This is a genomic window from Streptomyces stelliscabiei (assembly GCF_014873495.1).
GTDB classification, from domain to species: Bacteria; Actinomycetota; Actinomycetes; order Streptomycetales; family Streptomycetaceae; genus Streptomyces; species Streptomyces bottropensis.
Map to the genome: position 1 here is coordinate 5,101,198 of NZ_JADBGF010000001.1, position 56,777 is coordinate 5,157,974.

A 56,777-nucleotide genomic window follows, 5' to 3' on the forward strand; every position below is an offset into this window, starting at 1 on the left:
TGGCCGCCGACCGTTCCACGCTGAAGGTGCGGCCGGGGGCAGGGGCGTGCACGTACACGTCCTGGTCGGTCCACAGCAGGAGCGGCGCGTCCGCGTCCCGCAGATCGGCGTCGGCGTCGGTGGCCAGCGCCTCGGTGATCCGCCCGCCGAAGCCGGAGACCCGGATGGTGCCGTCCACTCCGCGGGCCCTCAGGGAGCGGATCGCGGCGAGGGCGGCCAGGTAGCGCCCGAGCCAGGGCCGGGCGGCCAGCGCGGTACGCCGCAGGTCGTGGTCCACGACCGTCCCCAGGCACACCACGCACGTCGTCTCTGTGCCGCTGTGGAGCCGCCGCCACCGCGCGTCGAGGAGGTCGGGTCCGTCGCCCGCCGTTCCGAGGCGGGTACCGCCCGGCGCGGTGGAGACGGCTCCGTCCGCGCCGACGTACAGCCGGTGCCGGGGTCCGGCGGCCGGTGTGCGGCCGGCGCCGAGGCCCGGGAGGTCGGCGAGCTGGATGGCGGGATGGGTGAGGAAGTCGGGGAAGGTGCCGTCGAGCAGGGCCCGGTCGGCGTCGGCGAGGAAGACGTCGAAGTCCGTGTCGTCGGCGATCCGGACGAGGGTCGGCCCGGCGACGGACATGTACTCGCTGATGCCGTAACCCTGGATCTGGAGGTAGAAGCCCGCGCCCGGGGAGAACTCCCCGCCGGCCCCGGCCAGCGACCCCTCGTACCCGACGACGCGGTGGCCGTCGGCCCCGCTCTCCTCACCGGGTCCTTCGGAGTCACCGGGCCCACCGGGCACGAGGACCAGCGTGTCCGCTCCGACGACACCGGAATGCAGGATCGCCGTCAGGTGCTCGCGGTCTTCCAGTACGACGGTTTCCACGCCGGCGTACGGCAATTCACCGATTCGCGTTCCGGTTTCTGTTCCGGTTTCTGTTCCGGTGCCGCTTCCGATATTTGTTCCGGGTCCGGTTCCGGTTTTTGTTCCGATTCCGGTTCCGATTTCCGTTCCGGCGCCGGCACTGGACGTACCGGTCCCCCAGCGAATGAGCCGCTCTTTCAGATCAGCCATTTTCTCGTCTTCCCCCACGGTCAGGCGGCCAGGGCGGCCAGAATGCGCTTCGTTTCGTCCAGGGCCGCTTGTGGGCCGTACAGATTGCAGACGCCGGTCAGGTTCAGGACGACCTCGTCCACCCCCGCAGCGTCGAACGCGCCCAGTTTCGCGACGAGTTCGTCCGGGTCGCCGCTGAGGAACGCTCCGCCGTCGACGAGCGCCTTGGCGTTCGCCGCCGGGTCGTCGCCGGCGACATCCGTGCCGGACCGGCGCAGCATGTCGATGTAGTGGGCGCCCTGGAGATGCGCGGCGTTGCTCGCGAGCGCCAGTTCGGCGGGTTCGCGGTCGGGCCGGGCCAGGGCGAGTGGCACGATGGCGGTGAGTCTCGGGGGCGTGCGCCCCGCGCCTCCCTTGGCGTCCGGCGCGTTCGCCGCGCCCTCGCGCATCGCCGGGAGCACGGTGTCCCGCAGGTAGTGCGCCGGAGTCAGCCAGGTCACGGCCACATCGGCGACCTCACCCGCGAGCCGCGCCATACCGGGCCGCAGCACACCGAGCCCGATCTCCACACCCGGCACCGGGTAGCGGGGCATCTCGGCCCGGCAGCTGAAGTACTCGCCCCGGATGTCGACGCTCTCGCCCGCCAGCAGTCCGCGCACGATCGAGAGGTACTCGCGTGCCGCCGTGAGCGGACTGCGGTACGCCTCGCCGAGCAGCGACCGCTGCAACGGCCGGCCCCCGGGCCCGAATCCGGCGATCACCGGCTGCCCGGTGGCCATCGCCAGCGAGCGGGCCTGCAGAGCGGCTTCGTAGGGGTGGCGCAGCGGCATGAGTGTGACGCCGAGTCCGGTCGGCACGCGGAATCCCGCCCCCGCCGCCGCCACGAATCCCTGGTGCGGCTCGATCATCACGGACTGCCCCTGCCAGAGGCGGCTCGCGTTGCTCCAGTGCACCAGTCCGGCGTACGGAAGGATCTGCTCCGGCCGGCGCGGAGGGAAGGGCAGGAGTACGGAATAAGAAGTCATGGCCTGTCCCCCCTTTCTCGACGTGACGCGTGGATATCGCTCGGCATTTCCTGCCCTGCGTTCTTCTCTTCGCTTTCCTCTGTCGGCGTTCGTTCGTTCCGACACGGAGAACAATGCCAAACGGGAGCAGCCCATCGGGCGGTTCCGGGGCGCTACTTGCTGCCAGTGACCGTGCAGCTTGTTGCAGGTACTCTCACTGGTGATCAGACGGAGGCACCATGGGGGAATTGTCCGTACTCGGACTCACCGATACGGAAGAGGGCATCTACCGGCACTTTCTACGGAACCCCGGCACGACCGCCGAGGACATCCAGTTGCTGCTGCACGTGCCGCTGGACGACATCGGGAGCGCGCTGGAGCGCCTGACCGAACTCGGCCTGCTGCACGGAACGGAAGGGGCCGGCCCCGGAGCGGACGGCGGACCCGAGGTGATCTCCGCCGCCGATCCCGAGACCGCCGTGGACCGGCTCACGGACCTGCGGCTGCGCGAACTCCACCAGCAGCTCCAGCAGGTCACCCAGTCCCGGCACCTGATAGCCGGCCTGCGCGCCGAGCAGAGCGTGAAGGAACAGCCCGACTCCGGACCGATCGAGCGCCTGGAGGATCTCGGGCAGATCCGGGGGCGGATCGACGACCTGGCGTTCTTCGCCCGCGAGGAGATCCTCTCGGTCGAGCCGTACACCGAGCTGACCCCGGCGAACATCGCGCACGCCCGGCCGCTCGACACCCGCTGTCTGCGGCGGGGGGTACGGATCCGCAACGTCGTCCTGCGCGAGGCCCTGGACCACGCGCCGACCGTCGGCTATCTGCGCGACCTCACCTCTCTCGGCGCGCAGATCCGGGTCGCGGACACCATCGCGGAACGGCTCCTCGTCTACGACCGCCGCACAGCGCTCGTCCCGGTCGACCCGGCCGACACCCGGCGCGGCGCGCTGCTCGCCCGGGAGGCGGGGCTGGTCGCGAACATCCTGGCGCTGTTCGAGAAGATCTGGGACCAGGCCACCGATCTCACCGTGCTCATCGACGAGCGGGCGGGGGCGGAGGGCGGGGGGCTCTCGGAGATGGAGCAGCAGGTCCTGGAAGCGATGTGCCACGTGGGCAAGGACGAGTCGGGGGCGCGCTCGCTGGGGGTGTCGGTGCGGACGTACCGCCGTCATGTCGCCGACGTCCTGCGCATCCTGGGCGCGAGCAGCAGGGCGCACGCGGCGCTCCTCGCGCGGGAGCGCGGCTGGGTGTGAGGCCCGGGAGGACCCTGGGCACGGTGGCGGCGGCGACCGGGGGCGGCCGCCGGTGGCGTGACGCCACGTCGAAGGGGTGCCCCGGAGACTGATCGCCGGGGCACCCCTGCACTTCTTGTACTTTTTGCGCCGCTTGCGCCGCTTGCGTTGCCGTATGCCGGATCGCTGTCGGCCGTACGGCTACTGCTTCGGCTTCGGAGTCTCGATCTGCCACCCGTTGACGGGCTTGGAGGCGCCGCCGCCCTGCTCGCCGCAGAGCGGCAGCCTGATGGGCAGCGGGGTCGCGCAGACCCGCTCGACGATCGAGTCGACGACGGGAGCCGCGAAGGAACCCCCGACGATCACCGGAGCGGTCACCGCAGCTGTCGCCGGAGCGGTCACCGTCGGCTTGCCCGCCACCGTCCGGGCCTGAGCCCGGTCCTGCGCCTGAGCCGGTCCCTGTCCCCCCACCACCGCGAGCGTGAGCGCCGCACCCGCCACCACGGCCGCCTTCTTGAAGCCGGCGAAACCGGTGGCCCCCATGAACCCGGCGAATCCCTTGAACCCCACGACGTACCCCCGTTTGTTGTCCCCCGCGCGTTCCGGGCCGGTCGTTGCCCCCGCGGTGACCCCCACTCTGCCAACGGAAAACCGCAGGCGGGACGGCGATTCGTGTCAGCTTGCTGCACACGCTCGCTCAACTTCATGCCACCGCACGTTCAGTGGGCCGGGGGCCGATCCCAGGGGTCGGGCGGGGGCGGGGGCGACTGGGCCGTGCCGAGGCGGCGGTAGGCGGCGCGGGCCTGGAGGAGGCGGGCGAGGGCGGTGCCGGCGAGGGCCGCGGTGAGGAGGCAGACCAGCCAGAAGGTGTCGCGCGGGTTGGTCCAGGTCAGGACACCCGCGGGCGGGATGGCGAACCCGTTGAGGAACAGCCAGCACAGGGCGGCCGTGCCCGGGGCCGCGGTGAAGCGGGCGTACCCGCCGAGGAGCGCGGAGAGCACCGACAGGGCGAGCAGGGCCGGGCCGGGGCGGTCCGTGCCGACCAGTGCGTTGTGCACGGCCACCAAGGCCATCGCGCCCGCGAAGGCCGTGGCCCACACCAGCGGGGTCGCCACGGGCTGGGGGACGGGGCGGGGGCCGGTCCCCAGGGACACCCACTGGATCACGGGCACACTCCCGGAGTCCTGGGGGCGTGCGCTCCGGGGGGCGTGGGTCCCGCGGGCGTCGCGGGCAGGGGTCCGGAGGGGACGGGTATCCCCTCGGTACAACCCGCGCGACCTCTCCACGACGTCCCGGCCATCGGCCCGCCGGCCGACGGGATGCCCGGTGCGCGGGGCGGGCGGGGGACCGCCGCATGGGCTGTGGGGGCACCCGTGAGGATCATGGCGGGGGGGTCCTTTCGGTCAGCCCCGGCGCCGATACGGGGGGCGCCCGGGGGTGAAGGGGGATTGTTCCACCGGGCGACCGGTCCCGGAGCCGGCGGCCGGTTTTCGGCGTCTCGTCGCGATTTTCGGGGTCTCGTTAGGGTGGCACCGACGGTTGTCCGATGACATATCCGAATCAGACAGGGGGCCAGCCGTGGGTGCTCCACGACTCAGCAGCACGCCGTTGCCGGGGATCGGGGTCCGCTACGACCTCACGACCAGGGAGCAGCGGCGGATCTCGGTGGTCGCGCACCGGGACGGCGCCCGGACGCTGAGCGCGTACCGGCAGGACGATCCGGATGCGTGCGCGCTGTCGGTGCGGCTGTCGTCGGGGGAGGCGACCGCCCTCGTCGACGCGCTGATGCCCGACCACCACAGCCCGAACCTGCTGTCCACCACGGAGCTGGGGCTGGTGGCGGAGCGGATCGAGCTGGCGTCGACGTCCCACTGGAACGGGCGCGTGCTGGGCGACACCCGGATGCGGACCGAGACGGGCGCGTCCATCGTGGCCGTACTGCGCCGGGCCGAGGCGATCCCCTCGCCCGCACCGGACTTCCGGCTGGCCGGCGGGGACACGCTCATCGTGATCGGCACCCGCGAGGGTGTGGAGACGGCCGCCGCGATACTCGGGCGGGAGTGAACCGGCCATGCACCTCGCCGCACACCTCCCCGCCCTCGCCCTCCCCGCCCTCCCCGCCCTCCCCGCCCTCCCCGCTCAACCCTTCGCGCACCTCGCCGCACAGTCCGAGTCCACCGCGCACTCCTCCGCCGTCTTCCTGGTCGAGTTCGGCGCGATCATCCTCGGCCTGGGGCTGCTGGGACGGTTCGCGGCGCGGTTCCGGCTGTCGCCCATCCCGCTGTATCTGCTGGCCGGGCTGGCCTTCGGCGAAGGCGGGCTGCTGCCGCTGGGCACCAGCGAGGAGTTCGTCGCGATCGGCGCCGAGATCGGCGTGATCCTGCTGCTGCTCATGCTCGGCCTGGAATACACCGCCAGCGACCTCGTCTCCAACCTCAAGACCCAGTACCCCGCCGGACTCGTCGACGCCTGCCTCAACGCCCTGCCCGGCGCCGCCATGGCCTTCCTCCTCGGCTGGGGGCCCGTCGCCGCCGTCGTCCTCGCCGGCGTCACCTGGATCTCCTCCTCCGGCGTCATCGCCAAGGTCCTCGGCGACCTCGGACGCCTCGGCAACCGCGAAACCCCCGTCATCCTCAGCATCCTGGTCCTGGAAGACCTCTCCATGGCCGTCTACCTCCCGATCGTCACCGCCCTGCTGGCCGGGGTCGGTCTGGCGGCGGGCAGCGCGACCCTCGCGATCGCGCTCGGGACGGCCGGGCTCGTGCTGCTGGTGGCGGTGCGGTACGGACGGCACATCTCCCGGTTCGTCTCCAGTGACGACCCCGAGAAGCTGCTGCTCGTCGTGCTCGGGGTGACGCTCGTCGTCGCCGGGCTGGCTCAGCAGCTGCAGGTGTCGGCGGCGGTGGGCGCGTTCCTGGTGGGCATCGCGCTGTCGGGCGAGGTGGCCGAAGGCGCGCACAGTCTGCTGGCGCCGCTGCGGGACCTGTTCGCGGCCGTGTTCTTCGTCTTCTTCGGCCTGCACACCGACCCCGCCAGCATCCCGCCGGTCCTCCTGCCCGCGCTCGTCCTGGCCGTCGTCACCGCCCTGACGAAGATCGCCACCGGGTACTGGGCCGCGCGGCGGGCCGGTATCTCCGCGAAGGGCCGCTGGCGGGCGGGCGGCACGCTGGTCGCGCGCGGCGAGTTCTCCATCGTCATCGCCGGCCTCGCCGTCACCGCCGGCATCGAACCCTCCCTCGGCCCCCTGGCCACCGCCTACGTCCTCATCCTGGTCATCATCGGCCCGCTGGCCGCGCGCTGGACCGAGCCGATGGCCATGTGGCTCACCGGCCGCCTGCGCGGGGCCCCGGCTACCGGCGCGGGGGTCGGCGCAGGGGAAGCGGACGGTACGCCCCTGTCGGCTTCGGCTTCGGCTGAAGCGCACGAGGCGTTGGACGACGAACGGGACACCGCCGACCGGACCTGAGGGCCAAGGGCACGGCAACCACCCCCCTCGCCCTCCTCCCCTAGTCCTCCTCCCCCGCCCCCTCCTCCGCGTCGAAACTGGCGAAGTACGCGGCCGCCATGTCCTCGTCGGCATGGCCCTGGGCGGCGGCGCGGGTGAGGCGGGCCGCGCCGGCGGCGGCGATGTCGAGGCGTACGCCGTGCCGCCGGCCGGCCTCGACGATGAGACGGGCGTCCTTCGCGGCGGTCGAGACGGCGAAGGAGGCCGGGGAGAGGCGGTCGTCGAGGATGAGCGCGGACTTGGCGTGCAGATAGCCCATGTCGAGCGGGCCGCCCTCGATGATCTCGAAGAAGGACCGCGGGTCGACACCGAGCGCCTGGGACAGGGCCAGCACCTCACCGGCCGCGTTGGTCGCGGCGAGCACCCAGCTGTTGGCCACCAGCTTGAGCCGGGTCGCGGTGCCCGCCGCGCCGTCCTCGCCGGTCCAGACGGTACGGGCGCCGACGGCGTCGAAGACGGGGGTCACCGTCCCCCGCCCCTCGACCGGGCCCGCGGCCAGCACCGTCAACTGCCCCGCCTCCGCGGGCTGCCGGGTACCGAGCACCGGGGCGTCGTAGAAGACCAGCCCGTGCTCACCGGCCAGCGCGGCCAGTTCGGCGACGCCCTCCACCCCTGCGGTCGTGGACTGGACCCAGGCCGTGCCGGGGCTCAGCGCGGGCGCCGCCTCACGCATCACGTCCCGGGCCGCGGCCCCGTCGTACAGGATCGTGAGCACCACGTCCGCCCCGCGCACGGCCTCGGCCGGGCTGTCGGCGATCCGCGCCCCGTCGGCGGCGAGCGGCTCGGCCTTCTCCCGGGTGCGGTTCCAGGCCCGTACGGCGTGGCCGGCGCGGACGAGGTTGCGGGCCATCGCGGCGCCCATGATGCCGGTACCCAGGACGCTTACGGTGAGCTTGTCGGTCATGACGTCAACTTCCTGCCGCGTACAGTGCGTTGCAGTGTCGCAGTCCGGGACGGGCCGGGGGGCGGTACGACACCGGGCGAACGGATCCTCTCGCCGGGCCGGCCGCGCGGCGCGGCCGTCGTCCGATCAGGACACTTGTCGGCCGGTCCGCATGCGCGCGCGGCGCCCGGGGAAGACCGGGCCTACGACCGGCGTCGAAGGGCGAGCCAGCGATGAGCACCGACACGAACACGTCCTCAGGGGCACCGGAGGGCGGCCTCGACGTGCGCCCCGCCTCCGGGCACATCGGCGCCGACATCCACGGCGTGGACCTCGCCGGCCCGCTCGACGACACGACCGTCGCCGGTGTCCGGGCCGCGCTGCTGCGCTGGAAGGTCGTGTTCTTCCGGGGCCAGCGGCTGGACCACGCCGGCCAGATCGCGTTCGCGCGCCGCTTCGGGGAGCCGGTCCGCCTGCGCGCGAGGGGCTCGGTCTCCCCGGCCGCGCACCCCGAGATCGAGACGACGGCCGACCGTCAGGAGCTGGGCCGCAAGCACGGCATGGACCAGGCCGAATGGCTGGAGCGCCGCCGCCACTCCACCCTCCGCGGCTGGCACGCCGACCACACCGCGCGCATCGACCCGCCCGCCCTGACCCTGCTCCGCGCCGAACGCGTCCCCCCGTACGGCGGGGACACCACGTGGGCCAACCTCGCCACCGCCTACGCGGGCCTGTCGGAGCCGGTGCGCCGGTTCGCCGACGGGCTGCGCGCCGAACACCGGCTGGGCGTCGGCTATCTCGCCCGTTCGGGCCCCGACCCCTACCTCCGCCATCTCCAGGACCACCAGGTCGCGTCCGTCCACCCGGTCGTCCGCGTGCACCCCGAGACCGGCGAACGGGTCCTGTACGTCAACCCGTACTACGTCGAGAACATCGTCGACGTCACCCGGGCCGAGAGCCGGCTCCTGCTGGAGATGTTCGTCGAGCAGATCACGCGCCCCGAGTACACGGTCCGCTTCCGCTGGGAGCCGGGTTCCGTGGCCCTCTGGGACAACCGTGCCACCGTCCACCTCGCCCCGAGCGACGCCGCCCACCTGGACTTCCCGCGCATCATGCACCGCGTGATGATCGCCGGTGACCGGCCCGTCGGCGTCGACGGCACCCCGTCGAAGTCGCTCTGCGGCGCACCACTGCACCAGCGGAACGAACAGCGGAACGCCTAGCGGCACCGGCGCGGGGCGAGCAGCGGCACAACCGGCTGCCGGCGCAAGGCGGATGGCGGGTGGCGCACTGCCCCGGGCGGGTGGCCAGGACGTCGATCGCGGGTACCCGGCGCCCCATGGGTGACGTACTCGTCGGGACCTGCTCGTGGACGGACCGGGCGCTGCTGGCCAGCGGCTGGTACCCGCGCGGACATCGCGACGCCGGCCCCCGACTCCGCTACTACGCCGAGCGGTTCCCGGTCGTCGAGGTGGACTCCAGCTACTACGTCCTGCCCAGCCGCCGCAACAGCCTCCTCTGGGCTCACCCCGGTTGCGGTCGGCCGCCGCACAGGTGGACGAGCTGCACGTCCTCTTCAACAACTGCTGCGCCGACGCGGCCGTACGGGCGGCGGGGACGATGCGGCGGATCCTCGACGAAGGGTGAGCCCCGCCGACCGGCCCCGGTCCGGCCCCGCTAGCTCACCCGTACCGGCTTCTCCACGGTGACCTGGTCGATCTCCGTCGTACGGACCGTGAGCCTCATCGTCCACTTGCCGGGCAGGGGGAGCCGCAGCTCGTCGGTGACCCAGTAGCCGCCGCGGTCGGTGAGCTTGGCGTCGATCGGGCCGATCTTCTGAGCCTTGAGGGTGAAGGTGAGCCGCAGTTCGGGAACGGTGGCGATGCCGCCGTCGGGGCCGAAGACCACGGCCTGCACGGAGTTCTTGCCGACCCGCCCGGGGCCGAGGTCGATCTGGACCTTGCCGTGCCCGTTCGGGGTGCCGACGTCGAAGGGGATCGTCGTCGAGGACGCCGTGACCCCACCGGCCGCCTCGCTCGCGCTCTCCTCGGCGATCTCCGCCGCCGCCCGGCCCGGGAGGGTGCCCGTCAGCACGGTGGTGATCACCAGGACGACGACCGCGACGGTGAACTCCGCGAGCACCGACTGCCGCAGGCGTCGGCGCGGCGGATCGGCCGCCAAGGGATCCTCGGCCGACGAGCCTTCGCGGTCGCCCCGGCCTCCGTCGCCCCGGCCAGCCTCTCCCCGGTCGTCGCCGGCTCCCTGGTCAGGCGAGGGCGCGTCGGCGGACGACACGGCGGCGGGGGTCACAGCGGACGCCCCCTCGCCCACCCGCCCGGTCACCCGCGCCGCCACCGCCACGGCCGCCCGCTCGGTGACCTCGGCCCGCTCGCGAACGACGGCCGTCACCGACCCCGCGGCGGCCTCGTCCGACCCCGCGGCGGCCTCGTCCGACCCGGCCTCCCGCCTCGACGCGACAGCCTCCGCCGCCGGAGCCGCCGCCGGAGACTCCCCGGCCTCCCCCAGACGCCCCGTCCAACGCCGTGAGAACGCCGCCGCCACCAGCAGGAGCAGCACGGCGACCAGCTTGGCGACCAGGACCTCCCCGTACGCCGTGGAGGTGAAGGCGGACCAGGAGCCGAGGCCGCGCCAGGACTGGTAGACGCCGGTGACGACGAGGACGATCACCGAGACGAAGGCCAGCCGGGAGAAACGGTTGACCACGGCGGCCGACAGGGTCTCCGGCGCCCGGTACAGCACGGTGAGCAGCGCGGTCAGCCCGCCCAGCCAGACGGCCATGGCCAGCAGATGCAGCACCGAGGAGGTCATCGCGACCGGCACCTGGATACCGGCGGAGGCGTGCTCGGCGGCCGCCCAGGTCCCGGCGAGACCCACCGAGAGCAGCGCACCGCCGAGGAGAGCGCCCTTCCCCCACGCGTCGCCCCGCCGGCGTACGAGGACGAGGGCCGCCACCATGAGCAGCGCCAGCCGGGCCAGCAGCGCGAGTCCCGGCCGGCTCACCAGCGTCTCGCGCAGCACGGAGAGGTCGAGGGCGGCCCCGATGCCGGTGCCCCGCTCGTACGGCCCGCGGAGCAGCAGCAGGGCGGCCGAGGCGAGCAGCAGTGCCAGCCAGCCGGCCAGGAGCAGCTTGCGCAGCGACTCGGCCGGGCCCCCGAGCACGACCGCCAGGAAGAAGGTCACGCCGATGAGCAGGGCGAGGGCGCCGTACGCGAAGTAGCGGGTGATGTCGTAGAGGGAGGAGGTGAGCGGGTCCTCGGTGAGGTCGGAGGGCAGGACCGCGGCGGTCGCGGAGGGCTCGCCGATCGAGAAGAGCAGGGCACCCGAGATGGGGTGGCTGTCGGCCGAGACGACCCGCCAGGCGATCGTGTAGGTGCCGTCGGCGAGGCCGCCGGGCAGGGTGACACCGGCCGTGTCGGACCGGCCGCCCGCGCGCCCCGGCCGGCCCGTGTCGACCGCCCGGTTCTCCGGATCGACGACGCGGATGGAGTCCTCCAGGAGGCTCACCGACTCGGTGAAGCGGAGGGTGATGTCCTTGGGGGCGGCGTCGAGGACGCTGCCGTCGACGGGGTCGCTGCCCTTGAGGGCGGCGTGCGCGGAGGCGGTACCCGCTCCCGCGAGGAGGAACAGGATCAGCGCGGTGCCCAGCAGCACCAGGCGCCGGATCCCACGGCCCCGGCCGCCGCTCCGGTCTCCGGCCCGGCCGCGGTGGCCACCGAAGCCGCAGGTTCGGCCCGGCCGCCCCGCGCCCCGGTCCCCACCTCTGCCGCTGTTGCCGACCCCGCCCTCGACGGGGCCGCTGTCGCCGCCCCTGTCCTCGACTGGGTCGCTGTACCTGCGTCGGTCCACGTAGTGCTCCGGATCCACGGTCGCCGGCTCTCGGACTCCTCGAACACGTACGGACGCCGCGAACGCCGCGTTCAACGCGATCCGCACCGGCCCGCCCCGCCTCCGGGCACCCCCGAACCTACGCCCGCCCCAGCTCCCCGATCTCGGCGGCCCGGTCCGGGTGGAGCAGCGCCAGTTCCGCCGCGTCCCCGTGCTCGTATCCCCCGAAGGTGAACCCCGGCGCCATCGTGCACCCGAACAGCGTCCAGCCACGGCCGTCTGCGGTGCCCGGGACCCTCGCCCCCATCCAGGTCCCCGCGGGCACGACGTACTGCACGTGCTGCCCGTCGAGCACCCGCGGTCCGAGGATGACGACCCGCGAGGACCCGTCCGGGGCGAGCAGCAGCATCCGGAGCGGGTCGCCGAGGTGGTAGTGCCAGATCTCGTCGCCGGGCAGCCGGTGCAGTGCGGAGTAGTCGCCGGGCTCGGTGGTGAGCAGGGCGACGATCGCGGTCCCCTCCGGCCGCCCGTCGTCCCGCTCGGGCCCCGCCCAGGTCTGCCGGAAACGGCCGCCCTCACGCGGGATGGGCTCCAACGCGTAGTGCGCGATGAGGTCTTCGGGAGTCATCCGCCCGAGGCTACGCCCGCCACCACCGCGTCCGTCACCCCTCCGTCCGTCACCACCGCGTCCGTCCACCACCGCGTCCGTCACCGCGCCCGCCGCCCCGCCGCCCCGCCGCCCGGCCGACCGGCCCACCGGCCCACGACACCGCTAGGGCCTACCAGCCCCGCAGGCTCTCCCTCCGCAGGAACGCCAGCCGGGCCCGCTTCTCGGGCAGGTACACCTCCGGCAGATCGACCTCCGGCAGGACGACGACCGGCCCGCGCTCGAACCCCTGACGGGTGAACCGCGCGATGGCCCGCTCGTTCCGCTCGTCCGGATCGACGACGACCCGTGGCCGGTCCAGCCCGACCAGCACGTACGAGGCGAAGACCGCCAGCACCGAGGACGACCACCCCGGCCGCCCTCCGCCCTCCCCGGCGGGCGCCAGCAGCACATGGACGCCGATGTCCCCGGGCTCGACCTCGTAGGCCTCGCCGACCCGGTCCGCCTCCGGCTCGTAGGTCTGCAGCAGTCCGACCGGCTCGCCGTCGTGCACCGCGAGGTAGGCGTGGTGGGTGTCGTAGGCCGCCAGTCCCTCGTACACCTCCCGGACCTGCTCCTCGGTGAGCCCGTTCATGCCCCAGAACCCGGCCCTCGGCTCACTCACCCAGCCATGGACCACCCCGGCGTCGGCCCTCGCGTCCAACGGCAGGATCCGCACGGTCCCGAACCCGTCGGCCACCTGCTCGTGAACGGCCACCCGGTCGCCGTACGACTCGACGCTCATCGCACTTCTCCTCGCTGTCCTGTTCGCTGTTCGTCGCTGTTTCCCGCCCCACCCGGTGCCGGGTCGTCCCCGTCCTCGCGGGTGAGGCGGTCCCAGTCGGTGACGACCGGGACGAGGTCTCCCCCGAGCCACCGGGGGAGCTGATCGCGGTGATGGGCCGAACCGCTCACGCCGGACGCCCCGAACGGCACCACCCAGAGGCTGTCCTCGCGCCGGGCCAGGTCCCAGACGTAACGGGCGGCCGGGCCGCGCGCGCTGAGATCGGTGACGCCGGGGACGGCGGAGGTGCACAGGACGCAGTCGTGGTCCCCGGCGAGCCCCGGCTCGTCGGGCGTGTCCTTGCCGTCGTCCGGGAGCGCGCGCCACGGCACGAGCCGGTGGCTGTCGCCCCAGGGCCCGATCGCGGCGCCGGCCGCCTCCTCCAACGCCTCGCGCACGAGCGCGGCCCGGTCGATCCCGTACAGTTCCTGCGCCCTGAGCAGATGTTCGAGCGCGAACCCGATCCGCACGGTGAGCGAGAGCCACGGCCGGAAGACCTCGGGGTACGCCGGCGGCACCGCCAGCGCCGCGAACGCGGGCTCCGCCGCGAGCCGCCGTACAACCGCCCCGCGCAGCGCCGCGTACGCCGCCGCGTCGACGCTGTCGGCCTCCATCCGCCGGTCCCAGCGCAGAAGCCGGTCACGGAGCGCGGCCGCGGCCGGGCTGATCCCCGCGGCCGGCCCGGACCCGCGCTCACATCCGCCTCCGGGCCCGCCCTCGGTACCCGGCGTGCCGGGGGCGGTCTCGGCGAGGGCGGTCAGGTGGTCCAACAGGGGCCCGGCGGAAGCGAGATGGGTGTCCATGTGCAGGGCGGGCATCTCCGCGGCGGACCACACCCGCCGCTCGTCCAGCAGCGCGCGGATGCGTTCGGCCCGGTGCGGCGGCGCGAACTCCACGCCCAACGGGGTCGCCGGGCCACGCTGGTTGGCCATCACCGCGACGCCGTCCTCGAACACGCCGTACGGCATCTCGTGCCACCCCTGCCACTCGTGCCCCGGCTCCCAGGCCGCGACGACGCGGGTCCGGTTGTCCCGGCCGCGCACCGGCACCCGCCCCGCCACCCGGTGCAGCACCCCGCCCCGCGTGTCCGCCGCCAGCACGACGTTGACCGGCTCGGCCCACGCGTCGAACGCACGGTCCACCTCGGCGACCTCCCGCGCCCGGAGGAGGGGGAGCAACGCGCTCAGCCCGAGGTCCCCGGTGACACGGGGCGGACAGCGGAGGCTGAGGGGACCGGCCGGACCGGGTTCACCCGTGTCCGGCCCCCCGACGACGACCGGCCCCCGCGCGGTCTCGATCACCTCCACCTCCACCGGCTCCCCGCCCGCGACCTCGATGACCTCCACATGCCGGTGCGCGGCCCGCCACACCCCGTCGGGACCGAGTGCCTCCACGCCGCCGTCCGTGGGCCGCAGCCGCTCCCGGTACAGGTCCTGGTAGTCGGCCATGGCGTTGGTGATGGCCCAGGCCACGTCGCCGGTGTGCCCGAAGTGCGCGATGCCCGGCATACCGGGGACGGCGAGGCCGACGACGTCGAACTCGGGGCAGGAGAGGTGGATCTGCTGGTAGACACCGGGTGCCTCGATGAACCGGTGCGGATCACCGGCGATGACGGCCTGCCCGGTGGCCGTACGGGAGCCGTCGACGAGCCACCCGTTGCTGCCGGCGGTGGCGGGCCCGTCCGTGGCGAACAGCCCGACCGCGTCGGCACCGAGATGCCGTACGGCCTCCTCCCGCCAGAGCTTGGCGGGGAACCCGGCGAACAGGATGTGCGTGGCGAGCCACACACCGAGCGGATGCCAGACCTCCCAGCGCCCGGTCACGAGCCCGGCGCGCTCGAACTCGGGCGCCCGCCGCCCGCCCTCGGCCAGCCCGTCGTTCACACCCTCGACGTACGCGCGGACCCAGTCGGCGGTCTCCGGGTCCGTTCTCTCCAGCCGGTCGAAGCATCTTCGCGCCGTGTCCGCCAGACGGGCCCGCCGCGCGAACCGGTCCCAGCCGAGGGAGTCCACGCCCAGGAAGGCGGCGGTGGTGCCCTGGACCCGATGGCGTTCGACCTCCAGTTGCCAGGCGCGGTCGAGGGCGGTGACCCGGCCCTGGGCGTGGGCGAGAGCGCGGACGTCTGCGGCGCGGAGGTGGGGGATGCCCCAGGCGTCGCGGTACGTCCCGTACGCCTGTGGTCCCTGTGACCCTCGCGCCCCCTGCGATCCCCGGGGTCCATGGCTCGACATGCCCCCTCGGACCTGCTCCCGCCCGCCGATGTCCCGCATTCTCGTCCCCGCTCCCCTCGTGATTTAGGTTAGCCTCACCTAAGCAATCGGTGATCAAAGCGTACGGGAAGGGTGCAGAAGCCATGGGGCAGGGGCACGGTTGGGAGGGAGCGGTCCTCAAACTGCTCCGCGGCAAGGACTTCGTCCTCACGGTGACCGGTGCGGAACAGGTCACCGAGCACTACCGCCGGGTCCACCTCACCGACGGCGGCATGCTCGCGACGACCGGCGTCCACCCGACGATGTGGGTACGCCTGTGGTTCGACGCCGCCGGCAAACCGCACCAGCGGGCCTACACCCTGGTCGACCCCGACCCGGCCACCGGCACCTTCAGCCTGGAGTTCGCCCTCCACGACGGACACGCCAGCGACTGGGCCCGCACCGCGAAGCCCGGCGACACCATCGAGGCCACGGTCCAGGGCACCGCCTTCACCGAGCCCGACCCCACCCCGTCCCACCTCCTCGCCGTCGGCGACCCGGCCTCCCTCCCGGCCCTCAACTCCCTCCTGGGCGCACTCCCGTCGGCCCCGGCGACGATCTGGTTCGAGACGCCGACGGACACCGGGGCCCCCACCCCCGAGGCGGGCGGGCTCCCCCTCCGCCTCGACCCCACCCGCCACGACCTCCGCCCGGTCCCCCGCCAGGACGCCGGCGCCCGCCTCCTCACCCAGGTGAGAGCCGACGCCCCCGCCCTCCTGGCGAACACCCCCACCCCCTACGTCTGGATCGCCTGCGACACCACGACGACCCGCTCCCTGACGACGTACTTCCGCAAGGAACTGGGCGTACCGAAGCAGCGGACGCACGCGCTGGGCTACTGGCGCCCGTGAGGCGGCCGGCGCCCTCGCCCGGGGCCGGGCTGCGGCGGGCCGCCCGGCGGGCGATCATCGGGGCATGAACGTCACCCTTCACCTCGCCCAGGACCCCGAGGCGGACGAGCTCCTCGGGCGCAGTCCGCTCGCCGCGCTGGTCGGCATGCTGCTGGACCAGCAGGTGCCGATGGAGTGGGCGTTCAGGGGCCCGTGGACCATCGCGCACCGGCTCGGCGCGGACGACCTGGACGCCCACGAGATCGCGGCGGCCGACCCGGAGTCGTTCGTCGCGCTGCTGTCGGCCAAACCGGCGGTGCACCGCTACCCCGGTTCCATGGCGAAGCGGATCCAGCAGCTGTGCCAGTACCTCGTCGACCACTACGACGGCGACGCGAGCGCGGTCTGGCAGGACGCGGCGACCGGCGGGGAACTGCTCTCCCGCCTCGAATCCCTCCCCGGCTTCGGCCGCCAGAAGGCCCAGATCTTCCTGGCCCTCCTCGGCAAACAACTCGGCGTCCACCCCACCGGCTGGCGGGAGGCCGCCGGGTCCTACGGCGACCCCGATGCCTTTCGCTCCGTGGCCGACATCAAGGGCCCCGACTCGCTGGCCAAGGTCCGGGCCCACAAGCAGGAGATGAAGGCGGCGGCCAAGGCGGCGAAGGCCTCCGGCAAGTAGCCGCGGAGGCGGAGCCGACGGCCGCGCCCCGGGGCGCGCTCCACCCACGCCACCGGGAGCAGTCGTGGCGCGGCTCCGAAGACTTCCCGGCGACATCGCGGCACCCCTGCGCAGAAGTCCGGACGACGCGACGAGGAACCCCGGCGCGACCGGGGCGACACCCCGGGAGAATCCCCGACCCGCGCCGCGCAGCGGACGCGCCGCACCCCCGAAAGAGCCCCGTCGGGCACCCACGACGGCCACCGGACCCTCACGGAATCACCGGTATGCCCTACTTCGCTCCACCTTTTCCGTCCCCGCACTCCGCCGCCATGGCTGCGCCCGGAACGTCTTGACCGGTAGGCTTTCCGTGTGATCTTCAAGCGCATCGGAAACGGCCGACCGTACCCCGAACACGGCCGGGAAAGCACCCGGCAGTGGGCGGACGTCGCGCCGCGCCCGGTCCGCCTCGATCAGCTCGTGACGACCAAGGGGCAGCTGGACCTGGAGACCCTCCTCGCCGAGGACTCCACGTTCTACGGCGACCTCTTCGCGCACGTGGTGAAGTGGCAGGGCGACCTGTACCTGGAGGACGGCCTCCACCGCGCGGTCCGCGCGGCCCTCCAGCAACGCCAGGTGCTCCACGCCCGCGTCCTGGAACTGGACTAGCCCGCACGGAAGCCGGTTGGCCCTTTCGGGTTGGACCACAGCGCGGTGAATGATCATCTAGTAGGCATCACCGTCCAACGGCACTACGCTGCGCCCATGAGCATGCTGACCCCTCCCGGCATGGGCGGCCAGTACCGGATCACGGGGGACAAGTACCCGAAGCTGCGTCGGCCCAGGAGGCGGCGCAGGCTCGTCCTCGCCGTCCTCGCGTCCGTGACGTCGCTGGGCCTCGTGGGCTGGGGAACCCTGCAGCTCATCGACGTCTTCACCGGTGACGGGGACCAGGCCGCCGCGGCCGGCCCCAAGGCGGACTGCGCGTCCCGCGTGAGCCCGTCCCCCGGAGCGAGCGGACCGGCCGGGAAGTCCGGGGCGTCCGCGAAGGGCTACCCCGCACCGGGCAGGATCACCGTCAACGTCCTCAACGCCACGCCCCGGGCCGGTCTCGCCAAGGAGACCGCCGCCGAGCTGAAGAAGCGTGGCTTCCGCATCGGGAACGTGGGCAACGCGACCAAGGAGTACGACAAGAAGGTCAAGGGCGCCGCGATACTGCTCGGCGCGAAGGCCGCCGCCGACGCGGCGCTGCCCGTCCTCAACACCCAGCTCACCGGGGCGCGGCTGAAGACCGACGGTCGTACGAAGGCCACCGAGGTGGACCTCGTCATCGGCACCGGCTTCAAGGCCCTCAGCAAGCAGAAGGACGCCGACCGGGCCCTGGCCGATCTGACCAGGCCCGAGCCGACGCCCAGCACCACCAGAACCTGCTGACCCCGAAGGCCTACACACGCACGGGCTACTCCGCGGCGCCGTAGAGCCGGTCGCCCGCGTCTCCCAGGCCCGGCACGATGTAGCCGTGCTCGTTGAGGCGCTCGTCGACGGCGGCGGTCACCACCGTCACCGGTGAGCCCGCCAGCTCCCGCTCCATGATCTCGACGCCCTCGGGTGCGGCCAGGAGCACCACGGCGGTCACGTCGTCGGCACCGCGGGCGATCAGCTCGCGGATCGCGGCGACCAGGGTGCCGCCGGTGGCGAGCATGGGGTCGAGGACGTACACCTGACGCCCGGAGAGATCCTCCGGCATGCGGGTGGCGTACGTGGAGGCCTCCAGCGTCTCCTCGTTGCGGATCATGCCGAGGAAGCCCACTTCGGCGGTCGGCAGCAGCCGGACCATGCCGTCGAGCATGCCGAGGCCGGCCCGGAGGATGGGCACCACGAGGGGGCGCGGGTGGGAGAGCTTGACGCCCGTGGTCGACGCGACCGGCGTCGTGATGTCGACCAGCTCGGTGCGCACGTCCCGCGTGGCCTCGTAGGCGAGCAGGGTGACCAGTTCGTCGGCGAGGCGACGGAAGGTCGGGGAGTCGGTGCGCCGGTCGCGCAGCGTGGTGAGCTTGTGGGCGACCAGAGGGTGGTCGACGACGTGGAGACGCATGTCCACAACAGTAACCGGGGCAACAGGCCCGGGCGCCCCCTCACCGTCCCCCACCCGCCGCACCTTTCCGATGGCATCAAACCCGCCATCGGCGGGAAAGTGGGATGAACGGAGCGACGACGGAACGACCGGCGCCTGACGGTGGTGAGCCCATGCCAGACCCGAACAACGCTTCCCCACGTCCCCGGGGCACCCGCACGGGACCCGACCCGGCCGAGCGGCGCAACGCGCCCGACCGGCGGACCGGAAGGTCCGCGCGGACAGCGGGCGGTACGACGCGTACGGCCGAGGGAGCGGAACGACCAGGCGGCCGAGTGACGCCGCAGGCCTCCGCCGGGACGGCCGACCGCACGACGCGGCCGCCCGGCGGTACGGCGCGGACCCCCACCGGGACCGCGCGGGGCGCCGGCCCGCCGGCGCGGACGGGCGGCCGGGCAGCTCGCACGGGCAAGGGACCGGCGCGGACCGCTGAACGGACGGCGCCCCCGGCGGACGAGACGGCGCGGACGACCGGGCGCGCCACGCCCCCGGCGGACAGGACGGGGCGGGGAACCGGAAACGCGGCTCGGGAAGCGGCGGGAAAGGCGCGGGTGGCGGTGCGAGGGGCCGAAGAGGTGGCGGACATGGCTGATGAGGCGCAGGGCGGCGGGCGGGAGAACGAGGCGGCCCGTCGGCGCCGACGGGCACAGTTCCTGCGGGAACTGACGGAGGCGCGGGAGCTGCGCGACCGGGTCCAGCCGCGCCGCGCCAAGGCCGCCCGACTCCGCCACGCCATGCGCATGCGCACCTTCCGCTGGTGACCCGGCCGCCCCGCCCTCTCGGCTCCTCCCCCGCGCCCTCCCCTCCCACGGGACCCGTGCGACGTGTTCGTGGGGCCCGAGTGGGGCGTTCACGGGGTGGCCGTGCATATGCGGCCGGGATCTGCGCGTACGATCCGCTGGTGGCGGCAACAGGTGCCCAGGTGAACGGCGGCCCCACCGGCGATCAAAAGAGCCGGACACAGGGAGCCGAAGACGTCCCCTGAGCGCTCCGTTTCTGCCACGATTCCGAGTGGGTGGGGCTCGGACCGCAAGCCTCCCCATCCACAACGTCCGCCGGGGGGACCCCCGACCGGCACACCTATGACCAGTGGGAGAGTCACGGTGTACTTCGCCGCACTGCTCGCGCGCACCGAAGACGGGTGGGAAGCGAGCGACACAGAGCTCGACGATGTGGAAACCCTGTCGGATCTGGCCGACCTGGCCCGTGAAGCCTCGCCCGGCGACGACACGGTGCTGGTGCTCATCGAGCAGGAGGACGCCTGGTTCGGCGTCGTCCGCATCGATGGCGAGGACGACCCTCGTATCTACGTGTCGGACGCCGCCGCCGCTGCCCGCAGCAGCTACGGCGAGATCCTGCTCACCGACGAACTGCTCGGAAGGGAGCCCGGCGACGACACCGCCGACCTGGAGTCTCTCGATCTCGACGGCACCGAGGACGGCGAGTCCGACGACGAGGACGACGACACGTCCGCCGAGGCCGTGCCGCACAGCCCCGTCGGCGACACCGAGATCCTCGACGACCTGGGGGTGGGCGAGAAGGAGCTGCGCGCTCTCGACGCCGACGACGCCCTCGGCTCGATCGCCGAGGCTCTCGGGGCGTCGGAGGTCCTGGAGACGGTCCGCTGAGTGCGGTGAGTCCGCCGAGTCCATCGGCTGCGTTCCCCCGGTGACCGACGCGACCGACGCGGCGGCACCGGGCGGACCCGATCCCGTCCGTGACCCCTGGCGGTCCGCGATGCGGCTCGCCCTGGCCGAGGCCGGGCGGGCCGCCGAGGGCGGTGACGTCCCGGTCGGCGCGGTCGTCCTGGCCCCGGACGGCACGACCGTCCTCGCCACCGGGCACAACGAACGCGAGGCGACCGGCGACCCGACCGCCCACGCCGAGGTACTGGCCCTGCGCCGGGCGGCCGCCGCCCTGCGGGCTCCCGCGACGCGGACCGCCTCCGGCGAAGACGGCGAGGGCGGCCAGGACGGCGACGGGGTCAAGGGCGGTGACGGGGTCAGGGGCGGTGACGGCAGACGACCGGGCGAATGGCGGCTGACCGGCTGCACCCTGGTCGTGACCCTCGAACCCTGCACGATGTGCGCGGGCGCGCTCGTGCAGTCCCGGATCGACCGGGTCGTCTACGGCGCCCGCGACGAGAAGGCCGGCGCCACCGGCTCCGTCTGGGACGTCGTACGCGACCGGCGCCTCAACCACCGCCCCGAGGTCGTCGAAGGCGTCCTCGCCGACGACTGCGCCCGGCTCCTCACCGAGTTCTTCCGCACCCGCTGAGACCCCCTCGATACCGATTTCAAAGCACGCCCCACCTTGCTGTAAGGTCTCCCTCGGTAGCGTGTCCGAGCGGCCGAAGGAGCTCGCCTCGAAAGCGAGTGTGGCGCAAGTCACCGAGGGTTCAAATCCCTCCGCTACCGCAGAAGAAGGGCCCGGTCCATTGGACCGGGCCCTTCGCGTTTGAGGCGTTGAGGCGTTGAGACGGTGAGGCGTGTGGGGGGCGGCATTTCGAGGCGGCCGACGCGCTCCCGAGCACCTGGGCATGCACACCCGGCGCGCCGGCACAACCCGGGAATCGCCGGAACAGTGATCCCCGTCCCCCGTGCTTGTCTTGGGGCGGCGCCGCCGGGTTCGGCACGCGGTGCCCACAGCTGAGCCGTACACGCTGTCCGTCGCCCGAGGGGAAGTCCTTGACATGATCAGTCGTCCACTGGCCAGAGCAGCCTGCACCGCCGCCGCCGGCCTGCTGCTGGCAGGCGGAGTCGTCGTCGCCGCGCCGGGCACGGCACTGGCGGCCCGGTCCGATTGCGAACGTGGGGCCAACGGCTTCCGCGACATCTCCGACAGTCTGGTCGGTGTGCCTGCCGGCCCGGCGGACAAGACCCTGCGCTCCGACCCGCAGGGGCTGTCCGGGCGGATCAGTCTGCGGGCCACCACCATCGACGGTCGGGTCCACGGATTCGCCGCGCTCTCGGCCCCGCGTGTGGGAGACGAGATCTGGATGGACTGGACGCTCAACGGCAGGGACGTCCACGTCCAGTGCGGCCCCTTCCGGGCAAGCCGGGACGGCCAGCCCCTGACCAGCGCCGCGAAGGTGACGGACAACAGCCCGAACTACCGGTTCCGTGCCTGCGGCGGCGGGGGCGGCCAGGCGGTGCAGTGCACGGACTGGTGGTAGCCGAACCGGCGGGCCCACCTCCGCGCTCCGGCATCCGTGGATGCCGGAGCGCGGTGTCGTACCGCCGGCAGCGCGAACAGGCCCCTCGAAGCCCGAGGTCCGGCGTCTCTCCTGCGAACGCATGATCGGGTTACACTCGCCGCCGACAAAGAGGGACCGACAGGGCCCATGGGGCACAAGAGGCGGGGGAGGCCGCGGTGGCGGTGCAGGGGAAGAAGATCGCGCTGTATGTGCTCGTGGTCTTCGTGCTCTACGTGATCATCACGGACCCGGCCAAGGCCGCCGACTACGTCCAGATAGGGTTCGAGGGCGTCTCCAACGCCGCCCAGTCCGTCGGCGACTTCTTCACCTGGATCGCCGACGGGGCCGAGTAGCCCCCGCCCCGTACCCCGTACCCCGTACGACCCTTCCGGAGCACCCATGATCCGCCACCTGGTCCTCTTCAAGCTCAACGAGGGCGTCGAGCGCGACGACCCGCGGGTCGTGCGGGGTGAGGGCGCCTTCCGCGCACTGGACGGCACGATCGCGGAGATCCGCTCCTGGGAACTGGGCTGGAACCTCAGCGACCGCCCCATCGCCTACGACTTCGCGATCAACTCCGCGTTCGACGACCTGGACGGCCTGCGCGCCTACGCCGAGCACCCGGACCACCAGGCGGGCGTGGCGCTGTGGCGCGAGTTCGCCACGTGGGTCGTCGCCGACTACGAGTTCTGAGCCGTAGGGCCGTTCGTCCCCGCGCACGCGCCGCTCGTTCCGCACCACCCGCCCCTCCCACTCCGCCCCGCACTCGAACAGTGCGGGGTTTTTTGCACCCGATTGCCCCTCATGCTCTCCACTCATGTTCAACACGGGTATATGCGGTGCTTGATCACAGTGCACATGTCTTGTGATGCTATGACCGCTTTTGACGGTTGAGTTGATGGATGAAGAGGTGGCGTTGACCGTGTCGGCCAGTACTGCGCCTCCCCAGGAAGAAGTCCCGGCTCCCGAGCCCGCGTCGGCCCAGGTCGCCGCCCAGGCCACCGCACCCGCCCCGGAGAAACGTCGCGGCGCCGACACCCGGGCCCTCACCCAGGTGCTGTTCGGTGAGCTGAAGCATCTGGCGCCGGGCACTCCGGAGCACAACCGCGTGCGCGGGGCGCTCATCGAGGCGAACCTCCCGCTCGTGCGCTACGCGGCCGCCCGTTTCCGCTCCCGCAACGAGCCCATGGAGGACGTCATCCAGGTCGGGACCATCGGGCTGATCAACGCCATCGACCGGTTCGACCCGGACCGGGGCGTGCAGTTCCCGACCTTCGCGATGCCGACCGTCATCGGCGAGATCAAGCGGTACTTCCGCGACAACGTGCGCACGGTCCACGTCCCGCGCCGGCTGCACGAGCTGTGGGTCCAGGTGAACAGCGCGACCGAGGACCTCACCACCGCCTTCGGGCGCACCCCCTCCACCGCCGAGATCGCCGAACGGCTGCGCATCACCGAGGAGGAGGTCCTGTCCTGCATCGAGGCGGGCCGGTCGTACCACGCGACCTCGCTGGAGGCCGCCCAGGAGGGTGACGGAATGCCGGGGCTGCTCGACCGGCTCGGCTACGAGGACCCGGAGCTGGACGGCGTCGAACACCGCGACCTCGTACGGCACCTCCTCGTCCAGCTGCCCGAGCGCGAGCAGCGGATCCTGCTGCTGCGCTACTACAGCAACCTCACGCAGTCACAGATCAGCGCCGAGCTGGGGGTCTCCCAGATGCACGTGTCCCGGCTGCTGGCCCGCAGCTTCGCGCGGCTGCGCTCGGCCAACCGGATCGAGGCGTAGCGCTCAGCGAGGGTGCCGGAGGCCTCCTGCTCATCGGCCGGTTTCCGGGTGACCTTCGGTAACCACACACCCCCCGCGCCTTCCCGGATGGACCATGGGGCACGCGGGGCGCACGATGGCAGGCGGGGCGCACAGAATCGGCCAGCGGTGCGCGTGCGCAGGCCATGGGCCTGTCCGAATGCGCTGTCGAAGTGTCACCGTCGAGAGCGAATCGCTTTTTGACGGTCTTTCCGGCAGAACTGCGCTGAAATCCCATCAGACTGCCTTTTTCCAGGGCCTATCCACCCTCTCCATGTCGACATGTCACTACATCGCGTTGCCGACGTGTGACATTCTCTCCCCAGCGCGTTTGCCGTGGCCTCGCCGCCGGTATTCAGGTGGAGGCTGCGTTCCTTACGACGGAGCGTCCGCCGCGACCGTCCGCGACCCAAAGGGGGTGGCATGTCCGCAGACCAGGGCAGCTCGAAGGTGCTCACGCTCGAGAAGAGCGCGACCGCGCCCGACGCTATCCAGGCCCCTCAGGACCTTCAGGCGCTTGAGGACCTTCCCGGTCCCCAGGCTCCGCCGGTGACTGACCTTCCGGCCGTGTCGGCCTCGGCGAACATCGACACCCGCACCCTGTCCCGCTCCCTGTTCCTGCGGCTGGCCGCACTGGACGAGAACAGCCCCGAGCGTGCCTACGTCCGGGACACCCTCATCGAGCTCAACCTCCCGCTGGTGCGTTACGCCGCCGCCCGTTTCCGGTCGCGCAACGAGCCGATGGAGGACATCGTCCAGGTCGGCACGATCGGCCTGATCAAGGCGATCGACCGCTTCGACTGCGAACGGGGCGTGGAGTTCCCGACGTTCGCGATGCCGACGGTCGTGGGCGAGATCAAGCGGTTCTTCCGCGACACCTCGTGGTCGGTCCGGGTTCCGCGCCGGCTGCAGGAGCTGCGTCTGGCGCTCACCAAGGCCAGCGACGAGCTGTCGCAGAAGCTCGACCGCTCCCCGACCGTCACCGAACTCGCCGCCGTCCTGGGCGTGTCGGAGGAGGACGTCGTCGACGGCCTCGCGGTCGGCAACGCCTACACCGCGTCGTCACTGGACTCGCCGGCCCCCGAGGACGACGGCGGCGAGGGCTCCCTCGCGGACCGTCTCGGCTACGAGGACACGGCACTGGAGGGCGTGGAGTACCGCGAGTCCCTCAAGCCGCTGCTGGCCAAGCTGCCGCCCCGTGAGCGCCGGATCATCATGCTCCGGTTCTTCGCGAACATGACGCAGTCCCAGATCGGCGAAGAGGTCGGCATCTCCCAGATGCACGTCTCCCGCCTCCTCACCCGGACCCTGGCCCAGCTCCGCGAGGGCCTGATCTCCGACTGAGGCGGCACCGCCCACGCGGTGACACGTGACCCGCCGGGGCGGCTTGACGCCACCCCGGCGGTAGTCGCGCGCGGGAGTACGTGGGCGACACGGGCCCATGATTCGGGCGCGGGCCCGGTGGGGGCGGCTTGACGGCACCCCCGGCGGTGGTCGTGTGCGGGGGTAGGCTCCACCGGGCGTCGATGCCTTCAAGGGCCTCGGTCTGCAGGTAGAGGTCCTCGGCGCTCTCCCGGTCCCCCGCCTTGCGTCGCAACGTGGGCGACCCCGAGTGCGTGGTTCAGGCGCGGGCCCGGTGGGGCTTCTCGCGCAGTTCCCGGCGCCCCTGAAAGCCCAGGCCCCTTCGGCCCGAAAAGCACGGGGCGCAGCCCCTGCTTTTCAGGGGCGCGGGGAACTGCGCGAGCAACCACGACGCACCCGCACCCGCACGATCACGATCACGACCACGGCCCCCGGCAGACGCACAGGCGCCCACCCCACAGGGACCTACGCCAGCGCCAGCCACACCACCGCGGCCACCACAGCCACCGCCGCGAGAACACCGACGATCACACCGACCCGCGGCCCGGAACCGCCCGCCGCACCCGAGGCGGCCTGCCGGCCCCCCGAAGGCGTCTCGTCGACGAAGGCGCGGAACATCTGCGTGCTCCCCGCGGGGTCGTAGTTGCCCTGGGGGTTCTGGTTGTCGGCCATGGCCCGAGACCTTAGCGAATCGCGCACGACGCACCCAAGCGGGGTCGCCCGCCCACGACCCCGCACCGTTCTCCTTTGCCAAGACTTGGGCCGCGCCCACCCGATTTCATTTGCCTGCAGCAACCATCCATTCTATGGTTGCCCTAAGCAACAACATCGGGAGGCACTCCATGGCCGGGCAGGCGCACTACGAGGAGCTGGTCCGTCAGCTCAGTGCCGTCGGGGCCGTGAAGCGGGAGCTCACCAGGATGCTGCCGCACGAGTGCCCCGGCGGCTCGGCGGGAGTCCTGACCCTGCTCGGCCGGCACGGCGAGATGCGGATGAGCAGGCTCGCCGAGCTGCTCGCGGTGGACATGTCGGTGACCAGCCGTCATGTCGCCCACGTCGCCGGGCGGGGCTGGATCGAACGCCTCCCCGACCCGGCGGACAAACGCTCACGCATCCTGCGCCTGACCCCCGAGGGCCGGGCCGTGGTCGCGGAGCTGGACCGCCGCAGCGGCCGGCTGATGGCCGACCGGCTCAGCGACTGGTCCGACGACGAGGTCGCCCAGCTCGCCCGGCTCCTGGGCCGGCTCCGCGAGAGCTTCGACGCCACCCCGACCCGCGCACCCGCCTAGCGGCCGACGCGACGACGCCCAGGCCCCACAGCGGCCGGCCCGACGATCCGTACGCCCGCACAGCGGCGTCCACCCCGACCCGTACACCCGCAAAGACCCGTAGGAAAAGGAAGCCCCATGGCAACGACCACACCAGCCGGTGTGCGGGCTCACGCCAAGCACGGAGGAGGCACCGCCAAGGGTGCTCCCCACAGCGGTGGCGACCACGCCCCGATGACGCACCGGCAGATCATGGAAGCGCTGACCGGACTGCTGCTCGGCATGTTCGTGGCGATCCTGTCGTCGACGATCGTGTCGAACGCGCTGCCGGACATCATCAAGGACCTGGGCGGCGGACAGAGCGCCTACACGTGGGTCGTGACCGCGTCGCTGCTCGCGATGACCGCGTCCACCCCGCTGTGGGGCAAGCTCGCCGACCTGTTCTCCAAGAAGCTGCTGATCCAGCTCGCACTCGTGATCTTCGTGCTCGGGTCGGCCGCCGCCGGCCTGTCCCAGAACGCCGGGACGCTCATCACGTTCCGCGCGGTCCAGGGCGTCGGTATGGGCGGTCTCTCCTCGCTGGCCCAGATCATCCTCGCGGCGATGATCTCCCCGCGCGAACGCGGCCGGTACAACGGCTACCTAGGCGCCACCTTCGCGACCGCCATGGTCGGCGGCCCGCTGGTCGGCGGTGTCATCACCGACACCAGCTGGCTCGGCTGGCGCTGGTGCTTCTACGTCGGCGTGCCCTTCGCGGTCATCGCCCTGGTCGTGCTCCAGCGGACCCTGCACCTGCCGGTCGTCAGGCGCAAGGTGAAGGTCGACTGGGCCGGCGCGTTCCTCATCACCGCCGCGGTCTGCCTGCTGCTGATCTGGGTGACCTTCGCCGGTGACAAGTACGACTGGGTGTCGTGGCAGACGTACGCGATGGTCGGCGGCACTGTCGCGCTGCTCGCGCTGTTCCTGCTGGTCGAGTCGAAGGCGACCGAGCCGATCATGCCGTTGCGGCTGTTCCGCAACCGGACGATCGCGCTGGCGTCGCTGGCCTCCCTCTTCGTCGGTGTCGCGATGTTCGCGGGCACCATCTTCTTCAGCCAGTACTTCCAGCTCGCCCGCGACAAGTCGCCGACCATGTCCGGCGTCATGACGATCCCGATGATCGCCGGTCTGTTCGTCTCCTCGACCGTCTCCGGCCAGGTCATCACCCGCACCGGCCGCTGGAAGGCCTGGCTGCTCGCCGGCGGTGTGCTGGTGACCTCCGGGCTCGCGCTGCTGGGTTCGCTCCGGTACGACACCGCGTACTGGCACGTGGCGATCTTCATGGCGCTGCTCGGTCTCGGCGTCGGCATGATGATGCAGAACCTGGTGCTGTGCACCCAGAACCAGGTCGCCCCGAGCGACCTCGGCGCCGCCAGCTCGGTCGTCACCTTCTTCCGCTCCCTCGGCGGCGCGATCGGCGTCTCGGCGCTGGGCGCGGTGCTGAGCCACCGGATCTCGCACTACGCCGAGGAGGGCCTCGCCAAGCTGGGCGTGTCCGGTTCCGCCACGGGCCACGGCGAGATCCCCGACCTGGACGCCCTGCCCACGCCGATCCGCACGGTCATCGAGAGCGCCTACGGCCACGGCATCGGAGACGTCTTCCTCTACGCCGCCCCCTTCGCCGTCCTCGCCCTGGTCTTCTCCCTCTTCATCAAGGAGGTCCCGCTGCGGACCACCGGGGCGCTCGCCCAGGCGGCCCAGACGAAGGCGGCGGCCACGGAGACCGACGGGGAGACGGACACGCCGGACGCGTCCGCGACGCCCGCCCAGACCACGGCCCCGGCCCCGGTGGCCGCGGACTCCGGCACGGCTCCGGCCGCCGACACGGCAACGGTCACCCCGCCGGTGTCGGACAGCGGCAACGGAACTCCCGTACGCGGTCAGGTCCGCGGGGCCGAGGGCGTGCCCGTGCCGCGGGCCGCCGTCACCCTGATCTCGCTCGGCGGACGGCAGCTCGGCCGTTCGGTCGCGGGGGCCGACGGCGCCTACGCGGTGGACGCGCCCAGCGCCGGGTCGTACGTCCTGATCGCGGCCGCCGACGGGTTCCAGCCCCAGGCGTCCACGGTGGTCGTGAACGGTGAGCCGGTCGCGTACGACATCCTGCTCAGCGGCACGAGCGGGCTGAGCGGTGTGGTGCGGGCCGACGGCACCGGGCGCGCCGTGCGGGACGCCATGGTCGTGGTGACCGATGTGCGCGGGGACGTGCTGGCCGGCGGGCTCACCGGTGAGCAGGGCGAGTTCGCCTTCGGCGAGCTGGTGCCCGGTGCGGTCACCGTCGCGGTGAACGCCGCCGGGTTCCGGCCGCGTGCCCTGCCCGTCGAGGTCGGCGGCACCGGGGTCACCCGGATCGAGATCGACCTGGAGACCGGGGCCCGGCTCCAGGGCGTCGTCCGGGGGCCGGGCGGAGTGCTGGCCGACGCCCGCGTGACCCTCGTCGACGCGGCGGGCAACGTGGTCGGCTCGGCCACCACCGGCGCGGACGGGGCGTACGCCTTCACCGACCTGGACGGCGGCGAGTACACGGTCATCGCGACCGGCTACCCGCCCGTGGCCACGGCCCTGACCGTCGCCGGACCCGGCGTCGACGGCCACGACATCGAACTCGCCCACCCCGGCGAGTAGTTCGAGCGGCTGACAGTCGAACCACCGGCCGGTGGAGCCACCCCCCGCTCCACCGGCCGGTCGCATGCTGAGGAGTTGGACGGACCATGGCACTGACCGCGAGGATCCGCACCCGGGACGGATGGGCCGTGTCGCACGCGGTCGTCACGGTGACCGACATGACCGGTACGCAGGTGCTGCGGGCCGGGGCGGACGCCGAAGGGGGCGTGCACGACCCGACGGCGCTCGCGCCCGGCGCCTACACGGTGATCGTCACGGCGGTCGGCCACGCGCCGTTCGCCGCCGGCGCGCTGGTGACCGCGAGCGGCCGGGCGGAGGTCGGCACGGTCACCCTCTCCCGGCTCGGCGGCACGGAACTGCCGCCGCCCGGCCCCTGGACCGTCGACCCCGCCCACTCCTCCGTCTCCGCGCTGGCCCAGCACCTCGGCATCTCCAGCGTCCACGGCCGCTTCACCGACTTCTCGGCCTCGATCGAGATCGCCCCGGCCCCGGACGAGGGCACCGGGTCCCGGGTGGAGGCGGTGATCCGGGCCGCCTCGATCGACACCGGGAACGCGACCCGGGACCGGCATCTGCGCTCGCCGGACTTCCTGGACGCCGAACGGCACCCCGAGATCACCTACGTCTCGACGGGCCTGACCCCGGCCGGCCCGGACCGCTGGACGGTCCACGGCGAGCTGGGCATGCGCGGGGTCGTACGGCCGGTGGACCTGGACCTGGCCTACCTGGGCACCGGCGCGGACCCGTGGGGCGGCACGCGCGCCGCGTTCCGGGCCACCGCCGAACTGCACCGTGCGGACTTCGCCATGAACTACAACCAGGTCGTGCAGGCGGGGATCGCGGCGATCGGGACGACGCTGAGGGTCGAACTGGACGTGCAGGCCGTGCAGGGGCGGAGCGCGTAGCGCTGCCGCGAGGGGCGCGGGGAACCGCGCGAACCACCACGACGCACCCGCCGCCGAACCGCGGAACCCCCCGAGCCGATGGGCGCCCCTGGCCCTACGCTGGGCGCCATGGCACGGAACATCGCGACCAACACCTCGGTCTCCCTCGAAGAGCTGCTCGACTTCGTACGGCCCCGCCACCGGGCCCTCCTGCTCACCCGGCGGGCCGACGGCAGCCCCCAGGCCTCCCCGCTGACCTGCGGCGTCGACGACTCGGGCCGGATCGTCGTCTCCACCTACCCCGAGCGCGCCAAGACGCGCAACGCCAGGCGGGACGAGCGCGTGAGCGTCGTCGTGCTGAGCGACGACTGGGACGGCCCCTGGGTCCAGATCGACGGCACGGCGGAGGTTCTCGACTCACCGGACTCGGTCGAGCCCCTGGTGGAGTACTTCCGGAACATCTCGGGCGAGCACCCGGACTGGGACGAGTACCGGGAGGCGATGGTCAAGCAGGGCAAGTCGATCATCCGGGTCACGCCGGTGCGGTGGGGGCCGGTGGCCACCGGAGGGTTCCCCGCGCGGCTGGTGGGCGGGGAGTCCTAGCCGGTGGCCGGGAAGTCCGGGGAGACCGGACGTCCGGGGAGCGGTCAGCCCCGCTCGGCCATCACCTCGATGCCGGCGACCAGGGTCTCCAGGGCGTAGGCGAAGTCCCGTTCGCGCATCTCCTCCACGGTGTCGCCGCCGCGGGCCTCCATGAGGTCCGCGGAGTGCCGGATGACCTCGTGGGGCGAGAGGGAGCCGGAGACCGCGCTCATGGCCTGGCGGAAGTACTCCTCCTGGGTCACCCCGGCGGCGGCGCAGCGCTGCACGAAGTGGCCCTCGATGGTGCCGAAGCCGTAGACGAACTGGAAGACCGCCGCGATGGCGCCGGCCTGGCCGCGCGGGGGCAGTCCGGTGCGGTGGACCACGCGCTGCACGGCGAGCGAGAAGTCGAGCGAGCGCGGGCCGATGTTGAGGAAGGTGCCGGCGAGGGGCGACACCCAGGGGTGGCGGACCAGAACCGTCCGGTACTCCCCGGCCAGCGTGCGCAGTTGGCCCCGCCAGTCCTCGCCCGCGTCCTCCGGAGGCAGGCGCATCTCGCCGAACGCCTGGTCCAGCACCAGTTCCAGCAGGTCGTCCTTGGTGTCCACGTACCAGTAGACCGACATCGCCGTCACGTTCAGCTCGGCGGCCAGCCGGCGCATCGAGAACTTGGCCAGCCCCTCCGCGTCCAGCAGCCGTACGGCCGCCGCGATGATCCGCTCGCGGTCCAGCCCCGACGGCTGTCCGCCCCGCCCCGCCCGCGCCTTCGCCTTCCCCTCCAGCCAGACACTGGCCCGCGCGGACCCTTCGGACCGACCGGCTCCCTTCACCATGACGCACCTTCCGAGACGTTCCTCCACTGGTGACGATGCTAGGCGGGCAGCGCGCCCGAAGGGGCGCGGGGAACTGCGCGAACAACCACGAAGGACCCGCAGCCGCCGAGGACGGAACCCCCGGGCTATGTGGCGCCCACCAACTCCGCGTCCTCCTTCTCCGCCCTGCGCAGCAACCCCGCCGCCACCAGCCCGCCGAGCAGCACGGCCACCGCCCCCACCAGCAGACTCGTCTCCAGCCCGGAGGAGTACGCGGACAGCACCCGGTCCCGCTCCGCGGCCGTGTCCGCCGCCCCCAGCGCGGCCGGCAACGACACCGCCGACACCGGGATCAGCGCCGCGAACCGGGAGTTGAGCACCGCCCCCAGCACCGCCACCCCCAGACCCGTCCCGAACTCCGCGAGCGTGCCGTTGATCCCGGCCCCCACCCCCGCCCTGGCCGGCGGGATCGCGCTCATGATCGCGTGTGCCATCGCGGGGTTGGCGACGGCACAGCCCACCCCGATCAGCACCAGCCCGAGCAGTGTTCCGGCGTAACCACCGGAGGCCATCGTCGCTATGGAGACCAGGCCGCCGGACATCAGCACCATGCCGAGCGCGATCGACACCGGCGTCCCGAGCCTCGCCGTCCACTTCGCCGACAGCCCGGAGAAGTTGAGCACGACGACGACCAGGGCGAGGGGCGCGGTCCGCAGTCCCGCCTCCCACGCGTCGTAGCCGAGCACGAACTGCAGATGCTGGGTGAGGAGGAAGAGCGCGCCGCCCATGCCGAAGGTGATCAGGACGGCGCCGGCGACCGCGCCCGTGAAGCGCCGGTCGCGGAAGAAGCTCAGGTCGAGCATGGGGGAGGGGACGCGGCTCTCCCAGTACGCGAACGCCGTGAGCACGAGCACGGCGACGACGGCCGTGGCGAGCACGAGGCCCGACGTCCAGCCGTGCTCCGGGCCCGAGATGATCGCGTAGACGAGGGCGGCCGTACCGATGGTCGACAGCACCGCGCCCACCAGGTCCGGCCGGTCCCCCTGCGGGTTCTTCGACTCCGGGACCAGGGCGATCACGGCGACCACGCCCAGCGCGGCGACCGGCAGGTTGATCAGGAAGATGGCGCCCCACCAGAAGTGGGCGAGCACGAAACCGCCGAGGAGGGGCCCGGCCGCGAAGCCGAGCGCGTTGACCGCCGCCCAGATGCCGATCGCCCTGGGCTGCTCCTCAGGGGCGAAGATCTGCATGGCGACGGCGAGGGTCGTGGTGATCAGCAGCGCGCCGCCGACGCCCATGCCCGCCCGCGCGGCGACCAACTGCCCGGTGGACTGGGCGAGTCCGGCCACCAGCGAACCGATGCCGAACAGCACCAGTCCCGTGATCAGCATCCTCTTGCGGCCGTAGCGGTCGGCCGCGCTGCCCGCGGTGAGCAGCAGCCCCGACTGCACCAGGGAGTACGCGTTGATCATCCACTGGATGTCCGACGTGGCCGCGTCCAGCTCCTCGGTGAGAGAGGGGATCGCCACGTTCAGCACGGTGTTGTCCAGCAGCACGGTGAGCTGGGCGAGGCAGATGACGCCGAGGATCAGCCAGCGCTGGGGGTGGCCCCGGGTCGCGGAGGCGGTGAGGGTCGACATGCCGTACACCGTAGAACAGTTCCCATACGGCGTACAACGCGCGTTGACCACGCCCGACCGCGTTCGAGCGCGCCCGACCACGTTGGATCTCGAACGACCGCGTTCGATCTCGTACGAAAGGGGGCGGTGGCCCGGGGGGTTCATCCGCACCCCCCGGGCCACCGCCCCGGCTCACCTCGCGGCTCGCGTCACTTCGCCTGGGTCAGGTCGTAGAACGTCGTGCCGTCGACCGTCACCGTCTCGAAGTTCTCCTGGACCCAGGAGCTGATCTGCGCGGAGGTGCCGTCGCTGCCGCCGCCCCTGCCGCCGCCGGAGCCACCCGAGATGAAGTAGTGGATCCTGCCGTCCTCCACGTACTTCTTGAACTCCGCGAGGGTCGGGGACGGGTCGGTGCCGTTGAAGCCGCCGATCGCCATGACCGGTTCGCCGGTGGAGAGCTGGTAACTCGCCGCGTTCTGGGCGCCGATGGCGGCGGCGGCCCAGGTGTAGTCACCCACGTTCTTCTCCAGCAGTTCCTTGGCCTCGTCGCTGACGGAGGCACCGTTGAGCAGCCCGCCCATACCGCCACCGCCGCCACCCGCGCGGCCACCGTCACCGTTCTGGGTCTGGCCGTTGCCCTGGCCCTGCTGCTGGTTGTTCTGACCGCCGCCGAAGCCGCCGGTCGGGGGCAGGCCCATCTGGCCGTTGCCCGTCGGACCGTTGCCCGTCCGACCGTTGCCGTTCTGGCCGCCCTGCTGGTTCTGGCCGTTGCCCTGCTGGTTCGTCTGGCCGTTGCCCTGCTGGTTCTGGCCCGGCATACCGCCACCGCCACCGGGGCCGCCGTCCATCCCGCCGCCGGGGCCACCGCCCCTGCCACCCTGCACGGCCGGCCCGGCCGTGACGATCGAGCCGGTGTGGCCCTCGCCCAGCGTGGTGAGCGTGTACGCCGTCGGCCCCGCGACCGCGGTGACGAGGCTCAGCCCCACGACCGCCGGCACCAGCCGCCGGCCGAGCCTGGCCGCGAAGACCAGGCCGAGCGCGGCGACCAGACCGCCGACGAGCACGACCCACTTGAGCCAGGGCAGGTAGTCGGAGGAGCGGTTGAGCAGGACGTAGCCCCAGGCCGCGGTGGCCGTCATGGCCGCCGCCATCGTGAGCGACGCCCAGAGGTCGGCCCGCCGTTCCCAGAGCAGAGCCGCGCCCATGCCGGTCAGCGGCGCGATGTAGGGGGCGAGGGCCACGGTGTAGTACTCGTGGAAGATGCCCTGCATGAAGCTGAAGACCACCATGGTGATCAGCAGCGCGCCGCCCCACAGGAGGAAGGCCGCGCGGGTGGTGTCGGTGCGCCGCAGCTTCCTGGTGGCCCAGAGCGCGGCGCCGAACAGGATCAGCGCGGCCGGGATCAGCCACGAGATCTGGCCGCCGATGGAGGAACTGAACATCCGGTCCCAGCCGGTCTCGCCCCAGTTGCCGCCACCGCCTCCCCCGCCACCGCCGACGCTGCCGGTCTCCTCGCCGTTGATGCGGCCGAGACCGTTGTAGCCAAAGGTCAGTTCGAGGAAGGAGTTGTTCTGCGAGCCGCCGATGTACGGGCGGGAGGACGCGGGCCACAGCTCGACGATCGCGACCCACCAGCCGCCGGCGACGACCATCGCGAGCCCGGCGAGCAGCACTTGACCGACCCGCTTCTTCAGCGGAGCAGGCGCGAGGACGGCGTACACGATCGCCAGGGGCGGCAGGATCAGGAAGGCCTGCAAGGTCTTGACCAGGAAGGCGAGGCCGATGGCCACGCCCGCCCAGACCAGCCACTTCGTCCGCGCCTTCTCCATGGCGCGCTGGGTGCAGTAGACCGCGGCGGCCATCAGCAGGGCGAGGGCCGCGTCCGGGTTGTTGAAGCGGAACATCAGCGCGGCGACGGGCGTCAGCGCGAACACCGCCATGGTGAGGAAACCGGCCGTGGCGCCGAAGCGACGGCGTACGGCCGCCCACAGCACGCCGGCGGTCGCGACGGCCATCAGGACCTGCGGGAACAGGATCGCGAAGGAGTTGAGGCCGAACAGCCGCACCGACAGCGCCATCGGCCAGAGCGAGGCCGGGGGCTTGTCGACGGTGATGGCGTTGCCGGAGTCCAGGGAGCCGAAGAAGAACGCCTTCCAGGACTGGCTGCCCGCCTGCACGGCCGCCGAGTAGAAGGAGTTGGCGTAGCCGGAGGCCGTGAGGTTCCAGGTGTAGAGGCCGCCGATCAGCAGCAGCGTGAGCAGGAAACCGGGGCGTATCCAGCGGTTGTCCTCCGGCCGGCCCCTCCACAGCCGCTTGCCGAAGGGCTGCTCGGGCTCACCGGACCCGGGGGCCGGGGGCTCGGCGGGGGCCTCGGGCACCACCGGTTCCTGCTGGGCCGTCGCGGACGAATCCCAGCCGGGGCCGGGGCCGGGCTCGGGGTCCCCCGGCCGGCTCGTCGTCTCGAACTGCGTGGTCATCGTGCGTTCCTCGAATCCTGATCGTGCGGGCGCACCGGCCGCATCGGCATGGTCGGGTCCCCCCAGGTGCGGTCCGCGGCCGCACCGGCGCGGAACTGGGGCGTGGTGTACGGGGTGTTCTCGTACGGCGTGTTCTCGTACGGCGTGTTCTCGTACGGCGTGTTCTCGGCGCGGTCGTTCCGGGTCGCCGTCGGACGGTCCGCCGACGGGTGGAACCGGTCCTGGTGGGCGTAGGGGCCGGGCTGCCCCGGGCGTACCCCGGTTCCCGCCGCGTACCGGTGCGAGGCCGGGCCGGCGGGCTGGTGCGCGGCGACGGCGGCCGAGCCCGAAGGAGACGTCGGTGAGGCGGAGTCGGACGATCCGTCACCGCCCTCCGGGAACACCCATGCCCGGAAGAGCAGGAACCGCAGCACCGTCGCCGCGAGGTTCGCGGCCACCAGGACCGCCAGCTCCGTGGAGTGCGCGGGGTCGGAGGTGGCGGCGTTCAGCGCGGCCAGCGAGCCGCTGGTGAGGGCCAGACCGATACCGAACACCACCAGGCCCTGCGCCTGGTGCTTGACGGCACCGGTCCGGCCGCGGACGCCGAAGGTCAGACGCCGGTTGGCCGCCGTGTTGGCGACCGCCGAGACCAGCAGGGCCAGCGCGTTGGCGGCCTGCGACCCCGACAGGGTCCGGAAGCCGCTGTAGAGGAGCAGGTAGAACAGGGTGGAGAGGCCGCCGACGACGCAGAAGCCGAGGAGCTGGCGGGCGAGACCGCGCGGCACGTCCTGGATCTCACGGTCGCGGGGGTCGTCCCCGAAGGGCCGGGCGAGCCGGTCCAGCGCGAGGGACCCGGTGGCCAGCGCCTTCCCCACCCGCCAGACACCCTTCAGGTCGTCGGTGGCGGTCCTGACGATGTGCACGGTCGAGTTCGGGTCGTCGACCCAGTCCACCGGCACCTCATGGATCCTGAGCCCGGCGCGCTCGGCCAGCACCAGCATCTCGGTGTCGAAGAACCACCCGGTGTCCTCCACCAGCGGCAGCAGCACCTGGGCCACGTCCCGGCGTATCGCCTTGAACCCGCACTGCGCGTCCGAGAAGCGGGCCTGGAGCGAGCCGCGCAGGATCAGGTTGTAGACCCGGCTGATGAACTCGCGCTTGGTGCCGCGCACCACCCGTGAGGAGCGGGCGAGCCGGGAACCGATCGCCAGGTCCGAGTGACCGGAGATCAGCGGGGCCACCAGAGGCAGCAGGGCGTTCAGGTCGGTGGACAGGTCCACGTCCATGTAGGCGAGGACCGGGGCGTCGGACGCGGACCAGACGGTCCGCAGGGCCCGCCCGCGCCCCTTCTGCTCCAGCCGGAAGGACCGGACCTCCGCCAACTCCGCCTCCAGCCGCCGCGCCACCTGCGCGGTGGCGTCCGTGGACGCGTTGTCCGCGATCGTGATGCGGAAGGCGTACGGGAAGGTGCGCGCGAGGTGCTCGCGCAGTCTGAGCACGCACGGCCGGAGGTCCTTCTCCTCGTTGTAGACGGGGATCACTACGTCCAGGACAGGCGTACCGGCGTTTCCGGCCGGGAGGTGCTCCCGCGCCGGCAGGGTGCCGGGAGAAGAGTCGGTTCGCATGCCCACCACATTCGCGAGCCGCTCTGTTATGCCCGTGTGCTCACACTGTGGTGCGCCTGTGAGTCCGCCTGCCGGTTCGTCGCGTCGCCCACGAGGTCGGCCGCGTCGAACTCCCCGTCGTACCGCGCGTCGTCGAGCTGCCAGTTCGCCGCGTCGTCGAGCAGCGGGACGTCCCGCCCGAGGGCCGGCAGATGCACCGTGAACACGGTCCTGCCGGGCACGCTGTCCACGGTCACCGCGCCGCCGTGCGCGTCGGCCACGGCCTGCACGATGGCGAGGCCGAGCCCGGTCGACCCGGACGCCCGGGACCGCGACGAGTCGCCGCGCGCGAACCGCTCGAACACGTGCGGCAGCAGCTCCTCCGGAATGCCCTGCCCGTCGTCCTCGACGTCGACGCACATCCACGGCCCGCGCCGCTGGACGCGCGCGGTGACGGTCGTGCCGGGAGGCGTGTGCGTACGGGCGTTGGCCAGCAGGTTGACGAGCACCTGCTGCAACCGCGCCGCGTCGGCCGACACCAGTGCGGGCATGTCCGGCAGGTCGAGCCGCCAGCTGTGGCTCCGCCCGGCGACCCGCGCGTCGCTGACGGTGTCCACGACGAGGGGGATGAGATCGGTCTGCTCGAACTGCAGCGGCCGCCCGGCGTCGAGCCGCGCGAGCAGCAGCAGATCCTCGACCAGCATGGTCATCCGCCCGGACTCGGACTCGATCCGCCCGAGCGCGTGCCGGGTGTCGGGCCCGATCTCCTCCCGGCCGCGCCTGGTCAGCTCGGCGTACCCACGGATCGACGCGAGGGGAGTCCGCAGCTCATGACTGGCGTCCGCGACGAACTGCCGTACGCGCGTCTCGCTCTCCTGCCGTGAGTGCAGGGCGCCGTGGATGTGGTCGAGCATGCGGTTGAGCGCGGCGCCGACCTGTCCGACCTCGGTGTGGGGGTCGGTCTCGGACACCGGGACGCGTTCGTTGAGGGTGACCTCGCCGGTGTGCAACGGCAGCTCGGACACCCGGGTCGCGGTGGAGGCGACCTTGCGCAGCGGGCGCAGCGCGACACCGACGACCACGGACCCGGCGATACCGGCGGCGATGAGCCCGGCGGCGGTGACGCTCAGTTCCACGGCGATGAGGGTGTTGAGGGTGTTGTCGACGTCGGTGGTGGGCAGGGCGACGTAATACGCGCCGTTGTCGCCGCTGCGGTACATCACGCGGTAGTCACCGAGCCCCGTGATGGTCACGGTGTGGGCGTCCGCGTCCTTGGGGACGGAGTTCAGCTCGGCGAGCTGGCCCTTGTCCAGCGGGTACGCCTTCGCCCCTGTGACCCCGTTGTCGGCGGTCGACTTCTTGCCGACCATGCCCTCGGCGATGGTGCCGTTCTCCACCTTCGCCGCGATGGTGCCGATCATCTGCTGCGGGCCCTTGGTGACGAAGTCCTTCAGATCCGGCGTACCGAACTCCTTCTTGCCGGGGTCCCGTTCACCGTCGGGCTTGGGCTGCGTGGCGTTCGGCGGCGCGTTCTTGGGACCGGCGCCCGCGGCACGCCCGACCACCGCGCTGACCGAGTCGTCGAGTTGCTCGTACAGATGCTCACTCAGCGCGAACGTCGTCACCGTCCCGATAACGGCACACACCACCGCGATCAACGCCACCGCGGAGACGACGAGCCGCGTACGCAGCGTGCGCGGCTGTCGTCCTCGCCCTCGCCGCAGCCTCGGCTGCCTCTGCGTCCGCGTCCGCCGTCGCCCGCTCATGACGCGGCGGGCTTGATCAGATATCCGGCCCCACGCCTGGTGTGGATCATCGGCTCGCGGCCGGCGTCGATCTTCCGCCGCAGATAGGAGATGTACAGCTCGACCACGTTGGCCTGACCACCGAAGTCGTACGACCACACACGGTCGAGGATCTGCGCCTTGCTGAGTACCCGCCGAGGGTTGCGCATGAGGAAGCGCAGCAGTTCGAACTCGGTGGCGGTGAGGTGGATGTTCGCCCCGCCGCGCGACACCTCGTGGCTGTCCTCGTCGAGCATGAGGTCACCGACGACGAGCACGGAGTCGGAGCGGCGGTCGGCGGCGCCGGAGCGGCGGATGAGCCCGCGCAGCCGGGCGACCACCTCTTCGAGGCTGAACGGCTTGGTGACGTAGTCGTCCCCGCCGGCGGTGAGCCCGGCGATACGGTCCTCGACCGCGTCCTTCGCGGTCAGGAAGAGCACCGGCACGTCGGGCAGCTCGCGCCGCAGCCGCCCGAGGACGGTCAGCCCGTCCATGTCGGGCAGCATCATGTCGAGGACGACGGCGTCGGGCCGGAAGTCCCGGGCGGTCTGGAGGGCACCCGTGCCGTCCCCGGCGCTCCGGATCTGCCAGCCCTCGTAGCGCAGGGCCATGGACAGCAGTTCGGTGATCGACAGCTCGTCGTCCACCACAAGCACGCGGACGGGGCTCCCGTCCGGCCTCAGCAGTTCGGTGCGCCCCTGGGGCGAGGTCGTGGTCATGCTGGACACCTTGTCGGGGCCCCCTGAGAACACCCTTTCCGGAACCTGTGATTTTTCTGAGAAACGCACAGGTACCTCTCAGGCAACCCCTGGGAAGATCCCCGACATCTCGGACGCCACCCCCGCCGACCAGCGGCTTTCCGATCGCTCCCACGGCATTCTCCCGGCCGCCGCACCGCCGGCCCACAGCTCCACGGCCACCGGGACTCGCCCCCGCCCGCCTGCCCTGACCCCGCTTTTACGCAAGCGCCGTCATGCTTCGCCCACGCCCGAGCCGTCCCCTCTCACGTAGCTGTGACTCCGCTCGACCCTGGCGATGTGCAGGGTGTAGTTCTCGTACCACTCGGCCCGCCCCCGCTCCTGCGCCGCCAGGTGCTCGACGTCGGTCCGCCACGCCTCGATGGCCGCGGCGTCCCGGAAGTACCCCACGGTGATGGCCGGCCCGCCGGGCCGCCAGGCCTGGTCCATCCCGAGGAACCCCGGAACCCCCTTCACCAGTTCCTCCATCCGCTCGGCGGTCTCCGCGTACCCGCTCTGGTCCTGGGTGCGCGTCGAGGTGAAGACGACGGCGTAGTACGGGGGTTCATGGGCGGGAACGGGCGCGACGACCGACGTGTCGCGCAGTGCGTCGTCGGGTGCGCCGCCGGGGGCGTGGTCAGGTGCTGTCCGCTGATCATCCATGGCATCACTGTCGGGTCGGGCCGCGACCGGCGTCCACAGACTTTCCGAACGGGATCCAAAAGGGATCACACTCTTTACGCCGCCGCACCGGCCCGCGCCCAGCCGTGCCCGCCGTACTCGCCGCGGACCGCGCGCCCCACCGCTCGCCCTCGTCGAAGCAGCCGACTTCCTGCTCACAGCAGCCCGCGCCCCTCAGAACAGCCCGTCCTGAACGCTCCCGTCCCCGCGGCTCCGCACCTCCCGCACGGGCACGGTGAGGACAGCGCGGGCTCCCTGGCCGACGGCGACGGGTGCGGTCAGCTCCCACCCCGTCATGAGCCGCGTATCGAGGACGACGACGCCTCGTCCGGTGGCCAGATGCAGATCGGGCCCGGCGACGGCGAGCACCTCACCGCCCACGGCCCCGCCCGCGACCAGCTCACTCACCACACCGTCCGCGGCCGGCAACCCGTCGAGCCCGAACACCCCGAAGTGATCGACCGCCTGGAACGGCACCGGCTGCAACGACTCGGGCCACCCCGCGAGCCCCTGGGCGCGCCCGTGCAGCACCGCCAGCTCGGCGGCACGCTCCCCGGCGGCCGGCAGGTCGGCCCGCACGGCCCTCTTCTCGGCGTACGGGATCCGGTCCGGCACCCCGAGCGCGGCCCGCAGTACCTCCTCCGCCCGCCGCGCGGCCATCAGCGGCCCCCGCCCGAGCCACCCGAAGGTGACCGCGCCCTGCTCCAACAGCCGAGCCGATCCGCGCTCCACCGCGGTGATCCCGACCTTCACCATGCCGGGCCCGAACCACGCGAGGTACACGTGATAAGGCCGCGGATCGTCGGCGATCGTGTCGGCGGCCACGGAATGCGCCCGGTCGAGCCGCGCGCACTCCTCACACCGGGCGCCGGTGCTCCGCCCGGACACCCCCGCCCGCAGCGCACACGGGTTCCCCCGGGCCCCGACGCATGTGCGCCGCCCCTCGGCCACGACCCCGAAAGCCACCGCCTTCCCCGGCGGCAAGGCACTTCCGCGTCCGCCGGCCCACCCCAGCAACGGTCCGTCCGCGCCCCACCGCAGCCCCGTACATCTCCACACGCGTGCCATCCCCCACGACATTAGAGGGCACCACTGACAACGCCTCCGCCCGGCGGTCCGGGGCCTGAACGAGCTACGTCGTCGAAGGCGGCGATGCCGCGCCGGCAGTGCGGGGGTGCAGGGAGATGCGGGCGCGGGTGCAGGCGCGGTGATGTGGCACGGCGACATGGCGGCGGGACGCGCCCCCGGCGGAGCGCAACCGGCCGTCGTTGTTCCGGACCTGGCCCCGACCCGGGCCCGGCCCTCGTTGTGTCTGTGTCTGTTTCCGGTCCTACAGCTTGCTCATCTTGGTGTACGGGCTCAGGATCCGCTGTCGCGCCGATCCGAAATCGACGAGTGCGGCGATCCCGTCCTCGATGCCGATCACCCGGCCGAGGCCGTACATGTCGTGGGTGACCTGGTCGCCCACCGCGAAGTGCTTGGGCGGCGGGGCGACCGGGGCCTTGAAGGGACTGGTGGGCAAATAGCGCTTCGGTGCACCTGGCTTTGTCATCTCGACCAGTATGCGCCCAGACGTATCCGCCAGTCCGCCCCCTTCCGCCCCCGGCCCCTCCCGGGACCCCCTCCGCACACCCCCGCGCCCGCTTCTGCCAGGGCGACGGCCACGGTCAACACCAACGCCGAAGGCCCCGGATCTCTCCGGGGCCTTCGGTGGATGTGCACTCGGCAGGATTCGAACCTGCAACCTTCTGATCCGTAGTCAGATGCTCTATCCGTTAAGCTACGAGTGCTTGTTTTGTTTTCCGCCGCTCCCGGCCCTTTCGGCCCGCTCGCGGCGACAGGAAGAACATTACATGACTGCCGTCGCCATGTGAAATCCGTTTCCCATACCCCTTGTGACCTGCGAAAACGCCTTCTGGGGCGGTCTTGGCGCGGAGGCGGGAACGACGAAGCCCCGGTCGGGTGGACCGGGGCTTCGGTGATCAAGCGCGGAGGCGGAGGGATTTGAACCCTCGATGGGATTGAAGTCCCAAACCGCATTAGCAGTGCGGCGCCATAGACCGGACTAGGCGACGCCTCCAGCACAACCACCCGCGCGAGCGCGAACGGTGCGTGCAGATGATGACACAGCCTGGTGGGCTGTCACCAATCGCCTCCCACGGTACTAGGCGGAGAGGCCGCAGGGCAAAGCCGTATGGCACGTCGGGAGCGGTGCGACGGGCCGCCGGGGAGGGGTGGGGACGGGGCGCGGCGGCGCCGCAACCGTGGGACGGGCGTGGCGTTAGTCAGGTCATGTCGCAGAGTGCCCCCACCCCCCGCCCGAAGCCCGACGCCCCCTCCGCCGACCGCCCCGGCTCCGGCCCCAACCCCAGGTCCGCGTCCGGCTCCGGCCCCACCCCAGGGCCCGCCTCCGCCGCGCGCCCACTCCCTCTCCGCAGGCCCCTCGGCCGCCCCGCCGCCCTGGGTCGGCTGCTCCTGGGCGCCGCCGCCTCGCTGGCCACGGCGGCCGCCGGCACGCTCGCGCCGGTGGCACCGGACGCGTACGCCGCCGAGGCGGTGTCGCGGGCGTCGCTGCCCGTGCCCACCCTCGCCGTCGGCTCCGAGGACCGGTTGACCGTCACCGTGCGGAAGGCCGGCGCCACGGCGGACGGGACGTTCGAGCTGCGGTGCCACCCCCAGGGGGGCAGCCACCCGGAGGCGCGCGAGGCGTGCGGGCGCCTCGACCGGCGCACGACGTGGGGGACGGATCCGTTCGCGCCGGTCGGGTCCGGGACCATGTGCACGATGCAGTACGGCGGGCCGGCCACCGCCCATGTCACCGGGACCTGGGCCGGGCGGCGCGTCGACGCGCGCTACGACCGGGGGAACGGCTGCGAGATCGCCCGCTGGGACGCACTGGTGCCCGTCCTGCCGGACCTCCACGCATAAGGAGGAGGAGGCGGGACAGGGAAGCGGAGAGCAAGGCGGGGAAGGGAATCGGCCACCCGTCGGCCGGCACGGGCGGCCCGCTCGACACACGTGCACAGCCCGTACATATGTGCCGCCGACAAGGTCCTCCGGCAAAACACACGGTCACGGCATCCCCGTCCGCACAGTCACCGCATCTCCAGATGTTCGGTGTGCGACCTCCCTCTCATCCGGCGTCGCGAGCGCAACCTCTGCCCGTAGACTCCCTCGCGTGACACGTTGCGGGCCGGTTGGCAAGATGGCCACGGGCCCGGCGGTCGGCAAGGTGCGGTAACAGGGAGGAAGCGTCTCGTGAGCAGCAGGCCATCCCGAGGCGCTGCTCGCCTCGCAGCCATACTGGACGCGCTGCCCGATGCGTTGGTGCTGGTCAACGCCAATGGGACCGTCGTCAACGCCAACACGATCGCGCTGGAGGCCTTCGAGGCCCCCGGGACCGCGCTGGTCGGACGCGGGTTGCTGGACCTCCTCCCCGAGTTCGACTCCCGGCTCATCCCGGGCTCCATGCGGCGGCCCGACACCATGGACCCGACCGGACGGACCAAGCCGACCCGGATGACCGCCCGCCGGACCGACGGCAGCGAGTTCCCGGTCGAGGTCACATCCGCGAATCTGGAGAACGGCCAGCAGGCGTACGACGGTTACGGCTCCGCCAATGACGAGCTGCTCATGCTGGTCGTACGGGATCTTTCGGGCACCGTCGACACCGAGGCCGAACTCGCGCGTTCGCAACGGCAGACCGAGATGATCCTGCGGGCCGCGTCCGAGGGCGTGGTCGGCACCGACACGGACGGCCGGATCGTCCTCGTCAACCCGGCGGCCGCCCAGATTCTGGGTTATCGGGCCAGTGACCTCGGCGGACGCGAGCTGCACACGCTCGTGCTGCACTCGCGCGAGGACGGCGCCCCCTTCCCGTACGGCGAGTCGCCGCTCGCGGACACCCTGCGGTCCGGGCGCAAGCACCGGGTGCGCGGACAGGTGCTGTGGTCGAAGAACGGCGAGAAGGTGTCGGTCGACCTGACGACCGCGCCGGTGCGTGACGGGGACCAGCTCGTCGGTGCCGTGATGACGTTCACCGACCGGCGGCCGTACGACAAGCTCGCCGAGGAGAAGGACTCCGAGGCCGAGACGCACGCGGAGGAGCTGGAGCGGCTCGCCAAGGAGCACGCCGAGGAACTCGCGGGCGTCCGGGAGGAGCACGCCGCCGAGCTGGCCGAGCTGAGCGAGCAGCACGCCGAGGAGCTCGCCGCCGGCGACGAGCGGTACGCGGCGCTCGGGGAGCGTGAGAAGGACCGGTACGAGGCGCTGGCCGCGCGGCACGAGCAGCTGCTCGCCGTGCTGGGCACGTCCCTGCGCGGCCCGCTCGACCAACTCCGCAGCGAGCTGGGCACCCTCGCCGCCGACGACGCCGGCCAGCTGTGGCCCGAGGCCAACCAGGTGCTGCACCACCTGACCGCCGGGTACTCGCGGATCACGACCCTCATCGACAACGTCCTCGGCTACCAGCGGATCGACGCGGGCGAGGACGGCCTCGTCCGTACGGCCGTCATGCTGGACGCGGTCGTCGCGGCCGGTGTCGACGGGGCCGTGGAGCTGATCGGGCCGGGACGGGTGCAGTTCGCCGTGCACGCGCCGCCCATCGAGGCCGAGGTGGACCAGGTGCGGCTCGCGACCGCGCTCGCGCACCTCGTCGCTGATGTCGCCGGTGTCGACGCGACGGGCAACGCGCCCATGTCCACCGGCGGTTACATGGACAACACCGTCGTGGTGGCGGCCGCGCAGCGCGGCGAGGTCGTACGCATCGAGGTGCGCGGGCCGTACGCCGGGGGAGACCCGGTGCACCAGCCGATCGTGCAGGGGATCGTGCGGGCGCACGGCGGTGTGCTCCAGACGGTCGAGGTGCCGGGGATGAGCGGCAGCGCCTATGTGCTGGAGGTGCCGCTCGGTGGCGGTGCCGGGGCCGTGCCCGCCGCCCCGATGCCCGCGGTGGTGGGCGCCGAGGCCGACTCCGCCCCCCTCGCCACCGGTGCCGAGGTCGCCCTGCCCGAGCAGGCCGCCGGTGGCGGCGGGCGCAGGCGGGCGCGGCGGTCGTCGGTGGACGCGTTCCTGGAGAGTGAGGACGCTCCCGAGGGCCAGGAGCCCGAGGCCGCGGTCGCGCCCACCGGTCGGCGCAGGCGCCGGGCGGAGGAGGCGGCGGTCGCGGCTGGTGCGGCTGACGGTGGCGCTGAGGGGCTCGTGCCCGCGCCGGGTGCCGAGGCCGAGGACGCCGGGGGCACCGGGCGGCGGCGCGGACGGGGTATCGCCATCGAAGCCGCCGGCGAGCCCGTGGCCGCCGAGGGCGCTGTCGTCACGGCGGCCGAGCACGCGGCGGGTGCCGCAGCCACCGCCAACGGACTGGGGGGAACGGTGCCGCCCCAGGGTGTGCCCGCGCCCGGCGGGCGACGCGCTCGCCGGGAGCCCGCCGCCGCGCAGAACGCCTTGCCGGCGGCGCTGCCCCCGGGCACCAGCCCCGGCGGTGAGGCGAGCGCCGCCGACGCCGGTTCCGCCTCCGGTACCGGCGCCGATTCCGGTGCGGAGGGCGGCGCTCAGCAGCCCACCGGACGCCGTCGTCGGGCTCTCGCCAGCGCGGAGGAGCGCGCCGCCGCGCCCGAGCCGGGCCCGCGAGCCGTCTTCGCGCTGCCGCCGGCCGAGGCCGACCGGGGACCCGAGTACGCGCAGGCGGCCGGGCTCGGTCCGGTGCCCCCGCCCGCGGGGCCGGGTGCGCCCGGCACGCCGATGCCGATGCCCATGCCCATGCCTCTGCCCGCCGGAACAGCCGCGCCCGCCTCGTCCGCCACGCCTGCCGTCCCCGCCGTGTCCTCCCCAGGATCTTCGCCGAGCGCCCCCGCCGTGCCCTCCGTGCCCGTGCAGGGTGGCCAGGGGGCGATCGGCTCGGGCGGGGGGCTGGTCCCGGCCGCTGGAGGGCAGCCGGTCGCTGGTGGAGGGGCGATCCCCGCTGGAGGACCGGTTCCCGCCGCGGGGCTCGCCCAGGCCGGAGGGCCCGCCCAGGCCGGAGGGCTCGCCCAGGCCGGAGGGCTCGCCCAGGCCGGAGGGCTCGCCCAGGCCGGAGGGCTCGCCCAGGCCGGAGGGCTCGCCCAGGCCGGGGGGCCCGTGCAGGCAGGGGGGCCCGTGCAGGCAGGGGGAGTCGTGCCCGCTGGTGGGCCCGCCCTCGCCGGAGGGCCGGTGTCTGCCCCCGGGGTCGGACAGCAGATCCCGCAGGCCGTGGCGGGCCAGGCCCCCGGTGCCGGTCAGGGCGTTGTCGCCGGCCAGGTACCGGGTGCCGCACAGGTCCCGGGTCCCGCACAGGTCCCGGGTCCCGCACAGGTCCCGGGTCCCGCACAGGTAGCGGGTGCGGGACAGGCACCCGGTACGGGACAGGTCCCCGCCGCGGGTCAGCACGCGGGCATCCCAGCCGGTGGCGTGGACGACGGCCGGCATGACACCGCGCCCCACCCCGCAGCCGACGACCACACACCTCCGCAACCGCACCCGATGCCCGCGCCCACGGGCCGTCGCCGGGCGGTACGGCAGTCCGCTCCCCAGCAGGGCGACGGTGTGGCCATGATGGCGACCGCCCAAGGGGTTCCGGCCCAAGGCGGCGCTCCGGCGCAGGGAATCCCCCCGCAGGGTGGGCCGGGCCGGCCGGTGCCCGCACAGGGCGCGGCGGTGGCCGCCGCCGCCCAGCCCGTCACCTCTCAGAACGTCTTGGGCGGCCCGCAGCCCGTTCCCGTCCAGGGCGTGCAGGCCGTTCCGCAGCAGGTGCCCGGCCAGGCCGTCGCCGCTGCTCCCGGTCAACTCGACCCCGCCGCGGTCGCGGCCGGGCAGCCCGTCGCCCCGCAGGGGGTCGTTCAGGGCGCGGCCCAGGCGGCCGTGGGACAGGCGCTCGCCGGACAGGCCAGCGCCGGACAGGTCGCCCCCGGGCAACCCGCTGTCGGGCAGCCCGTCGCCGCACAGGGCGCCGTCCCGCCACAAGGGGCCGCCGGGGCCCCGCAGCAGGCGCCCGCGCAGGCCGGAGCCCTCGGCCAGGCCGTCCTCGGGCAGTCCGTCCTCGTGTCCGGGGTCCAAGGCGTACAAGGGGTTCAGGCCGTGCAGGGCGTACCGGGTGCGCAGCCGGTTCAGGGCGCCCAGCCCGTACCGGCCCCCGGCGGCCCCGGCGCCCAGCAGGCTGCCGCCCCCGCTCAGGGCGCGCCCCAGCCCCAGTCCTGGCCCGACGCCCGCCACGAGACCTCCGGCGCGGGTATCCCCGTAGCCGCCGCTCCGCAGGCGCCGCTGCCCCCGCAGTCCACTCCCTCCTCGGGTACCCCGCTGCCGCCGGAGGTCGCCGTACAACAGCCGCGCGCCGCGCAGCCGTTGCCCGCCGAAGCCATGGCTCCGCCCCAGGCCCAGGCCGCGCCGGCGGCCCAGGCCCCGGCCCCCGCCGCCGCTCCTCTCGACCCCAACTCCACCCACGGGCGGGCGATCAGCGTGCGGACGCTCGGCCAAGGCGTCCCGTTCTCCCGCCAGGCCGGCCCTCAGGCACAGGCGCAAGCCGGCGCGCAGCCGGGCACCGGAGCCACGCCCGCCCCGAACCAGCCCGGTGGATCGGGCCGACGCCGCAAGCTCGGGACACCGCCGCAGCCGACCGGCGACCGCCCCGAGACCGCCGCGCTCCCCCACCCGCAGTCCACCCCGACGAACGGCACCGGCTTCCGCGTCGGCACCGGCCAGACCCCGCCCCCGGCCCGGACGGCCCCGCCGCAGCAGGCCACCACGCAGGTGTCGCAGCCGTCGATCGCCGGGCAGGCCCCGCTGCCCGCGCAGCCCTCGCTCGCCGGGCAGGTTCCGCTCCCGCCGCAGCCGTCCCTGGCCGGGCAGTCCCGGCTGACAGGCCGTACGGAGGGCGCCGGGCGGTCGTACGCCATAGGGGCGCCCGACGAGAACGCGGACGAAGGTCCCGAGCCGCTCGACGGACCCGGCGGTGCGGTGGAGGTTCCCGACCGGCCGCATCCGCAGCCGATGGACGACGAGTTGCCGCCGGAGCCGCTGGACAACCCGCGACGGCTGCTGGTGTGGCCCGCGCCGGACGCCGCGACCCACCAGGCCCTCAGCGACCGTGGCTACCGGCCCGTGATCGTGAACTCCCGCGAGGACGTGGACGCGCAGATCGCCGCCTACCCGGCCGCCCTGTTCGTCGATCCGCTGACCGGGCCCATCACCCGTACGGCACTGCAGTCGCTGCGCCAGGCCGCCGTGGCCGCCGAGGTCCCCGTCCTCGTGACGGCCGGGCTCGGCCAGGCGACGCGTGAGGCGGCCTACGGTGCCGACCCGGCCATCCTGTTGAAGGCGCTGGCGCCGCGCGACTCCGAGCAGCACCCGCCGCGTGTCCTGCTCATCGAGGAGCACGCGGAGATCGCGCTCGCCCTCACCACGACGCTGGAACGGCGTGGCATGCAGGTCGCGCGGGCCGCGTCCGACGCCGACGCCGTCACGCTGGCCGCACAGATGCGGCCCAACCTGGTGGTGATGGACCTGCTGCAGGTGCACCGCCGCCAGGCCGGGATCATCGACTGGCTGCGGACGAACGGCCAGTTGAACCGGACCCCGCTCGTCGTCTACACCGCCGCCGTCGACCAGTCCGAACTCCCGCGCCTGGCCTCGGGGGAGACGGTCCTCTTCCTGGCGGAGCGCTCGACGAGCACAGATGTGCAGACGAGAATCGTGGACCTGCTGGCACGAGTCGGCACGAACTGAACCCGTATACGGCAGGTGGGGCGGTGTTTCACGTGAAACACCGCCCCACCTGCCGTACGTACGGGTGCTAGATCCTCAGCACGTTCTAGATCTGCGTCACATCCAACGAGCCCTCCGCGTACTGCCTGCGGAGCACCTTCTTGTCGAACTTGCCCACGCTCGTCTTCGGCACCGACTCGATGATCGTCCAGCGCTCGGGCAGCTGCCACTTGGCGATGTGGCCCTCATCGGCGAGGAAGGAGCGGAGGGCGGCGAAGTCGGCGGTGGAGCCCTCCTTCAACACGACCGTCGCGAGGGGGCGTTCGCCCCACTTGTCGTCCGGTACGGCGACGACGGCGGCCTCGGCGACGTCCGGGTGGGCCATGAGGGCGTTCTCCAGCTCGACGGAGGAGATCCACTCACCACCGGACTTGATGACGTCCTTGGCACGGTCGGTCAGGGTCAGGAAGCCGTCGGGGCTGATCGTGCCGACGTCACCCGTCTTCAGCCAGCCGTCCTCGCTGAACTTGTCGTCGGGGCGTACGGGTTCGGCGCCCGACCCTCCGTAGTACGCGCCCGCGATCCAGGGGCCGCGGACCTCCAGCTCACCGGCGGACTCGCCGTCCCAGGGCAGGCGTTCGCCACCGGGGCCGGTGAGGCGGGCCTCGACGGAGGCGGGGAAGCGGCCCTGGGTGAGGCGGTACGCGAGCTCCTCCTCCGAGTCGGCCTCGACATGGGCCGGCGGCCGGGCGATCGTGCCGAGCGGCGAGGTCTCCGTCATGCCCCAGGCGTGGCAGACGCGCATGCCCAGCTTGTCGAAGGCCTCCATGAGGGCGGGCGGGCAGGCCGAGCCGCCGATGGTGACCTGGTTGAGCGAGGAGACCTCGCGCGGGCGGGCGGTCAGCTCCGCGAGCAGGCCCTGCCAGATGGTGGGGACGGCGGCGGCGTGCGACGGCTTCAGCGTCTCGATCATCTCGGCCAGCGGGCCGGGCTGCAGGAAGCGGTCCGGCATCAGCAGGTTGACGCCGGTCATGAAGGTCGCGTGCGGCAGGCCCCAGGCGTTGACATGGAACTGCGGGACGACGACGAGCGAGAGGTCCGCGTCCGTCAGGCCCATGGACTGGGCCATGTTGACCTGCATGGAGTGCAGGTAGATCGAGCGGTGGGAGTAGACGACGCCCTTGGGGTCGCCGGTCGTGCCGGAGGTGTAACACATGGCCGCGGCGGAACGCTCGTCCAGCTCGGGCCAGTCGTACGTGGTCGGCTTGCCGGCGATCAGGTCCTCGTACTCGTGCACCTGGACGCTCGCTCCGGCGAGCAGCGACCGGTCGCCGGGTCCGGCGACGACGACGTGCTCCACCGGCTTGAGGTGCGGAAGGAGCGGCGCGAGGAGGGGCAGCAGCGAACCGTTGGCGATGATCACGCGGTCGGCGGCGTGGTTGACGATCCAGGCGAGCTGCTCGGGGGGCAGCCTCAGGTTGAGGGTGTGGAGGACGGCACCCATGGAGGGGATCGCGAAGTACGCCTCCACGTGTTCCGCGTTGTTCCACATGAGTGTCGCGACACGCTCGTCGCCGTCGACCCCGAGGTCCTCGCGCAGGGCGTGGGCCAGCTGCGCGGTGCGGGCGCCGATCTCGGCGTAGGAGCGGCGTTCGGGCTCCCCCTCGCCGGTCCAGGTGATCACCTGCGACGTCCCGTGGATGACCTGTCCGTGGGTCAGGATCCTGGAGATCAACAGCGGTACGTCCTGCATGGTGCTCAGCACGGCGTCCTCCCGGGGCGGCTCTGCCTACGCGGTGGTAACGGTTGCGCTGATTCTGCTCACATACCGAGCGGTATGTCACTAGGGGGCAAGATGATCGATCAGACAGAGTGACCGGTCGAGCCCGAGTTCGAGCCCGAGTTCGAGCCGAGTTCGCGTTCGATCCCCCCGGGTCCACGGCCGCGCGCGTCCGTCTTCGGGCCGGGTTCCTGACCGGCCAACGAACGACTCAGCGCACGGGTTCCAGCTCGGGATCCTCACGCAGCTTGCCCAGCGCCCGCGAGACCGCCGACTTCACGGTGCCGACCGAGACCCCGAGGACCTCCGCCGTCTGTACCTCGCTCAGGTCCTCGTAGTACCTGAGGACCACCATGGCCCGCTGCCGCGCCGGCAGCTTCATGATCGCCCGCCACATCGCGTCGTGCAGCGCCTGCTGCTCGGCCGGGTCGGCGGCCTGGGCCCCCTCCGGCTCCGGCATCTCGTCGCACGCGAACTCGTCCACCTTGCGCTTGCGCCACTGGGACGTGCGGGTGTTCAGCAGCGCCCGGCGCACGTAGCCGTCGAGGGCCCGGTGGTCCTCGATGCGCTCCCAGGCGACGTACGTCTTGGCCAGCGCGGTCTGCAGCAGGTCCTCGGCGTCGCACGGGTTCGCGGTGAGCGAGCGGGCGGTCCGCAGCAGCACCGGCTGGCGGGCCTTCACGTACGCCGAGAACGACGGGTAGGACGCGTACGACGAGGGGTGCGACGACGGGTGTGATGTCGGGTGCGACGACGGAAGCGACAGGTTCGTCAGACCCGACAGAGCCGGCCGGACCGAGGTCGCCCGGGCCGCGGCCGAACGGACCGAGGTCGATCGGGTCCCGGTCGACCGGCTCGCGGTCGACCGGGCCGGGGTCGGCAGGGTCCGCGGCACTGGTGCAGCGGCCTTCGAAGCGCTGGTGCAGACGGGTGTGGTCATGGCTCCACGCTAGGAGCGGGCCGCGCCCGGCGGATCGGCCGCAGGTCCCGAAGGCGAATCCCCCTCAGGTTGTAGGAGTGGGGCAGACCCCACCTACTGAAGGTGGATGAACGGCCCCCAGGTACTGAGGGTGTACCCCTGAGAACCACCTGCCCAGGGTGTACGGCACCGGACCCCAAGGTGCCCGAAACCCCCCTCAGCCGTCACATCCCGCCCTCTCACCCGTCCGTCCCCAGGACCAACCCCGAGGTCGGCACCCCGGTACCCGCGGTGACGAGCGCCCGCTCGGCGCCGGGAACCTGGTTCACGGAGGTGCCCCGCAACTGCCGTACCGCCTCCGCGATGCCGTTCATCCCGTGCAGATACGCCTCGCCGAGCTGCCCGCCATGGGTGTTGATCGGCAGCCGCTCCTCGGCGACGAAGTCCGCCGCCTCCCCCGGCCCGCAGAACCCGAACTCCTCCAGCTGCATCAGCACGAACGGCGTGAAGTGGTCGTACAGGATGCCCACGTCGATGTCGTCCGGGCCCAGCCCCGAGGTCCGCCGGAGCTGGCGGGCGACGACGCCCATCTCCGGCAGCCCGGTGAGATCGCCGTCGTAGAAGCCGGTCATCTGCTGCTGCGCCCGGCCCGCCCCCTGCGCAGCCGCCACGACCACGGCGGGCGGCCTCGGCAGATCCCGCGCGCGCTCCACCGAGGTCACGACGAGCGCCTGGCCGCCGTCCGTCTCCTGGCAGCAGTCCAGCAGCCGCAGCGGCTCGGCGATCCAGCGCGAGGCCGCGTGCTCGTCGAGGGTGATGGGGCGGCCGTGGAAGTACGCCGCCGGGTTCGTCGCCGCGTACTTCCGGTCGACGACGGCCACATGTCCGAACGCCTCGGGGGTCAGCCCGTACGCGTACAGGTAGCGCTGCGCCGCCATCGCGACCCAGGAGGCGGGCGTGAGCAGCCCGAACGGGAGCGTCCAGCCGAGCGCCACGCCCTCCGCCGACGGCTCCCGGTGCCGCACGCCCGACCCGAACCGCCGCCCCGAGCGCTCGTTGAACGCCCGGTAGCAGACCACGACCTCCGCCACGCCCGTCGCGACCGCGAGCGCCGCCTGCTGGACGGTCGCGCACGCGGCGCCGCCCCCGTAGTGGACGCGTGAGAAGAAGGACAGCTCGCCGATGCCGGCCGCCTGCGCGACCGTGATCTCCGGACTCGTGTCCATCGTGAACGTCACCATCCCGTCCACGTCCGCCGGCGCCAGCCCCGCGTCGTCGAGCGCCGCCCGCACCGCCTCCACGGCCAGCCGCAGCTCACTGCGGCCCGAGTCCTTGGAGAAGTCGGTCGCGCCGATCCCGACGATCGCGGCACGACCACCGAGCCGGTCCTTGGTTCGTACGCTCATGCGACTTCCCCCGTCGTGGGGGCTTCGGGGAGCGTGACCGTGACCGTTCCGGTGACGTGTCTGCCGATGCCGTTCTCGCCGATGATCCTGACCGTGACGGTACGGCCGTCCATCGCCTCGACCGTTCCGGTCAACACCATCGTGTCCCCCGGGTAGTTGGGTGCCCCGAGCCGGATGGCGACCTTACGGAGGACGGCGGCCGCACCGAAGTGATCGGTGACGTACCGTCCCACCAGCCCGTTCGTCGTCAGGATGTTCATGAACACGTCCGGCGACCCGCGCCGCCGCGCCAACTCGGGGTCGTGGTGCACATCCTGGTAGTCGCGCGAGGCGATCGCCCCCGCGACGACGAGCGTGCGCGTGATCTCGATCTCCAGCGACGGCAGCACGTCCCCGGCCCGGGCCCTCATCCCCGCACCACCCCCTCAGCCGTCTCCTCCGTGCCTGCCGCCTCCTCCGCCGTCTCCTCCGTGCCTGCCGCCTCTCCTGTCCCCGCCGCCTCTTCCGCGCGGAACACGGGCAACTCCAACTCCTCGTCGTAGCGAGCGAATTCGAGGCGCACGGACATCCCGATCCGCACCTTGTCGTAGGGCACTCCGATGACGTTGCTGACCATCCGCACCCCTTCCGCCAGCTCGATCAGTCCGACGGCATAGGGCGGGTCGAAGGCCGGGAAGGGCGGGTGGTGCATGACGACGTACGAGAACACCGTGCCGTCGCCGCTCGCCTCGACCGTGTCCCACTCGGGCGAACCGCACGCGTTGCAGCCCGGCAGCCAGGGGAGGCGGAGCGAGGCGCAGTCGGCGCAGCGCTGGATGAGGAGGCGGCGGCGCGCGACGCCCTCCCAGAACCCGGCGTTGTCCCGGTTGACGACGGGTCGGGGGCGCCGGGGCCGTTGTTCCCGGGGCCGCTCGCCCACGGCCCGAGGCCGGGGCTCGGGCTGCCGCTCGTGCTGCCGCTCCCGCTCACCGTGAGCGTCGGCCGGGGCGCGCTCGGCGGGCGTCGTGGCCGGCGCGTACTTGAGGATCCGGAAGCGATGGGTGCCGACGAGTTCGTCGCCCTCGTCACCGGCCCGCACGTCCATGCGGGTCGTGACGAAGTACCCCGTGCCGAGCCGGGTGGTCTTCCGCTCGGAGACGGACTCGACGACCGAGTCGAAGGTGATCTCGTCCCCCGGCCGCAGCGCCCGCAGATACTCCTGCTCGCAGTCGGTGGCGACGACGGAGGTGTACCCGGCGTCGTCCAGCAGCGCCAGGAGTTCGTCGTACGCCGCCGAGCGGGTCTCGTGCCCGCTCAGCCCACCCATCGTCCACACCTGCAGCATGGTGGGCGGGGCGATGGCGTCGGGCCCGGTGTACGCGGGGTTGGAATCCCCCAGGGCCTCACACCAGTGCCGGATCATGGGCGAGTTGACGGGATCCTTGCCATGGCCGCCGAGGACGGCCGCGCGCCCCTCGTAGGCCTTGAGCCGTACGGACAGGTCCTCGGTCACCGCCACCGTCCCACCACCCCCTCCGAAGAATTCTGACTACCCGTCAGATTGAAGGAACTGGTGGCACACCTGTCAAGGTCGCCGGGGCTCGCCCGCGAGTGGGCATCCGACCACGAACGGCCCGAGGAAGCACCGGAAAACGCCTGTGCGGCGGCACCGAAACACCGCCGCACCCACCGAATCTCCCGCGAACCACCCTGGAAGACCCCATTCCCCCTGAAGCGTGATAAAAAGTCGATAAACCCCTTTAGATCAAGGAACTCCCAGCTCAGCGATGTCGAGCCCGACGAGCGGCAGCACGATCGGACGAGACAAGAGGCGAAGCGTTCCGGCGCATTTTTGGCCAACCCGCGAACACACCCTCGACGGCCGAAAGGGCACCCCGAACCCTCTTCCCTTTATCGAACATGCGTACGAACATGGGGGCATGGCCACCATAGACCGGCAGGCCGGCACCCTGGCCCTGGCACACGCCCTCTCCGCCGCCGAACGCGGACTGGCGGTGATCCCCCTCTCCCGCTCGAAACTCCCGGCCCTGCGCTCCCCGCACCGGGACGACCCCCGGCCCCGCCCCTGCCACGGCGAGTGCGGCCGTTTCGGCCATGGCGTCCACGACGCCTCCACCGATCCCCGCCGCGTCCGCGAACTCTTCTCCGCCGCCCCCTGGGCCACCGGTTACGGCATCGCCTGCGGCCTCCACCCCCACCACCTGATCGGCGTCGACCTCGACACGAAGTCCGGTACGGACTCCTCGGCGGCCCTGCGGGAACTGGCCCTGCGCCACCTCTTCACGATCCCCGAGACGGTCGTCGTGCTGACCCCCAGCGGCGGACGCCACATCTGGCTCACCGGCCCGCCCGACGTCGTGGTCCCCAACTCCGCGAGCCGGCTGGCCCCCGGCATCGACATCCGCGGCGCCGGCGGCTACCTCGTGGGCCCCGGCTCCCGCACCGACCACGGCGTCTACGGCACGGCCCCCGGCACCTGGCACCTCCCCCCGGCCCCCTGCCCACCGGCCCTGCTCCGCCTCCTGCTGCCCCCGCCGCGCACTGGCCCCGCCGGCGCGGCCACCGACCACGGCCACGGCCTGGTCCACTTCGTCCTGACCGCCCACGAGGGCCAGCGCAACACCCGCCTCTTCTGGGCCGCCTGCCGCGCCTACGAGAACAATCTGGGCCCCGACCTCACGAACGCCCTGGTCGAGGCAGCCGTACGCACGGGCCTCACGGAACGGGAGGCCCGCTCGACGGTGGCTTCGGCGGCGCGGATGTCGGGGCGGGGCGCGTAGCCCTCGGTCGCGCGGGGCTACGCCCCAGGCCCCCTACCGGGGCGGTTCCTCTCGTCCGGCATCGCCCTGCCCGGTCTGCTCCGAACCCAGCTGCTGCCTGAGTCTCTCCTGCGCGGAGTCGACCTGCCCGCTGTACTTCCCCTGCGTGCGGCCGTCGACGTAGTCACCACCCTTGTCGACACCCTTCCCGGCCTGCTCCTCGTGCCCCTTCAGCATCTGCTTGAGCTTGTCCATCACAGACATGGCGACTCCTTCCGCGATTCACACGGTCCCCACCAGAATCAGCGCCACGCCCCGCCCCCGCATCTCGTGGCCCCGCCACGACTCACGAGCTTGCGGGGCAGCCGGTCCGTCGTGTCAGCCCAAGCCCGCTCGGCCCGCTCGGCCCGCTCGGCCCGGCATGAACGCGTCGGCCGACGCGGAGAGACTGGCCGAAGGACGACCGTCAGCACTCCTATCCCGAAGTTTCCCGCCGCGAGCGCCCACAGGTGCCGTCTCGACGAAGACGGATCAGTAGCAACTCTGTGCAGCTACAGCGTTGGCCTGCCACGATCAAGCCGTGGCCAACCTGTCGAAAATCCCGGATCGGCTGGACGCCGTCATGGACCTCATGGGCCCGGTGATCGGCGTCGTAGCGCTGGTAGCGGGCATGGCGACCTACCGCGGTGGTGGATCCGCGGGCTGGCCCCTGCTGGGAGCGGCCCTACTCGTGATCAACACCCTGGTGGCCTGGCGCCGACTCTCCGGGCGCCGCCGCCCGGACGTCTCGCCATAGCGACGCCACACGGCAGTACGGATCAGAACGTGCCCGTGCCCCTGCCATGCCCGGCCCCCGGCCCCCGGCCCCCGGCCCCCGGCCCCCGGCAACTGGCAACTGGCAACTGGCAACTGGCAACTGGCAACTGGCAACTGGCAACTGGCGG

Annotated in this window: 51 protein-coding genes, 3 tRNA genes and 1 pseudogene (1 of these 55 running past the window's edge); 27 read left to right on the forward strand and 28 right to left on the reverse strand. The window is 72.6% G+C overall.

Features of this window, described 5'->3' with window-relative positions; all coding sequences use genetic code 11:
• A protein-coding gene (mpaB, locus tag H4687_RS22495; RefSeq protein ID WP_318787710.1) for a daptide biosynthesis RiPP recognition protein crosses the window boundary here: on the reverse strand, positions 1-1,051 show its 5' portion. It extends 110 nt beyond the left edge of the window; only the first 1,051 of its 1,161 coding nucleotides appear in the window; it begins with the start codon at positions 1,049-1,051; its stop codon lies beyond the left edge, outside the window.
• Between the two features lie 20 nt (positions 1,052-1,071).
• Positions 1,072-2,055: an LLM class flavin-dependent oxidoreductase gene (locus H4687_RS22500; RefSeq protein ID WP_046916141.1), complete on the reverse strand. Its 984-nt coding sequence runs from the start codon at positions 2,053-2,055 to the stop codon at positions 1,072-1,074.
• A gap of 218 nt (positions 2,056-2,273) precedes the next feature.
• Between H4687_RS22500 and H4687_RS22505 the strand changes: the two genes are divergently transcribed.
• Entirely contained in the window at positions 2,274-3,293 is a 1,020-nt protein-coding gene (locus H4687_RS22505; RefSeq protein WP_005482738.1) for a helix-turn-helix domain-containing protein, read from the forward strand.
• A 180-nt stretch (positions 3,294-3,473) separates the two neighbouring features.
• Here the strand turns inward: H4687_RS22505 and H4687_RS22510 are convergent, their stop codons facing one another.
• Together H4687_RS22510 and H4687_RS22515 are read right to left on the reverse strand one after the other, a co-directional pair.
• Positions 3,474-3,842, reverse strand: a complete 369-nt coding sequence (locus H4687_RS22510) for a hypothetical protein (RefSeq protein ID WP_046916151.1) — start codon at positions 3,840-3,842, stop codon at positions 3,474-3,476.
• Positions 3,843-3,991: 149 nt separating this feature from the next.
• Positions 3,992-4,438 carry a hypothetical protein gene (locus H4687_RS22515; protein WP_050398481.1) on the reverse strand — a complete coding sequence of 149 codons (447 nt, stop codon included), beginning with the start codon at positions 4,436-4,438 and terminating at the stop codon, positions 3,992-3,994.
• A 412-nt stretch (positions 4,439-4,850) separates the two neighbouring features.
• Here H4687_RS22515 and H4687_RS22520 point away from each other — a divergent pair, with 412 nt between their 5' ends.
• Both H4687_RS22520 and H4687_RS22525 read left to right on the forward strand, forming a co-directional pair.
• Positions 4,851-5,336, forward strand: a complete 486-nt coding sequence (locus H4687_RS22520; protein ID WP_005482744.1) for a cation:proton antiporter regulatory subunit — start codon at positions 4,851-4,853, stop codon at positions 5,334-5,336.
• Positions 5,337-5,343: 7 nt separating this feature from the next.
• Complete coding sequence (locus H4687_RS22525; RefSeq protein ID WP_050398385.1) at positions 5,344-6,738, forward strand: cation:proton antiporter; 1,395 nt, start codon at positions 5,344-5,346, stop codon at positions 6,736-6,738.
• Positions 6,739-6,778: 40 nt separating this feature from the next.
• Here the strand turns inward: H4687_RS22525 and H4687_RS22530 are convergent, their stop codons facing one another.
• Positions 6,779-7,681: an NAD(P)-dependent oxidoreductase gene (locus H4687_RS22530; protein ID WP_097249850.1), complete on the reverse strand. Its 903-nt coding sequence runs from the start codon at positions 7,679-7,681 to the stop codon at positions 6,779-6,781.
• Between the two features lie 212 nt (positions 7,682-7,893).
• Between H4687_RS22530 and H4687_RS22535 the strand changes: the two genes are divergently transcribed.
• The 3 genes and pseudogenes from H4687_RS22535 to H4687_RS47555 all read left to right on the forward strand — a co-directional run bounded on the left by H4687_RS22535 (position 7,894) and on the right by H4687_RS47555 (position 9,307).
• Positions 7,894-8,883, forward strand: a complete 990-nt coding sequence (locus H4687_RS22535; RefSeq protein ID WP_046913807.1) for a TauD/TfdA dioxygenase family protein — start codon at positions 7,894-7,896, stop codon at positions 8,881-8,883.
• A gap of 116 nt (positions 8,884-8,999) precedes the next feature.
• Positions 9,000-9,183, forward strand: a pseudogene (locus H4687_RS22540) (DUF72 domain-containing protein); the annotation flags it as partial.
• A gap of 10 nt (positions 9,184-9,193) precedes the next feature.
• Complete coding sequence (locus tag H4687_RS47555) at positions 9,194-9,307, forward strand: DUF72 domain-containing protein (protein WP_167358633.1); 114 nt, start codon at positions 9,194-9,196, stop codon at positions 9,305-9,307.
• 30 nt (positions 9,308-9,337) lie between these two features.
• On the opposite strand, the gene H4687_RS22545 is transcribed toward H4687_RS47555, so the two are convergent.
• The 4 genes from H4687_RS22545 to H4687_RS22560 all read right to left on the reverse strand — a co-directional run bounded on the left by H4687_RS22545 (position 9,338) and on the right by H4687_RS22560 (position 15,167).
• Positions 9,338-11,332 carry a copper resistance CopC/CopD family protein gene (locus H4687_RS22545; protein ID WP_050398482.1) on the reverse strand — a complete coding sequence of 665 codons (1,995 nt, stop codon included), beginning with the start codon at positions 11,330-11,332 and terminating at the stop codon, positions 9,338-9,340.
• A gap of 313 nt (positions 11,333-11,645) precedes the next feature.
• Positions 11,646-12,134, reverse strand: a complete 489-nt coding sequence (locus tag H4687_RS22550; protein WP_050398387.1) for a cupin domain-containing protein — start codon at positions 12,132-12,134, stop codon at positions 11,646-11,648.
• 151 nt (positions 12,135-12,285) lie between these two features.
• Complete coding sequence (locus H4687_RS22555) at positions 12,286-12,897, reverse strand: GNAT family N-acetyltransferase (protein ID WP_050398388.1); 612 nt, start codon at positions 12,895-12,897, stop codon at positions 12,286-12,288.
• Positions 12,894-15,167, reverse strand: coding sequence for a penicillin acylase family protein (locus H4687_RS22560; protein WP_404819284.1), 2,274 nt, complete (start codon positions 15,165-15,167; stop codon positions 12,894-12,896). The genes H4687_RS22555 and H4687_RS22560 overlap by 4 nt, the downstream gene beginning before the upstream one ends.
• Positions 15,168-15,289: 122 nt before the next feature.
• On the opposite strand from H4687_RS22560, the gene H4687_RS22565 reads away from it, so the two are divergent.
• The 4 genes from H4687_RS22565 to H4687_RS22580 all read left to right on the forward strand — a co-directional run bounded on the left by H4687_RS22565 (position 15,290) and on the right by H4687_RS22580 (position 18,107).
• Positions 15,290-16,036, forward strand: coding sequence for a siderophore-interacting protein (locus H4687_RS22565; RefSeq protein ID WP_192781707.1), 747 nt, complete (start codon positions 15,290-15,292; stop codon positions 16,034-16,036).
• A gap of 64 nt (positions 16,037-16,100) precedes the next feature.
• Entirely contained in the window at positions 16,101-16,694 is a 594-nt protein-coding gene (locus tag H4687_RS22570) for an HhH-GPD-type base excision DNA repair protein (RefSeq protein ID WP_050398389.1), read from the forward strand.
• A gap of 351 nt (positions 16,695-17,045) precedes the next feature.
• Positions 17,046-17,342 carry a type II toxin-antitoxin system VapB family antitoxin gene (locus H4687_RS22575; protein WP_046914512.1) on the forward strand — a complete coding sequence of 99 codons (297 nt, stop codon included), beginning with the start codon at positions 17,046-17,048 and terminating at the stop codon, positions 17,340-17,342.
• 120 nt (positions 17,343-17,462) lie between these two features.
• Positions 17,463-18,107 (forward strand): LytR C-terminal domain-containing protein, encoded by a 645-nt coding sequence (locus H4687_RS22580; RefSeq protein ID WP_046914513.1) that lies wholly within the window; start codon positions 17,463-17,465, stop codon positions 18,105-18,107.
• Between the two features lie 25 nt (positions 18,108-18,132).
• On the opposite strand, the gene upp is transcribed toward H4687_RS22580, so the two are convergent.
• Positions 18,133-18,768, reverse strand: a complete 636-nt coding sequence (gene upp / locus H4687_RS22585; RefSeq protein ID WP_028797105.1) for a uracil phosphoribosyltransferase — start codon at positions 18,766-18,768, stop codon at positions 18,133-18,135.
• A 623-nt stretch (positions 18,769-19,391) separates the two neighbouring features.
• Here upp and H4687_RS22590 point away from each other — a divergent pair.
• The 9 genes from H4687_RS22590 to H4687_RS22630 all read left to right on the forward strand — a co-directional run bounded on the left by H4687_RS22590 (position 19,392) and on the right by H4687_RS22630 (position 25,151).
• Positions 19,392-19,568: a hypothetical protein gene (locus H4687_RS22590; protein WP_167358634.1), complete on the forward strand. Its 177-nt coding sequence runs from the start codon at positions 19,392-19,394 to the stop codon at positions 19,566-19,568.
• Between the two features lie 342 nt (positions 19,569-19,910).
• Positions 19,911-20,435 carry a tRNA adenosine deaminase-associated protein gene (locus H4687_RS22595; protein ID WP_046919220.1) on the forward strand — a complete coding sequence of 175 codons (525 nt, stop codon included), beginning with the start codon at positions 19,911-19,913 and terminating at the stop codon, positions 20,433-20,435.
• A gap of 109 nt (positions 20,436-20,544) precedes the next feature.
• Positions 20,545-21,084 carry a nucleoside deaminase gene (locus H4687_RS22600; RefSeq protein WP_046919223.1) on the forward strand — a complete coding sequence of 180 codons (540 nt, stop codon included), beginning with the start codon at positions 20,545-20,547 and terminating at the stop codon, positions 21,082-21,084.
• A gap of 55 nt (positions 21,085-21,139) precedes the next feature.
• Positions 21,140-21,224, forward strand: a tRNA-Ser gene (locus tag H4687_RS22605).
• A 275-nt stretch (positions 21,225-21,499) separates the two neighbouring features.
• Positions 21,500-21,982, forward strand: a complete 483-nt coding sequence (locus H4687_RS22610) for a hypothetical protein (RefSeq protein ID WP_046919221.1) — start codon at positions 21,500-21,502, stop codon at positions 21,980-21,982.
• 197 nt (positions 21,983-22,179) lie between these two features.
• The gene (locus H4687_RS22615; RefSeq protein ID WP_046919222.1) at positions 22,180-22,356 is read left to right on the forward strand and encodes a hypothetical protein; all 177 of its coding nucleotides are present in this window, start codon (positions 22,180-22,182) and stop codon (positions 22,354-22,356) included.
• A 46-nt stretch (positions 22,357-22,402) separates the two neighbouring features.
• Positions 22,403-22,696, forward strand: coding sequence for a Dabb family protein (locus tag H4687_RS22620; RefSeq protein WP_050398391.1), 294 nt, complete (start codon positions 22,403-22,405; stop codon positions 22,694-22,696).
• Positions 22,697-22,901: 205 nt separating this feature from the next.
• On the forward strand, positions 22,902-23,789 hold the full coding sequence (locus H4687_RS22625) for an RNA polymerase sigma factor SigF (protein WP_050398392.1): 888 nt from the start codon (positions 22,902-22,904) through the stop codon (positions 23,787-23,789).
• Positions 23,790-24,230: 441 nt separating this feature from the next.
• On the forward strand, positions 24,231-25,151 hold the full coding sequence (locus H4687_RS22630) for an RNA polymerase sigma factor SigF (RefSeq protein WP_005482774.1): 921 nt from the start codon (positions 24,231-24,233) through the stop codon (positions 25,149-25,151).
• A 483-nt stretch (positions 25,152-25,634) separates the two neighbouring features.
• On the opposite strand, the gene H4687_RS22635 is transcribed toward H4687_RS22630, so the two are convergent.
• Entirely contained in the window at positions 25,635-25,841 is a 207-nt protein-coding gene (locus H4687_RS22635) for a hypothetical protein (RefSeq protein ID WP_005482776.1), read from the reverse strand.
• A gap of 170 nt (positions 25,842-26,011) precedes the next feature.
• Here H4687_RS22635 and H4687_RS22640 point away from each other — a divergent pair, with 170 nt between their 5' ends.
• From H4687_RS22640 to H4687_RS22655, 4 genes are all read left to right on the forward strand, one after another.
• Positions 26,012-26,458, forward strand: a complete 447-nt coding sequence (locus H4687_RS22640) for a MarR family winged helix-turn-helix transcriptional regulator (protein WP_046913467.1) — start codon at positions 26,012-26,014, stop codon at positions 26,456-26,458.
• 117 nt (positions 26,459-26,575) lie between these two features.
• Positions 26,576-29,098 (forward strand): MFS transporter, encoded by a 2,523-nt coding sequence (locus H4687_RS22645; protein WP_107082305.1) that lies wholly within the window; start codon positions 26,576-26,578, stop codon positions 29,096-29,098.
• An 86-nt stretch (positions 29,099-29,184) separates the two neighbouring features.
• Positions 29,185-30,003, forward strand: coding sequence for a YceI family protein (locus H4687_RS22650; RefSeq protein WP_046913466.1), 819 nt, complete (start codon positions 29,185-29,187; stop codon positions 30,001-30,003).
• A gap of 108 nt (positions 30,004-30,111) precedes the next feature.
• A complete protein-coding gene (locus H4687_RS22655) occupies positions 30,112-30,585 on the forward strand; it encodes a PPOX class F420-dependent oxidoreductase (RefSeq protein ID WP_046913465.1) in 474 nt (157 codons plus the stop codon).
• Positions 30,586-30,629: 44 nt separating this feature from the next.
• Here H4687_RS22655 and H4687_RS22660 read toward each other — a convergent pair whose 3' ends face one another.
• The 11 genes from H4687_RS22660 to H4687_RS22710 all read right to left on the reverse strand — a co-directional run bounded on the left by H4687_RS22660 (position 30,630) and on the right by H4687_RS22710 (position 42,337).
• Entirely contained in the window at positions 30,630-31,397 is a 768-nt protein-coding gene (locus H4687_RS22660) for a TetR/AcrR family transcriptional regulator (protein ID WP_046913464.1), read from the reverse strand.
• Between the two features lie 125 nt (positions 31,398-31,522).
• The gene (locus tag H4687_RS22665; RefSeq protein WP_050398393.1) at positions 31,523-33,016 is read right to left on the reverse strand and encodes an MFS transporter; all 1,494 of its coding nucleotides are present in this window, start codon (positions 33,014-33,016) and stop codon (positions 31,523-31,525) included.
• Positions 33,017-33,204: 188 nt separating this feature from the next.
• Positions 33,205-35,472 (reverse strand): ArnT family glycosyltransferase, encoded by a 2,268-nt coding sequence (locus H4687_RS22670; RefSeq protein ID WP_046912933.1) that lies wholly within the window; start codon positions 35,470-35,472, stop codon positions 33,205-33,207.
• Entirely contained in the window at positions 35,469-37,076 is a 1,608-nt protein-coding gene (locus tag H4687_RS22675) for a bifunctional glycosyltransferase family 2/GtrA family protein (RefSeq protein WP_046912934.1), read from the reverse strand. Before H4687_RS22675 ends, H4687_RS22670 begins: the two co-directional genes overlap by 4 nt.
• 26 nt (positions 37,077-37,102) lie before the next feature.
• Positions 37,103-38,821 (reverse strand): sensor histidine kinase, encoded by a 1,719-nt coding sequence (locus tag H4687_RS22680; protein WP_046912935.1) that lies wholly within the window; start codon positions 38,819-38,821, stop codon positions 37,103-37,105.
• Positions 38,818-39,558, reverse strand: coding sequence for a response regulator transcription factor (locus H4687_RS22685; RefSeq protein ID WP_046912936.1), 741 nt, complete (start codon positions 39,556-39,558; stop codon positions 38,818-38,820). Before H4687_RS22685 ends, H4687_RS22680 begins: the two co-directional genes overlap by 4 nt.
• Positions 39,559-39,810: 252 nt before the next feature.
• Positions 39,811-40,239 (reverse strand): antibiotic biosynthesis monooxygenase family protein, encoded by a 429-nt coding sequence (locus H4687_RS22690; protein ID WP_046912937.1) that lies wholly within the window; start codon positions 40,237-40,239, stop codon positions 39,811-39,813.
• A 192-nt stretch (positions 40,240-40,431) separates the two neighbouring features.
• Positions 40,432-41,325, reverse strand: a complete 894-nt coding sequence (locus tag H4687_RS22695) for a DUF2797 domain-containing protein (protein WP_078907255.1) — start codon at positions 41,323-41,325, stop codon at positions 40,432-40,434.
• A 262-nt stretch (positions 41,326-41,587) separates the two neighbouring features.
• A complete protein-coding gene (locus H4687_RS22700; RefSeq protein ID WP_013002359.1) occupies positions 41,588-41,809 on the reverse strand; it encodes a hypothetical protein in 222 nt (73 codons plus the stop codon).
• Between the two features lie 165 nt (positions 41,810-41,974).
• Positions 41,975-42,047: transfer RNA gene (locus H4687_RS22705), tRNA-Arg, on the reverse strand.
• A gap of 199 nt (positions 42,048-42,246) precedes the next feature.
• Positions 42,247-42,337, reverse strand: a tRNA-Ser gene (locus H4687_RS22710).
• Positions 42,338-42,549: 212 nt separating this feature from the next.
• On the opposite strand from H4687_RS22710, the gene H4687_RS22715 reads away from it, so the two are divergent.
• Positions 42,550-43,185, forward strand: coding sequence for an SSI family serine proteinase inhibitor (locus H4687_RS22715; protein WP_050398395.1), 636 nt, complete (start codon positions 42,550-42,552; stop codon positions 43,183-43,185).
• Between the two features lie 330 nt (positions 43,186-43,515).
• A complete protein-coding gene (locus tag H4687_RS22720) occupies positions 43,516-48,990 on the forward strand; it encodes a PAS domain-containing protein (RefSeq protein ID WP_192781708.1) in 5,475 nt (1,824 codons plus the stop codon).
• 85 nt (positions 48,991-49,075) lie between these two features.
• On the opposite strand, the gene H4687_RS22725 is transcribed toward H4687_RS22720, so the two are convergent.
• From H4687_RS22725 to H4687_RS22745, 5 genes are all read right to left on the reverse strand, one after another.
• Entirely contained in the window at positions 49,076-50,734 is a 1,659-nt protein-coding gene (locus H4687_RS22725) for a long-chain fatty acid--CoA ligase (protein WP_078907216.1), read from the reverse strand.
• 226 nt (positions 50,735-50,960) lie between these two features.
• Complete coding sequence (locus tag H4687_RS22730) at positions 50,961-51,689, reverse strand: SigE family RNA polymerase sigma factor (protein WP_404819285.1); 729 nt, start codon at positions 51,687-51,689, stop codon at positions 50,961-50,963.
• Positions 51,690-51,907: 218 nt separating this feature from the next.
• Positions 51,908-53,074 (reverse strand): lipid-transfer protein, encoded by a 1,167-nt coding sequence (locus tag H4687_RS22735; protein WP_046916252.1) that lies wholly within the window; start codon positions 53,072-53,074, stop codon positions 51,908-51,910.
• Positions 53,071-53,484, reverse strand: a complete 414-nt coding sequence (locus tag H4687_RS22740) for a MaoC family dehydratase (protein WP_046916251.1) — start codon at positions 53,482-53,484, stop codon at positions 53,071-53,073. Before H4687_RS22740 ends, H4687_RS22735 begins: the two co-directional genes overlap by 4 nt.
• Positions 53,481-54,572: a bifunctional MaoC family dehydratase N-terminal/OB-fold nucleic acid binding domain-containing protein gene (locus tag H4687_RS22745; RefSeq protein ID WP_046916250.1), complete on the reverse strand. Its 1,092-nt coding sequence runs from the start codon at positions 54,570-54,572 to the stop codon at positions 53,481-53,483. The genes H4687_RS22740 and H4687_RS22745 overlap by 4 nt, the downstream gene beginning before the upstream one ends.
• Positions 54,573-54,993: 421 nt before the next feature.
• Between H4687_RS22745 and H4687_RS22750 the strand changes: the two genes are divergently transcribed.
• On the forward strand, positions 54,994-55,854 hold the full coding sequence (locus tag H4687_RS22750; protein WP_050398397.1) for a bifunctional DNA primase/polymerase: 861 nt from the start codon (positions 54,994-54,996) through the stop codon (positions 55,852-55,854).
• Between the two features lie 33 nt (positions 55,855-55,887).
• Here the strand turns inward: H4687_RS22750 and H4687_RS22755 are convergent, their stop codons facing one another.
• On the reverse strand, positions 55,888-56,097 hold the full coding sequence (locus H4687_RS22755; protein WP_046920417.1) for an antitoxin: 210 nt from the start codon (positions 56,095-56,097) through the stop codon (positions 55,888-55,890).
• A gap of 316 nt (positions 56,098-56,413) precedes the next feature.
• Here H4687_RS22755 and H4687_RS22760 point away from each other — a divergent pair, with 316 nt between their 5' ends.
• Positions 56,414-56,629, forward strand: a complete 216-nt coding sequence (locus tag H4687_RS22760) for a hypothetical protein (protein ID WP_046920416.1) — start codon at positions 56,414-56,416, stop codon at positions 56,627-56,629.
• Positions 56,630-56,777 lie beyond the last annotated feature (148 nt).

Coding starts and splice junctions, on each gene's coding strand:
- H4687_RS22655 (WP_046913465.1), top strand. CDS start 30,112: ATGGCACGGAACATCGCGACCAACACCTCGGTCTCCCTCGAAGAGCTG.
- H4687_RS22715 (WP_050398395.1), top strand. CDS start 42,550: ATGTCGCAGAGTGCCCCCACCCCCCGCCCGAAGCCCGACGCCCCCTCC.
- H4687_RS22730 (WP_404819285.1), bottom strand. CDS start 51,689: ATGACCACACCCGTCTGCACCAGCGCTTCGAAGGCCGCTGCACCAGTG.
- H4687_RS22635 (WP_005482776.1), bottom strand. CDS start 25,841: ATGGCCGACAACCAGAACCCCCAGGGCAACTACGACCCCGCGGGGAGC.
- H4687_RS22550 (WP_050398387.1), bottom strand. CDS start 12,134: ATGACTCCCGAAGACCTCATCGCGCACTACGCGTTGGAGCCCATCCCG.
- H4687_RS22500 (WP_046916141.1), bottom strand. CDS start 2,055: ATGACTTCTTATTCCGTACTCCTGCCCTTCCCTCCGCGCCGGCCGGAG.
- H4687_RS22505 (WP_005482738.1), top strand. CDS start 2,274: ATGGGGGAATTGTCCGTACTCGGACTCACCGATACGGAAGAGGGCATC.
- H4687_RS22650 (WP_046913466.1), top strand. CDS start 29,185: ATGGCACTGACCGCGAGGATCCGCACCCGGGACGGATGGGCCGTGTCG.
- H4687_RS22740 (WP_046916251.1), bottom strand. CDS start 53,484: ATGAGGGCCCGGGCCGGGGACGTGCTGCCGTCGCTGGAGATCGAGATC.
- H4687_RS22535 (WP_046913807.1), top strand. CDS start 7,894: ATGAGCACCGACACGAACACGTCCTCAGGGGCACCGGAGGGCGGCCTC.
- H4687_RS22600 (WP_046919223.1), top strand. CDS start 20,545: ATGCGGCTCGCCCTGGCCGAGGCCGGGCGGGCCGCCGAGGGCGGTGAC.
- H4687_RS22755 (WP_046920417.1), bottom strand. CDS start 56,097: ATGTCTGTGATGGACAAGCTCAAGCAGATGCTGAAGGGGCACGAGGAG.
- H4687_RS22580 (WP_046914513.1), top strand. CDS start 17,463: ATGGGCGGCCAGTACCGGATCACGGGGGACAAGTACCCGAAGCTGCGT.
- H4687_RS22625 (WP_050398392.1), top strand. CDS start 22,902: ATGGATGAAGAGGTGGCGTTGACCGTGTCGGCCAGTACTGCGCCTCCC.
- H4687_RS22735 (WP_046916252.1), bottom strand. CDS start 53,074: ATGAGCGTACGAACCAAGGACCGGCTCGGTGGTCGTGCCGCGATCGTC.
- H4687_RS22750 (WP_050398397.1), top strand. CDS start 54,994: ATGGCCACCATAGACCGGCAGGCCGGCACCCTGGCCCTGGCACACGCC.
- H4687_RS22665 (WP_050398393.1), bottom strand. CDS start 33,016: ATGTCGACCCTCACCGCCTCCGCGACCCGGGGCCACCCCCAGCGCTGG.
- H4687_RS22640 (WP_046913467.1), top strand. CDS start 26,012: ATGGCCGGGCAGGCGCACTACGAGGAGCTGGTCCGTCAGCTCAGTGCC.
- H4687_RS22530 (WP_097249850.1), bottom strand. CDS start 7,681: ATGACCGACAAGCTCACCGTAAGCGTCCTGGGTACCGGCATCATGGGC.
- H4687_RS22620 (WP_050398391.1), top strand. CDS start 22,403: ATGATCCGCCACCTGGTCCTCTTCAAGCTCAACGAGGGCGTCGAGCGC.
- H4687_RS22565 (WP_192781707.1), top strand. CDS start 15,290: ATGGGGCAGGGGCACGGTTGGGAGGGAGCGGTCCTCAAACTGCTCCGC.
- H4687_RS22610 (WP_046919221.1), top strand. CDS start 21,500: ATGATCAGTCGTCCACTGGCCAGAGCAGCCTGCACCGCCGCCGCCGGC.
- H4687_RS22560 (WP_404819284.1), bottom strand. CDS start 15,167: ATGTCGAGCCATGGACCCCGGGGATCGCAGGGGGCGCGAGGGTCACAG.
- H4687_RS22685 (WP_046912936.1), bottom strand. CDS start 39,558: ATGACCACGACCTCGCCCCAGGGGCGCACCGAACTGCTGAGGCCGGAC.
- H4687_RS22680 (WP_046912935.1), bottom strand. CDS start 38,821: ATGAGCGGGCGACGGCGGACGCGGACGCAGAGGCAGCCGAGGCTGCGG.
- H4687_RS22700 (WP_013002359.1), bottom strand. CDS start 41,809: ATGACAAAGCCAGGTGCACCGAAGCGCTATTTGCCCACCAGTCCCTTC.
- H4687_RS22670 (WP_046912933.1), bottom strand. CDS start 35,472: ATGACCACGCAGTTCGAGACGACGAGCCGGCCGGGGGACCCCGAGCCC.
- H4687_RS22525 (WP_050398385.1), top strand. CDS start 5,344: ATGCACCTCGCCGCACACCTCCCCGCCCTCGCCCTCCCCGCCCTCCCC.
- H4687_RS22675 (WP_046912934.1), bottom strand. CDS start 37,076: ATGCGAACCGACTCTTCTCCCGGCACCCTGCCGGCGCGGGAGCACCTC.
- H4687_RS22695 (WP_078907255.1), bottom strand. CDS start 41,325: ATGGCACGCGTGTGGAGATGTACGGGGCTGCGGTGGGGCGCGGACGGA.
- H4687_RS22590 (WP_167358634.1), top strand. CDS start 19,392: ATGGCTGATGAGGCGCAGGGCGGCGGGCGGGAGAACGAGGCGGCCCGT.
- H4687_RS22630 (WP_005482774.1), top strand. CDS start 24,231: ATGTCCGCAGACCAGGGCAGCTCGAAGGTGCTCACGCTCGAGAAGAGC.
- H4687_RS22570 (WP_050398389.1), top strand. CDS start 16,101: ATGAACGTCACCCTTCACCTCGCCCAGGACCCCGAGGCGGACGAGCTC.
- upp (WP_028797105.1), bottom strand. CDS start 18,768: ATGCGTCTCCACGTCGTCGACCACCCTCTGGTCGCCCACAAGCTCACC.
- H4687_RS22690 (WP_046912937.1), bottom strand. CDS start 40,239: ATGGATGATCAGCGGACAGCACCTGACCACGCCCCCGGCGGCGCACCC.
- H4687_RS22660 (WP_046913464.1), bottom strand. CDS start 31,397: ATGGTGAAGGGAGCCGGTCGGTCCGAAGGGTCCGCGCGGGCCAGTGTC.
- H4687_RS22645 (WP_107082305.1), top strand. CDS start 26,576: ATGGCAACGACCACACCAGCCGGTGTGCGGGCTCACGCCAAGCACGGA.
- H4687_RS22555 (WP_050398388.1), bottom strand. CDS start 12,897: ATGAGCGTCGAGTCGTACGGCGACCGGGTGGCCGTTCACGAGCAGGTG.